The organism is Agrobacterium sp. M50-1, assembly GCF_049843495.1.
Lineage (GTDB): Bacteria > Pseudomonadota > Alphaproteobacteria > Rhizobiales > Rhizobiaceae > Agrobacterium > Agrobacterium radiobacter.
This window is the reverse complement of the sequence record NZ_JBBHZH010000001.1, coordinates 516,604-572,435: the sequence shown is the minus strand read 5'-3', so window position 1 is coordinate 572,435 and position 55,832 is coordinate 516,604. Positions and strand designations below refer to the sequence as shown.

Sequence of the window (55,832 nt, the reverse complement as noted above, 5' to 3'; positions counted from 1 at the left end):
ATTGTTGCGCACGGTTTCCAGCAGCAATTCGTCGCTCGCCTTTTCCGTCACATCGATCAGACGCTTGAAGAACACATCGGGGTCCAGCCCCGGCTCGATGGCCGGCAGGATACGTACCTTGAAATGGCCGGGATAGCGCATCGTGGAACGGCGCGGCCAGAACAGGCCCGGATGCATGGCGACGGGAATGACCGGAACCTGCAGATCGCGGTAAAGCCTTGCGATGCCGTAACGATATTCGGGCTCGGCGCCCGGCGGGCGGCGTGTGCCTTCGGGATAGATGATGAGTTCGCGGCCGGCCGCCATTTCCTCTTTCGCCCGCTCCATGACCTTCAGCATCACCTTGCCGCGTGCGGCGCGGTTAACCGGGATCATGCGCTGTTTCATGACATACCAGCCGAACAGCGGAATCCACATCAATTCCCGTTTCAGAATGTAAACGGGGTCTGGCAGATTGGGCAGCAGCGCATAGGTATCCCAGAAGGATTGATGCTTGGGGGCAAAGATGCAGCCGGTCTCGGGAATGTTTTCCAGCCCCTCGATCTCGAAGGTAGTGCCGACGATGGTTTTCATCAGCCAATGGTTGGACCGCGCCCAATTCTTGGGAATTTCGAATGCGATCTTGCGGGGCAGGATGAAATAGATCGGCGTCAGCACGATCATGCGGACAATCAGGTTGAGATAAAAAAGCGTATTGAAAAGAAAAGAGCGCAGCTTGAGCATCAACAGCCTTCCCTGGATCATGATGATTTCAGGTCCTGTCGACCTGAAATCATCATGATCCAAATTATATAATTAGAGCGGGATTTCAGACGAAAACCGCATACGCTTTTCGCCATCCCGCTCTATGCAGCCGTTCCGAAACTCTGAGCGCCTCGATGCCGGATGCCTATGCCAGACGCCTACACGAAAACAAGGGGCCGCAGCAAGGGTGTTCTCGCGGGTCAGGGCGAAGCGGTCGCCACCTTCGGGGCGGAGTGGTCGGCGGCTGCCTTGCGCAGCCCATCACCCTTGCCGAAGCCGGTGAGGTCGCGTCCGGCCGCGGCCACGAACTTCAGATATTCGTAGAGCATGGTTCTCACCACATCCGGCTCCACGAACCAGTTGGTGCGGGCGAGATCGGCGCTGATGACGGGATAGCCGATGAATTCCGTCTGTGGGCTGGCGCTGCGCAGCTCATGCAGGCTGCGATGCATATGATAATTGTTGGTGACGACGACGATGGAGGAATAGTTGTGGTCACGTATCCAGCTTGCCGCCTCGTTGGCGTTGCCGATCGTGTCGATGGCCTTGTAGCCCATATCCACGCAGCAGGAGAACATGTCGGATGACCCTTGGGTCATCTTGCGAATCTGCGAGCGGGTGGTGGCGGGGTTGACGCCTGATATCAAAAGCCGCTTGCCCACGCCGTCCCTGAGCAGGCCGACCGCCTGTTCGATGCGCTGATAGCCGCCGGTGAGAACAATGATGGCGTCGCCTCTCGCCCCTTCCGGCGGACGCATGGAGGCGACGGAATCGGCAAACCACAGGAAGCCGCCTGAAAAAACACCAAGAAGAACGACGCAGAGCAGAATGAAGCCGCGAATAAAACGGCGCAAAGGACCACGCCGCGACAACAGGCCTTTTCTGGCCGGCCGCGCCGTCGTCTGATCCTGATCCATCCGACTCACAAACATTCCTCCTGAATACTCGCCGATTAAGGCAAGGAACAGGCATTTTTGTCCACCGTCTGCAGGTTACATCCGGCCTGTGACGGTTTCAGTTTTACCGCAGGATTCCGGTGATATCCTCACGACGCGAGGCCGTCACTTTTCGATGGATCGGAGCGGACGCGGTCAATATCGTCGATGGTGCGGATAACGGTCATGCGCGCCGTGATGGTGGTGAGAAGCGCAATGATGATCATCGTCATGGCGATGCCGAGATAACCGCCCAGCCCGACCGAAAACGAGCCAAAAAGCGCGCTTGCCTGATCGCTTTGCGGTGTGGCGACCGTGCTCGATTGCCAGAAGCCGGCGACCAGGAAAACGGCGGCCGCCAGTGCGCTGCCTGCCGCTGCCCCCTTGAGGCTGATCTTCAGGAAGTGCTTCTGGAATTCGCGCGCCACGAAGCTGCTTTCGGCGCCGACGAAATGCAGCACCTCGACAATATGCCGGTTGCCGGAAAGCGCGCCGCGCGTGGCGAACACCACAGTCAGCACCATGGCCGTGAAAACGAGGATGAGGACGCCGACGCCGATCATGACTGTGGTTCTGGCCATGGAGACCAGCCTGTCGACCCAGGTGCGGTGATCATCAAGAAATGCCTGCGGGATTTCCGCTTTCAGCATATCCCGCATGGCCTGGAAGTCGGGCGGATTGCTTTCATCGATGGTGATGACGACGAGACGCGGAATGGGAAGTTCGGAAAGGTCGAGACCGCTGCCGAGCCATGGTTCCAGCAGACGCGATGTCGCTGCATCGTCGAGGATCGTGCCATCCCGCGTGCCAACGAAGGTGAGCGCCAGATTCCGCGCCTTGTTTAGCGCCGCATTCATGTCCAGCCCGTCCTCGGGCTTGATCTGGATGGTAATCTCGCGGGAAATCTGGCTCTGCCAGGTGGCGGCGGTGGCGCGCACCATGGAGACGGCGCCGAGCGTCAGGCAGGCAAGGAAGGCCATGATGGCGATCACCACCATCAGCGCATTGCCCTGAATGTTGGAGGGCGGCAGGATGGGCGCCATCGGGCGGATGCGCATGGGCGGACGCTTCGGCTGGGCGGCTTCCGGTTTCAACTGTTTGCGGTTGATCTCATTCATAGATATCGAGCCGCCCTTCGGTGAGGATCATCCGGCGCGCATCGATCTGGTCCATCAAGCCGAAATCATGGGTGGCGATGACGACGGCCGTGCCCAGCCGGTTGAGCTCCAGAAAGAGGTTGAGAAGGCGTTTGGCCATGGGCGGATCGACGTTGCCGGTCGGTTCGTCGGCCAGCAGGATCTCGGGCTGGTCCATCAGCGCGCGGGCAATGGCGGCGCGCTGCTTTTCTCCGCCGGAAAGAATAGCCGGCAGCACATTGATACGCTCGCCGAGCCCGACCCATTTCAGAAGCTCTATCACGTCGTTGCGATAGGCGCTCTCTTCCTTGCCGCGCACACGCAGCGGCAGGGCGACATTCTCATAGGTGGTCAGATGATCGAGCAGCCGGAAATCCTGAAACACGATGCCGACTCGGCGGCGCAGCATCGGCAGCTCGCTGCGCGGAATGCGTGATACATCGCGGTTGAACATGCGGATATTGCCGCGCGTCGGCTGCAGCGACATTAAAAGCAGGCGCAGAAGCGTCGTCTTGCCGGCGCCCGACGGGCCGGTCAGAAACTGGAATGACCCTTTGGGAATGTCGAAGGTCATATCCCTCAGGATCTCGGGTCCCATGCCGTAACGCAACCCGACATTTTCGAAATGGATCAACGGACTTCCAGTCTCTTCGTTTCGTGGTGGTTCGCCAGCCGCTGGCGCGTTGGGTTCGGGTGTCGGGGTTTAACCCGGATCCGGTGACCCGTGCGAGCCGTTTTTGCGAAGCATTAACCAATTAAATTTAAAACTTGGCAGGATTCGTTGCAATGCCCAGTTTTGCGGGCCGGAAAACCTGACCGGGGAATTCTATGGCTATGTTCCGTTCATCTCGCCGGCAAGCGGCATTCGATTTTGATCTCCTGATGCCGGAAACGCCGGTGCGCCGTGCGGCGCGGGCGGCAAATCCCGACCGCGACGTGGTAGACGCTGAATTTGTCACCATCAAGGAAAACCGTGCGCGCCAGCCTGGAAATGACAATCGTGGCGCAGCGCGCCGGCAGGCGGTAAAACCGCCCGTTACCCTCCCCATGCTGGGCCTCGCCTTCATAGGCTGGGTGGATCGCAGATTATCGCGCCTTTCGGCGGATGCCTATTCGGCGCTGGTGGCCGGCCTCGCCATTTTTGTCTTCGTGTGCTCGGGTGGTCTCTCGGTCGTAGTGCCGGAAAAGACAGCGGCCGCGGCACCGGTCAGCCCGCTCGCCATTTCCCATGTCACCGTGACCCCGCAGGAAGCGGGGGGCATGGATATTCTACTCATCAACGGCATCGTGGAAAACAATGGCGGCAATCTGGAAGAGGTGCCGGCCCTTCGCGCCGATCTCTTCGCCGCCAAGGAGCAGCTGGTGGCCAGCATGGTCATCGAGCCGCCGGTGAAAGAGATGCAGCCCGGTTTCAGCCACGGTTTTTCGGCAAAGTTGCGCCATCCCGGTGGAAAAACGCCAGAGATCAAGCTTTCCTTCGTCGAGGCGGGTGCGTCCGAACGCTGACTGTGCTAACGCCTGTCTTCTATTTTTACTGAAAGGTAAAATCGGCAAGGCGCAGCACAGGAGTAAGAATGCCCGTCGTCCGTGGAAAAAACATTGAGCCGCTTTATACCGCCGAGCAGATCGCCGAGCGTAATCGCGACATGGCCAAGCACATTGCCAGCGGCCCGACCAAGGATTTGCTGGTCATTGCCGTGCTCAAGGGATCGTTCATTTTCGCTGCCGATCTCATCCGCGCGCTGCATGACAGCGGCCTTGCACCCGAAGTCGAATTCATCACGCTGTCGAGCTACGGCACCGGCACGGTTTCGCAAGGCGTCAGGATCGTCAAGGATATCGACAGCGACGTGAAGGACCGTGATGTGCTCCTGATCGACGATATTCTCGAATCCGGCCGCACGCTGCGTTTCGCCAAGGAACTGCTTTATGAGCGCGGCGCGCGCCACGTCACCATCGCCGTGCTGCTCGACAAGAAGGTGAAGCGTAAGGAAGATCTGGAGGCCGACTATGTCGGTTTCGAATGTCCTGACTATTTCGTCGTGGGTTACGGTATGGACGTGGCTTATGCCTTCCGCGAGCTGCCTTTCGTCGGCGTCGTGACCGGCGACGCCTGACTACTTCTCCCGTACCGGAACGGCACAGGGCAGAGACGCCTCATTAACCATTCACCCAGCCAAAGCCTGGGTGTTTACCTCTTGAAAAGAGGAGCCTGCGATGTTGCTCACGGCTGGAAATGATGCCCAGGAGCAATGATTGATGGCAAAGATTCTGATTACCGAAGACGAGGATGCGCTGCGTTCTTTCGTGGCGCGCGCCCTGCGTCTCGACGGTCACGAGACCTACGAGGCGGCGGATGGCGAGCAGGGGCTGGAGAAGCTCCAGGAAACCAGTTTCGATCTTCTTCTTTCGGATATCCGCATGCCGGTCATGGATGGCATCGAGCTGGCGCACCGCGCGGCCGAGAGCTTCCCGGCCATGCGCATTTTGTTGATGACCGGTTATGCCGAACAGCGCGAACGTGCAGATGATCTGGCGGAAAAGATCGTTGATGTGGTTTCCAAACCCTTCGCGCTTCCGGATATCCGCAAGGCGGTTGCGCGCGCGCTCGCGGCCTGAGTGATAAAGTTACACAGATTTAGAGGGCGGCCGTCGGGTCGCCTTTTTTATTGACGGATTGCCTGCTTCGCAGGTTCGTCATCCTCGGGCTTGAGCCGAGGATCCACAACTCGGTGAAAACAATGGATCCTCGGCTCAAGGCCGAGGATGACGTCGAGTGTTTGGCGAGCCCCGGGGCCAACTAGTGACGCGGCGCCCCGGTCCGGGCAAAAAGCGCCACGCTAGGCGAAAGGCCGGATCAGGGGCATGTCCTCCCCTATCCTCACCGAATATCCAGCAACCGCTCCAGATAACGCCGCTCGATTTCCCCCGGCGGGTTATTGCCGAGCTTTTCACGGATAGCCTCGAGGATTTCGCGGGCACGCTGAACGTCGATCTCGTCAGGCACCTTCACCTGATCGCCGAAATCCGGGCCGGTGGTGCTGCGCGGACGGCCGAGCGGGTCGCGGCCGTTCTGGCCGCCCTGACCCGCCATGCCTTCCTGACCCTGTCCGGGCTGCTGACCCTGCTGGCGCATGGCCTGCATGATCTGGCCCATCATGTCCTGCGCGCCCTGTCGCAGAGCGTTCAGCGCATTGCCCTGGCCTTCGACGGCCTGTTCGCCCTGGCCCTTGCCCAGCGCTTCACCGGCGCCCTGCATTTCCTGCTGCGCCTTGCCGAAGTTTTCGCCCGGTTCCATGCCGAGATCACGAAGACCCTGCTGCAATTCTCCGAGCTGCTTGCCGAGTGCATCCTGCTGGGCCCGCAGGTTTTTCAGCGCTTCGCGCAATTGCTCCGCAGTCATCTGGTCAGACTGCTGCTGCCCACCCTGCTGGCCATTTTCGCCCTGCTGGCCCTGCTGACCCTCTTGAGGCTGCTGGCCGTTTTCACCCATCTGCTGCTCGTCTTGGCTCTCGCCGCCCTGCTGCGGGTCGCCGCGCTGCATGCGGTCGCGCAGCGCCTGATCGAGCTTGAAGGTCTCGTCCATCAGCTGCTGCTGCTGCTGCAGGATTTCGCCCAGCTTGTCGATCTGCTGGCGCATCTTGCTGCTTTGCTGCTGCCCCTGCTGGCCCTGACGCTGCGGCCTGCCTGCCTGCAGATTGTTCATCATGCGCTGAAGCTGTGAGAGCATTTCCTGCGCTGCATCACGGTTGCCGGAGCGGGCGAGGTTCTCGATCTGGTTCATCATGTTTTCCAGATCGCGCTGGCGCAGAACGTTTTGCGCTTGCTGGTTCATGTTGGCTTGCGGCGCGTTCTGCATGCGCTGCGCAAGCTCGCTCATGAATTGCTGCATCGCTTCCCGCAGTTCCTGCATCAGCTTGGCGACCTCTTCGTCAGAGGCATTTCGCTGCAACGCTTCCGAAAGCGCCGTCTGCGCATCGCGCAGGCGCTTTTCGGCCTGCGAAAGGTCGCCATCCTCGATGCCGAGCGCGATTTCCCAGAGGTAATCAGCCGTATCCTTCAGCATCTCCTCATTATAGGCGAGCCGCATGCGGGTCTGCGCCGATTGCAGCAGGAGATAATGCGTGGTGTTGGGAATGGTCTCTTCCGGGCGCAGGCCTACCGCCTCGTTATAGGCGATGGCCTTCGGCATCTGGCGCGTGTCCAGTGAGAAAATCTGCCGCTGTTCGGCGATGGAGGCCGCCAGCGGTTCGGAGAAGTTACGGCCCGGCAGCACCATTTCATGCGCGGGGCTGCGGCCGGTCTGGCCGGCGCCGTCGGTCGCCACCAGCGTGATGCGCACGCGCTTGCCCGCCATCGGATGTTCGGTCAGGTTGCGGCTGGTCAGGCCCTTGATTTCGCGATTGTTCTGCCGCGGCAGATCGAGCTTGAATTCCGGCGCCGGGTAAAGTGCGGTTGCGCCTTCCGCTACGCCAAGCGGCTCGATGATCGCATGGGCTTCCTTCAGGCCGTAATCGTCTTTGGCCGTGAAGCCCACTTCCAGCGCGCCGTTGACGGCCCGGCGCGGCATGTTGTCGAAGGCGATGCTGGGCGGCTGGTCGGGAATGACGTTGAAGACCCATTGCTCGCCATTGGCGGTAATCATGCCGCTTTCGGTGACATCCATGGCGAAGGTGCGCGGCGCGACGGGCTGATCCGCCGAACGCACCGGCGCCTGAACGGCGACCTCGCCGCTTGCACTGTCGGCGCGCGCCGCTTCCGGTGCAAGCTTCTGCAATGCGCCTGCCATTTCCGGTTCGAAGGTCACCTCCTCGCCGCCATCGCCGCCGGTCATGCGGATCGTCAGCTTGGAGGATTGCGGCACGGAAACCGCGTCGCGGTTGGTTGCGTCACGCCCGGTCAGGAAAATCGGTGCGCGGCCGGTATAAGCGGGCGGCGTGACCCAGGCATCGAGACGAATATCCGGATTGAGCGGACCGACGACCGGCCGGCTGCGGAAAGCATCGGCAACGGTGCCCGCGCCGTTGGAATAGGAAAAACCGAAAGCAGTGACCAGAAGCAGTGCCGGAATGGCGCGCAGCGCCAGCCGGTCATAACGGGCGATATCGGGTTTCGGCAGGCCGGCATTGAGCGCGGCGATGCGCTCCGCCATGCGAATCTGGTGTTCTTTCCAGAGTGTGCGGGAAAATGGTGTGTCAAAGGCAGGTTCGTCTTCCTGCACGCCGACTGGCTGGTGCGCGAGACCGTTCCGATCCTCTAGGAGGCGCGACGCATCATTATCCGTCGGCCATTTCAGCCTGAGGATCGGCAGAAGCGTGGCGATAAAACTGAAAACCAGCACAAAAACGATGCCAAGCCGTAGGAAATCCGGCATGTGCCGGTAAAGGCCGAACCAGGCGAGCGCCAGAAACACGGCGGCGATGGAGAGCGGCCACAGGGTTTTAGGTGCGATTTTCTCGCAGAGCAGCACGATTTTCGCGAAGAAGCGCTTGGCGGCAACCAGACGGGCAAGGTCCGGCCGCTGTGCGAACGCGCCGGTCGGGCGCTTTCTGCCTGTCCTGTCCTCTCCGGTTGTGGTCATCAATCCGTTCTCCCGGTTCTGGCCACGTCAAACGCCATTCCCGGAACGGCGAGCTGCTTGTATCCTGAGGGGCAAGGATAACATTCTTTGTGGCGAAGACGAGGGCAAGCGGATGCTCACCCCCATTTTTTAGGCAACTTCGCTTGATTGTGATCGGTCACGCGGTGCGACAGGCGAAATCAATCGAGCCAGACGGGTACGGAATCGAGAGCGATCAGCTCTTCATAGGTGCCGCGCGGGCGGATGACGTGGAACTTGTCACCCTTCACCAGCACTTCCGGCACCAGCAGGCGCGAATTATACGTGCCGGCCTGCACCGCGCCATAGGCGCCGGCGGAGCTGACGGCGATGAGATCGCCCGGCTGCGGTGCGGCCATCTCGCGGTCCAGCGCCAGGTAGTCACCCGTCTCGCAGACGGGACCGACGATATCGGCCTTGATGCGAGGGGCATCCAGCGCAGGCTGCACCACCGGGCGAATGCCGTGATAGGCTTCGTAAAGCGTGGGGCGGATGAGATCGTTCATCGCGCCGTCGACGATCACGAAGGTCTTTTCGCCGTCATCCTTCACATAGATCACTTCCGTCACCAGAATGCCGGCATTGCCGACAATCAGGCGTCCAGGTTCGGTGATGATCTTGCAGTTGAGGCTCTTCAGTTCATTCTTGACGATATGTGCATAGGCATCCGGCAGCGGCGGCGGGTTGTTGTCGTCGCGGTAGGGAATGCCGAGACCGCCGCCGATGTCGACATGACTGATCGTGTGTCCGTCGGTGCGCAGCGCCTCGACCAGTTCGCGCAGCAGCCGGAAGGCATCCTCGAAAGGCTGCAATTCGGTGATCTGGCTGCCGATATGCATGTCGATGCCGGTGACTTCGATGCCGGGCAGGGTGGCGGCCTGGGCATAGACCGCGCGGGCGCGTTCATAGGAGATGCCGAACTTGTTTTCTTTCTTGCCGGTGGAAATCTTGGCGTGGGTGCGCGCATCCACGTCAGGATTGATGCGGAAGGAGACATGCGCCCTTTTGCCGGCCTTGACGGCGCGCAGGTTGAGGACTTCCAGCTCCGGCTCGGATTCGATGTTGAAGCAGTAGATGCCGGCATCCAGCGCGTAATCCATTTCCGCCACGGTCTTGCCGACGCCGGAAAACATGATGCGGCTTGCCGGCACGCCGGCTGCAAGCGCGCGGCGCAATTCGCCACCGGAGACGACGTCGATGCCCGCGCCGAGCTTCGCCAGCGTCTTCAGCACCGCCTGATTGGAATTGGCCTTCATGGCGTAACAGACCATGGCGTCCACATCGGCAAAAGCGCCTGAGAACACCTTGTAGTGGCGCTCCAGCGTCGCGGTCGAATAGACGTAGAAGGGCGTGCCCACCGCCTTGGCAATCTCAGGCACGGGCACGTTTTCGGCGTGCAACACGCCGTCGATATAGCCAAAATGGTTCACGGGCTTTTATCCGTCAGAGAAGCTTGTCGAGGATGAAAGGACGTTCCGCCGTTGCCGGTTTCGTTTCCGTTCCGTCGGCATTGCGTTTGTTGCGCATTTCGACCGGCGTGCTCGGCGGATCGATATCGCCCTTTCGCCCGCAGGCGCTGAGAGCAAGGCTGACGGCGAGCGTCATGCCGATGGGAACGATGAGTTTGCGCGCGGTTTTTGAAAGCATGAGCCTGTCCAAAGGAAATATGTGCCTCTCTGATAACGAAAAACAGGGCGCTTGTGCACCCTGTTTCTTGTGATCGCAGCGTAACGCAGATTTATCAGTTGCGTCCACGCCACCAGGCGATCTGCTTTCGCACTTCCGAAGGGGCCGTGCCGCCGAAACTGGTGCGGCTGGCAACCGATGCCTCGACCGAAAGAACGTCGAAAACGCCGCTCGTAATGGCCGGATGGATCGCCTGCAGGTCTTCCAGCGAAAGATCGGCCAGATCGCAGCCCTTCTTTTCGGCCAGAGCCACGGCGTTGCCGGTCACATGGTGGGCATCGCGGAAGGGCAGGCCCGCCTCGCGCACCAGCCAGTCGGCGAGATCGGTGGCGGTGGAATAACCAGATCCCGCCGCCGCACGCATGCGGTCCTTGCGCACTTCGAGGTCGCGGATCATGCCGGTCATGGCGGCAATCGCCAGTTCCAGGCTTTCGGCGGCGTCGAAAACCTGTTCCTTGTCTTCCTGCATGTCCTTGGAATAGGCGAGCGGCAGGCCCTTCATGACAGTCAGAAGCGCTACCAGCGAGCCGTTGATGCGGCCGGTCTTGGCGCGCACCAGTTCGGCTGCGTCAGGGTTCTTCTTCTGCGGCATGATCGACGAGCCGGTGGAAAAAGCGTCCGACAGGCGGATGAAGCCGAATTGCGGCGTCGACCAGATAACGATTTCTTCGGCGAGACGCGACAGATGCGTGGCGCAGATCGAGGCGATCGACAGGAATTCCAGCGCGAAATCGCGGTCGGACACGGTGTCGATGGAATTGCGGGTCGGCTCGCGGAAGCCGAGCGCCTTCGCCGTCATGTGGCGGTCAATGGGGTAGCCGGTGCCGGCAAGAGCGGCAGCACCGATCGGGCTTTCATCCAGATGCTCGATGGCGTGACGCACGCGGGCGCGGTCACGGCCGAACATTTCCACATAGGCCATGCAATGATGGCCGAAGGTGACGGGCTGGGCTGTCTGCAGATGGGTGAAGCCGGGCATGACCGTATCGGCATTTTCTTCGGCGCGATCGAGGAAGGCGGCGATGAGCGCGGTCAGCATGCCCTCGGTCTTCTGCAATTCTTCCTTCACCCACAGGCGGAAATCGAGCGCCACCTGGTCGTTGCGCGAGCGGGCGGTGTGCAGGCGGCCGGCTGCCGTGCCGATGAGCGTTGCGAGCCGCGCTTCGATGTTCATATGAATATCTTCGAGCTTGCGCGAAAACTCGAAGCTGCCGGTTTCGATCTCTGACAGGATCGTGTTCAGGCCATCGGTGATCTTGTCTTTATCTTCCGGCGAAATAATGCCTTTAGATGCCAGCATGGCGGCATGCGCAATAGAGCCGCGGATATCCTGGGCGTAAAGCTTCTTGTCGAAGCCGATGGAGGCATTTATCTCTTCCATGATGGCAGATGGCCCGGAAGCGAAACGTCCGCCCCACATCTGGTTGGAGGATTTCTGATCTGTGCCGTCAGCCATGTTAAGTGCCCTGGAGTATTCGATGACAGAAAAAAGGCCGTTCAGGCTTCCTTCCGCCAAATTGGTTGCAATTGCTGCCATGGCCGGTGTGCTCGCCGGTGCTGGCGCGGTCTGGTTCAGGCATATTGGGTCTGAGAGCCCGGTTCAAGGGGCAGCGGTGGCCGAGGGCGGTTTATGTGAAGGTGCGGCAAACCGCATCGCTTCGCTGAAGCCGTTTCTGAAAGGGCAGGTGGCGGCCATGTCGGCGGCGGACAAGCCGCGCGTCATCCCGCTGTCCTTCAAGGGACCGGAGGCTAAGGACATGACGCTTGCCGACCTCAAGGGCAAGGCGGTCCTTCTCAACCTCTGGGCCACATGGTGCGTGCCCTGCCGGGAAGAGATGCCGGCGCTGAACGCGCTGGAGAAGGAAAAGGGCGGCGAGAATTTTGAGGTCGTTGCCGTCAATATCGATGTCGGCGCGGATGAAAAACCGAAAGCCTTCATGGATGAATACAAGATCGACGCTCTGAAGCATTACCGCGACAGTTCCATGGGCGTCTTCAACGTTTTGAAAAAGGAAGGCCTCGCTTTTGGCCTGCCGGCCACCCTGCTGCTGGATGAAAATGGCTGCCTGCTCGCGGCCATGAACGGCCCGGCGGCGTGGGACAGCGAGGATGCCAAGGCGCTGATATCGGCAGTCAAATGACTGCCGATATCTTCTTTTGAGATCAATATAACGGGTCGATCGACACGCCGTAATAAAGACCTCGACCAACACGGCCCTCATTCCCTTCGAGGGTGACGCCGAAGCCGGCTTCAATTTCCTTCAAGACCGCGGCCTTTATCGATGCGCTGGTCGACGCCTTGTAGGTAATTGAATAATCCAGATCTGCCTTGAAGGCAGAACGCACGATATGTGCATTCCCCTTTTTTCGCTGTTTATCGAGAATGTTTCGGCACTCGGGCCCGAGACCGTTTTCGATGGCTTCGAGTTTGTCGAGGCCATATTCAAGATATTCGATATTGTTGAACTTGATCGTCAGATTGCTCACGTATTTTGCGCTGGTTGAAAAACCGAGTTTCTGGAGATTGTCTCCATTGAAGGAGAAATCTTTCTTGCGTCCGAAATCGGTTATTTCTCCCGCCCCTTTTTCAGGCGCTCCAGGAAGCTTTACGTATTCCGGAGAGCATATGTAACCAAGAGAGACATCATCCTTGTCGTTATACCGATTGACTTTTTTCCAGACGATGTTGCCTGGCCCATAGTTGGTGCTGGGCGGAACCGTCGTGAGATAGCCAGACTTTCTGACGATTTCCCGCGGATTTTCCGAAACACAACCTGTAGCGAGAATGGCAACAACAGACATCGCGATATAAATTTTCATGAAAAACCCCCAAGAATCAAACTCTTGACATTGAGGTTTTCGCGCGCTGTGTGTCAATGTTTTAGGTTGTATTTTAGTAAATACAACTGATTATTCTATCTGGCAGGCCGCAATCAAAGGCTCAGCGCGTGGGGACCGGCGTCTCGCCGCGATAGTCGTAGAATCCGCGGCCTGATTTCCGGCCGAGCCAGCCGGCCTCGACATATTTGACCAGCAGCGGGCAGGGGCGGTATTTGCTGTCGGAGAGACCGTCATGCAGCACCTGCATGATCGACAAACAGGTATCGAGACCGATGAAATCGGCAAGCTGCAACGGTCCCATCGGGTGGTTGGCGCCAAGCCGCATGGCGGTGTCGATGGCTTCCACCGAGCCGACGCCTTCATAAAGCGTATAGATCGCCTCGTTGATCATCGGCAGCAGGATGCGGTTGACGATGAAGGCCGGGAAATCCTCGGCGACGGTGATCGCCTTTTCCAGCGTCCGCACATAATCCTTGGCCGCGTCGAAGGTCTTTTCATTGGTGGCGATGCCACGCACCAGTTCCACCAGCTTCATGACCGGCACCGGGTTCATGAAGTGGATGCCCATGAACTGTTCGGGACGATCGGTAGCGGATGCAAGCCGGGTGATGGAGAGCGAAGACGTATTGGTGGCGAGCAGCGCTTCGGGCTTCAGGACCGGGCAGACCTGTGCATAAATCTTGCGCTTGACCTCTTCATTTTCCGTCGCGGCCTCAATGACGAGATCCATGGCTGCGAGATCATTGATGTCGGTCGATCCGCTGATGAGCGCCAGCGCCTGCTTGCGGGCGTCGTCCGAAAGCTTGCCGTTGGTGACCTGGCGGGCGAGATTGCCGTTGATCGTGGCGAGACCGGCCTCGATGCCTTCCTTGGAAAGATCGTAGATATGAACCCTGTAGCCGGCAATGGCGGAGACATGCGCAATACCGCATCCCATCTGACCGGCTCCGATGACACCGATGTTTTTAAAGGGGGCGGTCATAGGCTGGTCTCCTCTCAGGGATTTTGTCTGCGTTATTGCCGGCGATGTTACGCATATCGCCGAAAAAGAGAAGGCGGCGCGTTTAAAAAACGCGCCGCCTCCAATTTATGCTTAAATTACAGCGATTTTTCGAGTTCCGGCAAGGCTTCGAACAGATCGGCGACGAGGCCGTAGTCTGCCACCTGGAAGATCGGCGCTTCTTCATCCTTGTTGATGGCGACGATAACCTTGCTATCCTTCATGCCGGCCAGATGCTGGATGGCGCCCGAAATGCCGGCGGCGATGTAAAGCTGCGGGGCAACCACCTTGCCGGTCTGGCCCACCTGCCAGTCGTTCGGCGCATAACCGGCATCGACGGCCGCACGGCTGGCGCCAACGGCGGCGCCGAGCTTGTCGGCGACGGGAAGGATGACTTCCTTGAACTTTTCCGACGAACCGAGCGCACGGCCACCCGAGATGATGATCTTCGCAGACGTCAGTTCCGGACGGTCGGACGACGCCAGCGCATCGGAAACGAAGCTGGAGAGGCCGGGATTTTCTGCCGCGCCAATGGTCTCGATCGCTGCCGAACCGCCTTCGGCCGCTGCCGCAAAGGCGGTGGGGCGCACGGTGATGACCTTCTTCGCATCGGTTGCCTGCACGGTCTGGATGGCGTTGCCGGCATAGATCGGGCGCTTGAAGGTATCAGGGCTGACGACCTCGATGATTTCCGAGATCTGGGCCACATCGAGAAGGGCCGCCACGCGCGGGGTGACGTTCTTGGCCGATGCGGTGGCCGGGGCGATGATGACGTCGTAGGAGGGTGCGAGCGAAACGATCAGCGCGGCCAGCGGCTCGGCGAGCGCGTTGGCATAGGAGGCGTCGTCGGCAAGCAGTACCTTGGCAACGCCGGAGAGTTTCGCCGCCGCGTCTGCGGCACCCTTTGCGCCAGAACCGGCGACCAGCACATGCACGTCGCCACCGATCTGCGTTGCCGCCGTCAGCGTCTTGCCCGTCAGGTCGGAAAGGGTTGCGTTGTCGTGTTCTGCCAGAAGAAGAATGGCCATGAAAATATCTCCCTTTTCCGAAACCTTAGAGGACGCCGTCAGCTTTGAGCTTTTCGACCAGCTCGGCAACCGAGCCAACCTTGATGCCGGCCTTGCGGCCTGCCGGCTCTTCGGTCTTCAGCACCTTCAGGCGCGGCGAAACGTCGACGCCGAAATCGGCCGGCGACTTTTTGTCGAGCGGCTTCTTCTTCGCCTTCATGATGTTCGGCAGCGAGGCGTAACGCGGCTCGTTCAGACGAAGATCGGTGGTGACGACGGCGGGAAGCTTCAGCTCAACCGTCTGCAAACCGCCATCGACTTCACGGGTGACCGCGACCTTGCCATCTGACGGTACGACCTTGGAGGCAAACGTGCCCTGGCCCCAGCCGAGAAGGGCGGCCAGCATCTGGCCGGTCTGGTTCGAATCGTCGTCGATCGCCTGCTTGCCGACGATGACGAGACCGGGCTGTTCAGCCTCGGCAACGCCCTTCAAAAGCTTGGCGACGGCGAGCGGCTCAACCGTTTCGTCGGTCTCGATCAGGATGGCGCGGTCGGCGCCCATGGCAAGCGCCGTGCGCAGCGTCTCTTCCGCCTTGGCCGGACCGATCGACACGACCACGACTTCTTCGGCCTTGCCGGCTTCCTTCAGGCGTAGCGCCTCTTCCACCGAGATTTCGTCGAACGGGTTCATCGACATCTTCACATTGGCGAGCTCAACGCCTGAACCATCCGATTTCACGCGGATCTTAACGTTGTAATCGACGACTCGTTTAACGGGGACAAGGATTTTCATCGGCGGCTTTCCTCAAACTCCTGTCCGCTTTGGCCAGTTGACCGCGCGGACCTCCAAAAACAGGTTGGCGACATGGATAAGCATTTTTCCCGCAAATACAACGGAGCAATCTTCATTATCACATGCACGTAAGGCATATCTTACGTTGACGTTAACGTAAATACTCTATCTCTGACGCAGGGTCTCATCTACCCCCGTCATAGCCCCGTTCGATTTGCGACAACCCTGTTGTTTGCGACGTATTCTTGAACTGCGCCGCCCTCGGCGCAACAATGGTTCGGTCAAACAGGGGCACGCCTCGCCTGCGCATGAAAACCACCAGGATCGCACCTGCAATTATGCCGCCGACATGGGCGCCCCAGGAGACGTTTTCTTCAAGCCCCAGCGCCAGCATCAGGAACTGCTGGCCAATCCACAGCGCCAGCGGAATGAAGGCGGGCAAAGGAAGCGGAATACGCATGAGAACCAGCACCCAGACACGCACCCTGGGATGCAGCAGGAAATAGGCCGCGACGACGCCGGAAACCGCACCCGAAGCGCCGATCAGCGGCCCTTCCGATGTGGGTGAGACGACGCCGTGAAACAGCGCGCCGACAATGGCGCAGGCAAGATAGAAAATCAGGAAACGGAAATGGCCAAGCGCGTCCTCGACATTGTCGCCGAAGACCCAGAGAAACAGCATGTTGCCGGCCAGATGCCAGAAATCGAGATGCAGGAATGCGTAAGTGACAACAGTCAGATCGTCAGGCACCACCTGCAGCGCCGGTTCCAGATAAGCATAATCGAACACGACGGCCGGAATGAAACCAAGGCCGAGCGCTGCGGCATTGGCCTCGGTATCGCTGGCAAGCACGCCGGTAAACAGCCAGACCAGCACATTGACCACGATCAGGCCGATGGTGACATATTGCAGCCGGATATGTTTGAGGGAATTCGCATCGTGCAGCGGTATGAACATCGAACGCCCTTCATTTGCGCAAGTGGTGCGATCTAGCGGTTCTTGCCGGGAACCCACAATATGTCTGCCTTGCCGGCATCATTGGCAAAACGGGCCGCGACGAACAGGAAATCGGACAGGCGGTTGGCATATTTCAACGCTGCCGGACTAACGATCTCATTCTCGGAAACGGAAAGTTCCACCATCAGCCTCTCCGCCCGGCGGCAGACGGTGCGCGCCAGGTGCAGATTGGCCGCCGCCGCGCTGCCGCCCGGCAGCACGAAAGAGGTCAGCGGTTCGAGGGCGGCATTGAGTTCGTCGATTTCATTTTCCAGCCGTGTGACCTGGCTTTCGACGATGCGCAGGGGCTCGTAAGAAAGCGGCTCGCCACTATCAGGTGTGGCGAGATCGGCGCCGAGATCGAAGAGATCGTTCTGGATGCGAAAGAGCATGGCATCCAGCCGTTCCAGCCCGCCCGTATGCAGTCGCGCGACGCCGATGGCCGAATTGGTCTCGTCCACCGTGCCATAGGCCTCGACGCGAAGATCGTGCTTCAGCCGGCGCGGGCCGGAAACCAGCGCGGTCGTGCCTTTGTCGCCGGTGCGGGTGTAGATCTTGTTCAGTTTCACCATGTCAGCGGCCACCGCCGGTGAGCCAGAGGGTGAGCATGATCAGCGCGATGGCGATGGCCTGCAGGAGAAGGCGAAGCTGCATCAGCTTGTTGGACCGGTTGGCATCCTGCCCCTTCAGCATGTTGAAGAGGCCGCGTATCAACACGATGACGACGAGGCCCATGACGATAAGGGCCAGAACGGTGGTGAAGCCGGACATGCGGTATTACTCCTCCTCAATCGAATCTGCGCAGCAGACGATAGAAAAGTCCGGCAGGCAAGAGCCGTTTCAGGATAAGCCCCTGTTTGGCTGGCACCGTGACGGGATAATGCGGCTTCGGTTTTGCCGCCGTCAGGGCGTGTTTCAGCACGGCATAAACCGCATCGGGGCCAAGCTTGTGACGGTTGACGGGACCGGAGCCATCCATGCGCGCCAGCTGGCGTTTATATTCCGCCGCATGGGCCGAATTTTCGAGATCGATATGCTCGTTGATATGGGCAAGCGCCGTCGCGGTGAATTTCGAGGTGATGGGACCGGGTTCGATCAGGCTCACATGGATGCCGCTGCCCTGAAGCTCCATGCGCAAGGTGACCCCCAGTCCCTCAAGCGCGAATTTCGAAGCGGTGTAAGCGCCGCGGTAACGATAGGGCACGAGGCCGAGTATCGAAGAGCAATGCACGATGCGGCCCGCGCCTCGGGCGCGCATGAAGGGAATGACCCGCCGTGTCAGATCGTGCCAGCCGAAGACATTGGTTTCGAACTGGGCTCTCAGCGCTTCGACAGGCAGGTCCTCCACCGCGCCCGGCTGGCCATAAGCGCCGTTGTTGAAAAGCGCATCGATGCGGCCGCCGGTTCGGGCGGCGACGGTATCCACCAGCGCGGCGATGGTTTCCGGCTTGGTGTAATCCATGATCAGGGTTTCGATGCCCTGATTTTCAAGTGCGGCCATGTCGGCGATGCGGCGCACGGTGGCGAAAACCCGCCAGCCGTCCCGGTGGAGCGCGCCGGCGCAATAAGCGCCGATGCCCGAGGAACATCCGGTGATGATGATGACGGGCTTTTCAGACATCTGCCGCTCCGGGAAACCGACTATCGCTCTGGCCCGTTCGACCGGCCCATGGAAAACGCATTGCGCAAAATCCTTTTCAGTGACGGAACCGAAAGCCGGGCTTGCGCGCTGTACAAAGCGAAGCTGATTTCCCATATTCGGGACGAAGTTACAAATGAAATGCCGATGAATGGAGGTGACATGGTTGCCGCAGTGCGCCTGGCAGGCAAGGTTGCCTTCGATGCCTATTCCCATTTCGCCGAGGATGACGGCTGGGCGATGGCGAGCCATATGGCGCTTTCCATCCTGCTGGCGCTGTTTCCCTTCCTGATCTTCGGCACGGCGCTTGCCGGTTTTCTCGGGGCCGACCAGTTTTCCGAAACGGCGGTGCATCTGATTTTCGACACCTGGCCGGAGGCGATTGCCGGGCCGCTGGCGGCGCAGGTGCAGCAGGTGCTGACCATTCCGCGCGGCGGGCTGCTGACGATTTCAGTGCTGGCCGCCGCCTATTTTGCCTCCAATGGTGTCGAGGCGCTCCGAATTTCGCTCAACCGCGCCTATCGCGTCACGGAGACGCGCTGGTGGTATGTCACCCGCCTGCTCAGCCTGCTTTATGTGCTGATCGCCGTGGTCGTCTTTGCCGGCATCAGTATCGTCCTTGTTGCCGTGCCGGTCGCCACCTCTTTTGCCGAGCAGCGGTTCCCGTGGCTGACGGACGTGTTGAATACGGTCTCCAGTCTCGGCCTTTACGGCACGATCGTGGTGCTGACGGCGGGGCTGGTGGCGGCGCATCTGTGGCTGCCCGCCGGCAAGCGCCGTATCTGGGATGTCTGGCCGGGCATTCTCTTGACGATGATCTTCTGGGTCATCGGCGCGGCGATCTTTGCCTATTATCTCTCCACCTTCGCCAATTATGCCGCCACCTATGCCGGTCTTGCCTCCGTCATGGTGGTTCTGGTGTTTCTTTATATGGTCGGCGTCATCTTCATGCTCGGTGCGGAGGTCAATGCCGCGCTCATGAAGTACAAGGTGCGGCAGATCATCCGCCGCAATATCGGCGGCAGCGGCGCGCGCCGGGAGCGGGCGCTAGAGGAGACCGACAAGCCGGCGGATATCTGACGGCGTCGCCCCTTCCGCCCGCAGGGCGGAAAGGCCGGTACTGCCTTCGCTTTTCGAAAGCTTGCGCCCGTCTGCGCCCAAAATAAGCCGATGATGATGATAGTTGGGTTGGGGCAGGTCCAGCAGGTGCTGCAGCAGCCGGTGGATGGCGGTTGCGTGGAAGAGATCCATACCGCGCACCACATGGGTGATGCCCTGCAGCGCATCATCAACCACAACGGAGAGATGATAACTCGAAGGCGCGTCGGAACGCGACAGGACCACATCGCCCCAGAGCGCGGGAAGGGCCTCGATCCGCCCGGGCCCGCCGTCGCCGCTCTCCTGCCAGAACAGAGGGATGCCGGCGGCGCGGATCGCCTTTTCCATGTCGAGCCGCCAGGCGTGCGGACGGCCGGAGGCGAGCAGCGCCTCCCGCTCAGCCTTTGGCCTCTCCCGATCTAAGGCCGGGTAAAGCGGCGCACCATCAGGATCGCGTGGCCAGAGCCTTCCTTCTGCCTCAAAAGTGCGAACGGTGGCCTTTGTTTCCCCACGGCTGAGAAAAGCCGGATAGGCTAGGCCCGCGTCGATCAGCCTGTGCAGCGCCGCGCGATACTCATCGAAATGTTCCGATTGCCGCCGCACCGGTTCTTCCCAGGAAAGTCCCAGCCAGCCGAGATCATCATGGATCGCCTGCTCCAGCTCCGGCGTGCAGCGCGTCTGGTCGATATCCTCGATGCGCAGCAGAAAGCGGCCGCCATTGTCCTGCGCCATGTCATGGTTCAGGAAGGCGGAAAGCGCGTGGCCGAGATGCAGCAGGCCGTTGGGGCTTGGCGCAAAGCGGTAAACCGGTTTTTGACGGAAAGGCGAAGGCATGGTTTCTTCTGCCATGTTTTAAAGCGCCCCACCAGCCGGCTGGCGGCATATGGAATGACGGATATGAAAATCATTACCGGGATGGATGACATCAGCGAAGGGCTGGAGCATCTCGCCTACCTCGATCCGGCTCTCAGCCTCATTATCGAAAAAGCCGGTCCGCTGGAGCTGCGCATTCACGAGCCCGGCTTTGCCGGCCTTGCCCATATCGTCGTGTCGCAGATGGTGTCGCGCGCCAGCGCCAACGCCATATGGGCGCGTATCCTTGCCGGCACCGGCGGCGTGGTCACGGCGGAAAATTATCTCGGCGCACCCGAGGAATTGCGCGCTGGCTTCGGCCTTTCCCGGGCCAAGGCGACGACGCTGGAAGGGCTGGCGCGCGCCGTCACGGAAGGGCAGATCGATCTTGACGGCGTGGTGCGCAAGGAAGCCGCTGCCGCCCTTTCCGAACTGGTTGCGCTTCGGGGTATCGGCCCGTGGACGGCGGAGGTCTATCTGATGTTCTGCGGCGGGCATCCGGATATTTTCCCGGTCGGCGATGTGGCGCTGAGATCGGCGGTGGCCCACGCGCTTGATCTGGAGGTGAGGCCGGAAGCGAAATGGCTGGCGGAGCGTGCGGCACTCTGGTCGCCATGGCGCTCCGTGGCCGCGCGGCTTTTCTGGGGCTACTACGCCAATATCATGCGGCGCGCCATGGTGCCTTTACCCTGATACTCCCGCGGCGCTAGAAGTCGGCGATCCTGTAGGGCAGGGCTCCGCGCGAAAGATGATCGAAATGCAGCTTGCGTTTCAGCGGCGGCACGGCGCGCTGCACGCAATCCACCCTCTCGCAGACCCGACAGGAAATGCCGATCGGCTTGAAGGAGGCCGCATTGCCGAGATCGAGCGTATCGGCATAAACGAAATTCTGCGCATGGGAAATTTCGCAACCGAGTGCGATGGCATAGCGCGGTCTCTCCGTATTGAAGCCCGCGCCAGCTTTCTCGATTTGCGTGGCAATGGAAAGGTAGCGCACGCCGTCAGGCGTTTCCGCCAGTTGCCGCACGATGCTGTCGGAGCTTTCGAAAGCCTGATGGATATTCCAAAGCGGACAGGCCGCCCCGAAACGGGCAAATTGCAGCCGCGTGGCGCTGTGGCGTTTGGTGATGTTGCCGGCGCGGTCGATCTTGGCGAAAAAGATCGGCACGCCTTTCATGCCCGGCCGCTGCAAGGTGCTCAGCCGGTGGGCCACCTGCTCAAGGCTCGCGCCGAAGCGCACGGCCAGAAGCTCCAGATCGTGGCGCAGTTCCTGTGCCGCCCGATGAAATTGCCCATAGGGCAGGATGAGGGCTGCGGCAAAATAATTATGCAGTCCGATACGACAGATTTCCGCCGCTTCCGCATTGCGGAATCCGGCGCCGGCCAGCACCCTGTCCACCGTCGCGCCGGCGTGAAGCTGGGCGATCTGCAGCGCCAGCTGAAAACAGCGTGTCGGCGCGGCCATGTAGGAACTGAGTGCGAGCGTTTTGCCGGCGGGGTCGAAGTGCCGGATCAACCCGCCCGCCGCCTCCGTTCTTGTGATATGGATGCCGTAACGGTTGCGCAGATGTGCGGCCAGAATGCCGTAGGTCTCGCCGCCCTCCATTTCCAGCTCTTCCGCCAGCTCTTCGGCCAGAAGGTCGATGTCGGCGACGTAATTGTCGACGAAGTGGAAGAAATCGCGCACCTCCTCATAGGGGGTTCTTTCCACCTGCGCGGTTCCGCGGCCCAGACGATCATCCAGCTGCACCAGCTGCTCGCTGTTCTGCCGGTAAGCCTGATGGGCGCGCAGCAACGCATGGGCAAAACCCGGCGCGTTCTGGGCGATCAGTTTCAGTTCCTGAAGCCCCGGCTCGTAGTTCAGGAACAGCGGGTCTTTCAACGCCTCACGCACGGCGGAAACCAGCCGGTCGCTTTCGCCCGTCGCCAGCTCCGCCATATCAAGCTGGAATTTTTCCACCAGCGTCACCAGAACGCTGGCCGAAACCGGGCGTTGATTGTTCTCGATCTGGTTCAGGTAGCTCGCGGAGATGCCCAGCCGCTCGGCAAATTGCGCCTGCGTGGCGCGGGCGTTTTCGCGAAGGCCGCGCACCTTGCGGCCGATGAAGAGTTTTTCCGTCGCCATATTGCAACTTTGCAAAATTAAATATTGCAAATATTTATGGCACGCATACGCGCACGATCAAGGCTTCTGGCAGACTATTTTCTGGGTTATGGATCGTAATGACAACGCATGGAGGAAACATGCCCGGCATTCTGGAGCAGTTGGAAACGCGGCGGGAAGAGGCGCGGCTCGGCGGCGGCGTCAAGCGCATTGAGGCGCAACACGCCAAGGGCAAGCTGACGGCGCGCGAGCGTATCGATGTGCTCTTGGATGAAGGTTCCTTCGAAGAATACGACATGTACGTCACCCACCGGGCGGTGGACTTCGGCATGGCGGGCCAGAAGATTGCAGGTGACGGCGTCGTCACCGGCTGGGGCACCATCAATGGCCGGCAGGTCTATGTTTTCTCGCAGGATTTCACCGTGCTCGGCGGTTCGCTGTCGGAAACCCATGCGCAGAAGATCTGCAAGATCATGGATATGGCGGTGCGCAATGGTGCGCCGGTGATCGGGCTGAACGATTCCGGCGGTGCGCGTATCCAGGAGGGCGTGGCCTCGCTCGGCGGTTATGCCGATGTGTTCAAGCGCAATGTCGTCGCCTCCGGCGTCGTGCCGCAGATATCGGTCATCATGGGGCCTTGTGCGGGCGGTGCGGTCTATTCGCCGGCCATGACCGATTTCATCTTCATGGTGCGCGATACCTCCTACATGTTCGTGACCGGGCCGGATGTGGTGAAGACCGTGACGAACGAGATCGTCACAGCGGAAGAGCTTGGCGGTGCCTCCACCCATACGAGAAAATCCTCCGTCGCTGACGGCGCTTATGAAAACGACATCGAGACGCTGGAACATGTGCGGCTGTTGTTCGATTTCCTGCCGCTCAACAATCGCGAAAAACCGCCTGTCCGGCCGTTTCATGACGATCCGGCGCGGCTGGAAGCACGTCTCGATACGCTGATCCCCGACAGTTCCAACAAACCCTACGACATGAAGGAACTGATCCACGCGCTGGCGGATGAGGGAGACTTCTTCGAACTGCAGGAAGCCTTTGCCCGCAACATTATCACCGGCTTCATCCGCCTTGAAGGCCAGACGGTGGGGGTTGTCGCCAACCAGCCGATGGTGCTGGCCGGCTGCCTCGATATCGACGCCTCGCGCAAGGCCGCCCGTTTCGTGCGCTTCTGCGATGCCTTCAACATTCCGCTGCTGACGCTGGTGGATGTGCCGGGCTTCCTGCCGGGTACGGCGCAGGAATATGGCGGCGTCATCAAGCACGGCGCAAAACTTCTCTTCGCCTATTCGGAGGCCACGGTGCCGATGGTGACGCTGATTACGCGCAAGGCCTATGGCGGCGCTTATGACGTGATGGCCTCCAAACATATCGGCGCGGATGTGAACTACGCCTGGCCGACGGCGGAAATCGCTGTCATGGGCGCAAAAGGAGCGGCGGAAATCCTCTATCGTTCCGAGCTTTCCGATCCCGAGAAGATTGCCGCGCGCACGAAAGAATATGAGGAGCGTTTCGCCAATCCCTTCGTGGCGGCGGAACGCGGTTTCATCGATGAGGTCATCATGCCGCATTCCTCACGCCGCCGCATCGCCCGCGCCTTCGCGTCGCTGCGCAACAAGAGCGTCGAAACCCGCTGGAAGAAACACGACACCATTCCGCTCTGATTTGCTGCAGGGCTGGAAAAATGCTTCGGCCACCTTACTATATGTTTGTTCAGGCGCCCGGATTTCCGGATGTCCTCCCGAAACGCACAAGGACAGTTTTTCATGGCCGAAAATTCCTCCGCAGATAATTTCCCCGCCGGATATGAAGTGCCCAAGGTCTGGACCTGGGATAAGGGCAATGGCGGCCAGTTCGCCAATATCAACCGTCCAATCGCCGGTCCCACCCATGAAAAGGAACTGCCCGTCGGCAAGCACCCGCTGCAGCTTTATTCGCTGGCGACGCCGAACGGCCAGAAGGTCACCATCATGCTGGAAGAATTGCTGGCTGCCGGCCACAAGGGCGCAGATTATGATGCGTGGCTGATCAAGATCGGCGAAGGCGACCAGTTCGGTTCCGGTTTCGTCGGCGTCAATCCGAATTCCAAGATCCCGGCGCTGATGGATCATTCGACCCCTGAGCCGACGCGTGTTTTCGAAAGCGGCTCCATTCTCGTTTATCTCGCGGAAAAATTCGGAGCCTTCCTGCCGAAAGAGGGTAATGCCCGCACGCAGGCGCTGAACTGGCTGTTCTGGCAGATGGGCTCCGCTCCCTTCCTCGGCGGCGGTTTCGGCCATTTCTACGCCTATGCGCCGGTGAAGATCAAATACGCTATCGACCGCTACGCCATGGAAGTGAAGCGCCAGCTCGACGTGCTGGACCGGCACCTCGCCGACAACCGTTATCTCGCCGGTTCGGAATATACGATCGCCGACATGGCCGTCTGGCCGTGGTATGGCAAGATCGCGCTCGGTCAGGCCTATGGCGATGCCGGTGCGTTCCTTGAAGCCGATAGCTATAAGAACGTCATGCGCTGGACTCTCGAAATCGGCGAACGCCCGGCGGTCAAGCGCGGCGTGATCGTCAACAAAACCTCGGGCGATCCGTCCGAACAATTGCATGAACGCCATGATGCCTCCGACTTCGAAACGAAGACGCAGGACAAGATCGGCAAGGCATAACGAAAAGATTAGAGCGCCAAGAGCGCTCTAACTATTTGAATTGACGCATTTCCGGACGTAAAAGCGATTCCGATTTTACTGGAAATGTTCTGGAAGGACTAAAGATGGCGAACCTGCCCGAAATGACCAAACACAAGGGATTTCCCTCCGGCATGCCGAGCACGGGCGTCCAGTTCACCATCCGCCGCGCCAACCCCAAAGGGGTAACACCGATCAAGATGATACCCCGCCGGGCGCGCAACGACACCAAGGAGCATCGCATCGATGCCGCCTTCCTGCACTCGCTCTGGCACCATTTCGGCGCCGAGCCCTTCGAGCGCGGCAATCTCGACGCCGCCCGCCTCAATCTGCTTTTCGGCCGCGAGGTCGTGCCGGCGGAGAAGAATTTCGATCCGCTTTCATATCAGGCGATGCTGGTCATCGACGAGCGCGTTGCCCGGCAGAATTTCCCGGAATCATTCGAGAATTTTTTCGAGATCTGAGGGCAGGCGACGGCATTTCCTGAGGGGGAGGAGGAATATGATTGTCGACATACTTCATATGGACCTGCAATGGCTGCGACGTTGGCTGAGGCAACGTCGCGGCGGTAACGCGGGCAGAGCATCGGGCAGTCGTGATCCAAAGCCGAAGATGACGCCGGAAGCCGCCCGGCTCGATCACCTGCAGATGTTGCGTTTCATGGCGCTCAATGCGGCGGTCGGCGTGCTGATCGGCGTCTGCGTCGGTGCCGCGCTGATTTTTCTCGACATTGGCGGTTTGGGCGCGCGCATCGGCCGCGCCGCAAATCCACTCGTGCCGGTACTGCTGGTCGTCGTGCCCATCGCATCCCTGTTCGGTGCGGCGGCCACCGCCTCGGCGATCCTGATGATGCCCTATGAAAAGAAATTCCGCGACGATGATGACGATGCGAGGGGAGAATAACCGCATGATCAAGAAAATCCTCATCGCCAATCGCGGCGAGATTGCCTGCCGGGTCATCAAGACCGCGAAGAAGATGGGCATCGCCACTGTCGCGGTCTATTCGGATGCGGACGCCAATGCGCTGCATGTGAGACAAGCGGATGAAGCCGTTCATATCGGCCCGGCTCCCTCGTCGCAGTCCTATATCGTCATCGATAAAATTCTGGAGGCGATCGCGAAGACCGGGGCGGATGCGGTCCATCCCGGTTACGGCTTCCTGTCGGAAAACGCCGCCTTTGCTAAGGCGCTGGAAAAGGCGGGCGTCGCCTTCATCGGCCCGCCTGTCGGCGCGATTGAGGCGATGGGCGACAAGATCACCTCGAAGAAACTGGCCGCCAAAGCGGGTGTTTCCACCGTTCCCGGCCATATGGGGTTGATTGAGGATGCGGATGAGGCGGTGAGGATCGCATCGCAGATCGGTTATCCCGTCATGATCAAGGCGTCCGCCGGCGGCGGCGGCAAGGGCATGCGCATCGCCTTCAACGACACCGAGGCGCGTGAGGGGTTTCAGTCCTCGAAAAACGAGGCGAAATCCTCCTTTGGCGACGACCGCATCTTCATCGAGAAATTCGCTACCCAGCCTCGCCATATCGAAATTCAGGTGCTGGGCGACAAGCACGGCAATATTCTCTATCTCGGTGAGCGCGAATGCTCGATCCAGCGGCGTAACCAGAAGGTCATCGAAGAAGCGCCGTCGCCGTTTCTGGACGAAGCGACCCGTAAGGCCATGGGCGAACAGGCCGTGGCGCTGGCAAGGGCGGTCGGTTACCATTCGGCCGGCACGGTGGAATTCATCGTCGATGGCGAGAGGAATTTCTACTTTCTGGAAATGAACACCCGCCTGCAGGTGGAACATCCGGTGACCGAGCTTGTCACCGGCATCGACCTGGTCGAACAGATGATCCGTGTGGCGTCAGGTGAAAAGCTTTCCTTCGCACAGGCGGATGTGAAACTGAACGGCTGGGCGATTGAAAGCCGGCTTTATGCCGAAGACCCCTATCGCAACTTCCTGCCTTCCATTGGCCGGCTGACGCGCTATCGTCCACCACAGGAAGGTGCGCAGGAGAACGGAACGGTCATCCGCAACGATACCGGCGTCTTCGAAGGCGGCGAAATATCGATGTATTACGATCCGATGATCGCCAAGCTGTGCAGCTGGGGCCAGGATCGCGGGACGGCCATCGACGCCATGGGGCAGGCGCTGGACCGTTTCGAGGTGGAGGGCATCGGCCACAATCTGCCCTTCCTGTCGGCCGTCATGCAGCATGAGCGTTTCCGGGCCGGAAGGCTTACGACGGGCTTTATCGCGGAAGAGTTTCCGGAAGGGTTTTCCGGTGTCGAGCCGGATGAAGCCGCGGCGCGCAAGCTTTCCACCATTGCCGCCATCATCAACCAGCGCGTACAGAACCGCGCGGTCGAAATTTCCGGCACCATCGGCAATCACCGCCGCATCGTCGGCCATGACTGGGTGGTTTCATTTGGCGCATTGGACCAAAGGGTCAGCGTTGAAACCGGTGCGGACGGCACGGCGGTCCGTTTTGAAGACGGGGCGGCGCTCACCATCGATACCGGCTGGCTTCCGGGCCAGAGTCTGGGTCTGTTCACGGTGGCGGGCGAAGTCATCGCCGCCAAGGTCGATCTTGCCGGTGCGGCGGTTCGCCTGCGCTGGCGCGGCATGGATATTCTCGTCCGCGTCCGCAGCCCGCGCGTTGCGGAACTGGCGCTGCTGATGCCGGAAAAACTGCCGCCGGATACATCGAAACTGCTGCTCTGCCCCATGCCTGGTGTCATTACCGGTATCTCTGTGGGCGAAGGCGACGAGGTGGAGGCCGGGCAGGCGCTGGCGACGGTGGAGGCCATGAAGATGGAAAATATTCTGCGCGCGGAAAAACGCGGTCGCGTTGCCAGGGTGGCGGCAAAACCGGGCGACAGCCTTGCGGTGGACGAGGTCATCCTCGAATTCGAGTGACGACCTTTGGCCGTTTTTGCGGAACGGATGCGGATCGGAGTGGTTTAAGGGGTCTGGCCTGCAGGCGGCCGTTCGATTTTCGTCACGATCAACCGCCACAGTGCTAAAATGAAATGCAGAAGGGGAGAGATGCATGTCGGGTGAAAAAACGGTGCGGGATTGGCTGCAGCTTGCCGAAAGGGAGCTGAAGCGCTCACCGGACACACTCGTCTGGCACACGCCGGAGGGCATCGAGGTCAAGCCGCTCTATACGGCTGACGATCTGCAGAAGATTTCCCATCTCGACAGCCTGCCGGGCTTTGCGCCTTTCACGCGCGGCCCGCGCGCCACCATGTATGCCGGGCGGCCCTGGACTATTCGCCAATATGCCGGTTTTTCCACGGCCGAGGCCTCGAATGCCTTTTATCGCAAGGCGCTCGCCGCCGGCCAGCAGGGTGTTTCCGTGGCCTTCGACCTCGCCACCCATCGCGGTTATGACAGTGATCACCCGCGCGTGGAGGGTGACGTCGGCAAGGCTGGTGTGGCGATCGACAGCGTCGAGGACATGAAAATCCTGTTCGACGGCATCCCGCTTGAAAAAGTCTCGGTGTCCATGACCATGAACGGCGCGGTCATTCCGGTGCTCGCCAGTTTCATCGTGGCGGGCGAAGAACAGGGCGTTCCCCGCGCCGCCCTTTCCGGCACCATCCAGAACGACATTCTCAAGGAGTTCATGGTCCGCAACACCTATATCTATCCGCCGGAACCCTCGATGCGGATCATTGCCGATATCATCGAATATACGGCGAAGGAGATGCCGAAATTCAACTCCATCTCCATATCAGGCTATCACATGCAGGAGGCGGGCGCGACGCTGGTGCAGGAGCTTGCTTTCACGCTGGCGGATGGCCGCGAATATGTGCGCGCGGCGCTGGCCAAGGGGCTGAATGTCGATGATTTCGCCGGGCGCCTGTCGTTCTTTTTCGCCATCGGCATGAATTTCTTCATGGAGGCGGCGAAGCTGCGCGCCGCGCGCCTGCTCTGGTCACGCATCATGGAGGAATTCAGGCCGCAGAAGGCCTCGTCGCTGATGCTGCGCACCCATTGCCAGACTTCCGGCGTCTCGCTTCAGGAGCAGGACCCCTATAACAACATCGTCCGCACCGCGTTTGAGGCCATGTCCGCCGTGCTTGGCGGCACGCAGTCGCTGCACACCAATTCCTTCGATGAGGCGATTGCCCTGCCGACGGAATTTTCCGCCCGCATCGCCCGCAATACCCAGCTTATCCTCCAGCATGAAACAGGTGTTACCAAGGTCGTCGATCCCCTGGCCGGTTCCTATTATGTCGAGAGCCTGACCGATGAACTGGCTGAGAAAGCCTGGGCATTGATCGAGGAGGTGGAGGCGCTTGGCGGCATGACTAGGGCCGTGGCGGAAGGCCTGCCGAAACGGTTGATCGAAGAGGCGGCAACACGCCGCCAGGCGGCGGTGGACAAGGGCGAGGAGGTCATCGTCGGCGTCAACCGTTACCGTCTCGAAAACGAGGAAGATATCGATGTTCTCGATATCGACAATGCCGCCGTTCGCGCCGCGCAGATCCGCCGCATTGAGGAGACGCGCCGCCGCCGCGATGGCGAGGACGTGACCTCCGCCTTGGCGGCACTTTCCGAGATTGCCCGCAGCGGCAAGGGCAATATTCTCGAAGCCGCCGTTGCCGCCGCCCGCGCCCGCGCCACAGTGGGAGAGATTTCCGATGCATTGCGTGCGGTCTTCGGAGACCATGCCGCTGTGCCGGAGGTGGTGAGTGATATCTACGGTGAGGCCTATAAGGATGAGCCGGAACTTGCCACGCTCGCCGCCCGCCTCTCCGGTGTTGCTGAACGGATCGGCACCAAGCCGCGCATCATGGTCGCCAAGCTCGGGCAGGACGGACATGATCGCGGCGCGAAGGTCATTGCTTCAGCCTTTGGCGATATCGGTTTTGATGTGCTGGCCGGCCCCTTGTTCCAGACTCCCGTTGAAGCGGCGGATATCGCCGTTCAGAACAGGGTTCATGTGGTCGGTATGTCATCGCTCGCCGCCGGTCATAAGACGCTTGCGCCGCAGCTGGTCGAAGCGCTGAAACAGAAGGGCGCGGAAGACATCATCGTCGTGGTCGGCGGCGTCATTCCGCGGCAGGATTATCAGTTCCTGCTCGATCACGGCGTTTCGGCAATTTTCGGACCCGGCACCAATGTCATGGACGCGGCCAACAAGGTTCTCGACCTGCTCGAAGGCGTCAGGCGGAACGTGTGAGGGGAAGAAGACCATGTTCGGAAGACTGAATCACGTCGCCATCGCGGTGCCCGATCTCGAAGCCGCCGTCACCCGCTACAGGGCGCTTGGCGCAGCGGTCTCGGAGCCGCAATCGCTGCCTGAACACGGGGTGACGGTGGTTTTCATTCAGGCTGAAAATACCAAGATCGAGCTTCTTTATCCGCTCGGCGAAAATTCGCCGATTGCCGCCTTTCTCGAAAGAAATCCGGGCGGCGGGACGCACCATCTCTGCTTCGAGGTGCCGGATATTGCCGCGGCCCGTGATGACCTCATCAAGAAGGGCGTTCGAATTCTGGGTGATGGCCAGCCGAAGATCGGCGCCCATGGCAATCCCGTTCTTTTCCTGCACCCGAAGGATATGGGCGGCGTGCTCTATGAGCTTGAGCAGGTTTCTCAGACACACGACTGAAACATAAATCTCCTAGAGCATTTCCAGGAAAAGTGGACCCCGGTTTTCCGTCCGGAAATGCGGCAAGCACGAGTTGGAGCGTTTTCGCGATTCGAAGAAAAGCGAAAATGCTCTAGGAGGCTGACGTTGTGAAGCGCTGCTCATGGCGGCGCTTTCATTTGCGTTCGTATGGTTCGTTTGTTTTCTTTTGACATTCGTTTTGTTTTCGTTTTTATGTAATTGTCTTTCCATAAGGGGTTTCTCCCCTGCATTGTCGCGGAGGCTTCATGTCCGGCGAAAACATTTTTGATCTTTTTGTCATCGGTGGCGGCATCAATGGCTGCGGCATTGCCCGCGATGCTGTGGGCAGAGGTTATTCCGTGGCGCTTGCGGAAAAGGGCGATTTTGCCTCCGGCACATCTTCGGCGGCCACCAAGCTCATTCATGGCGGTTTGCGGTATCTCGAACATTACGAATTCCGCCTCGTGCGTGAAGCGCTGATGGAGCGGGAAATCCTCTGGGCCATGGCTCCGCATGTTATCTGGCCCATGCGTTTCGTTCTGCCCATTCAGAAGGGCGGAGTACGCCCGGCCTGGATGGTCCGGCTCGGCCTGTTTCTTTATGACAATCTCGGCGGCCGCAAACTTTTGCCGGCGACCCGTACGCTCGATCTTCGCAAGGACCCGGCGGGCAAGCCTCTGAAACCGGCTTTTGCCAGGGCTTTCGAATATTCCGACGGCTGGGTGGATGATGCCCGCTTTGTGGTCCTCAACGCACGCGATGCGGCGGATCGCGGCGCGACCATCATGAACCGCACGCGGGTCGTTTCCGCACGGCGCGAAGGCGGGCTGTGGCTCGTCGAGACGCTGGACGAAAAAACCGGTCGTTCAGCCACGCATAAAGCGCGCATGCTGGTCAACGCTGCCGGTCCCTGGGTGGATACCGTGCTTTCCGGCGTCTTCGGCCGCAAGGATGTTCACAATGTCCGGCTCGTGCAGGGCAGCCACATCATCGTGCGCAGGAAGTTTTCCGATCCGCGCGCCTATTTCTTCCAGAACCCGGATAACCGCATCATCTTCGCCATTCCCTATGAGCGGGATTTCACGCTGATCGGCACCACCGACCGCGACTACAAGGGCGATCCGGCCAAGGTTCGCATTTCCGAGGAAGAGATTTCCTATCTCTGCAACGCGGCGAGCGACTATTTCAGCGAACCCGTTCGGCCGGAAGACATCGTCTGGACCTATTCTGGCGTGCGGCCGCTCTTTGATGACGGCGCTTCGAAAGCGCAGGAAGCTACACGCGATTACGTGCTGAAGGTTGAAGAGACCGAGGGTGAGGCTCCACTCCTCAATATTTTCGGCGGCAAGCTCACCACCTATCGGCGGCTGGCGGAACATGCGCTGGAAAAGATCGGCGCGGCGATCGGCGAAAAGGGCAAGCCCTGGACGGCGGGCTCGCATCTGCCGGGCGGCGATTTCGGCGCGCAGAGATATGAAGCGCAGGTTCGGGCGCTCGTCTCCCGATACCCTTTCCTTGATGGACGCCATGCCGAGCGGCTGGTCAGAAACTACGGTACGAAGGCTGCGGAACTGTTGGGCAGCGCCACCGACGTGTCCAGCCTCGGCCGGCATTTTGGCGGCACGCTTTACGAATGCGAAGTGCGCTGGCTGGTTGAACACGAATGGGCGTTTGCGGCCGAGGACATTCTCTGGCGGCGCACGAAGCAGGGCCTGCGCCTGAGCAAGGACGAGGCCGCCGGTCTCGATGACTTCGTGGCCATGCTGACAGGCGGTAAACAAAAGACCGAAGCCGTGGCGGAACGGGCCTGAGCTTCCGCCAGGTTTTACGTCAATTCCCGGAACTCCTCAGCGGCCTCTCGGGGGCGTCGGCGCTCAAGATGTAGTCGTCGGCAGCGGAAAGGGCGTGTTCCATATGTCCTTCGAACACCAGTTCCGGCTCATGGGGAGCGATTGCGATTTTTGGCATGCCGCCGAAACGCACTGCCTGCGATTGCGCTAACCCGTCGCGCAGGCCGCTTTCCAAAAGGTCGAAATAACGGGTGCCGGGGCCGGTGATGAAAACCGGCATATGGCCGTGCAGGCTGAAGAGGCGTGAAAGACCGTTGCCGAGCGCAAGGCCGGCGGTGCGGAAGGCAAACCGCGCCATCCGGCCCCCGGCGCGGGCCGAAGCGGCGATCTTGTCGACCTCGGCGATCGGCACGAACTTTGCTGGTTCCGCCTGTGGCGGGGCCTCGAAAGCCGAGCGCAGGATGGCGTAAAATCCGGAATAGGCCTCAATGCAGCCCCTGGTGCCACAACGGCAGAGCGCGCCATCGGCCAGATGCAGCATATGACCGAAATTGGGGGCGCTGACTTCGATTGCGCCGCCCGTTGCGCGGGCAATGCCAAGGCCGATGCTGTGGCCGAGCGACAGGGTGACGAGCGCTTCCGGCGCCGGGGTTTCCCTTGCGTGCTCCCGCATCCAGATGGCTTTTGCGGCCAGCAGCGTCTCGTTGTTCAGCGTCACGCGGGTGCGGCCGTCTTGCGAAATAAGCTGCTGGAAATCTATCTTTTCGTTACCGAGGACTGGCGACCAGACGAGTACAGCCGTTGCCGCATCCACGAGCCCCTTGCTGCTGATCGAGACCTGAAGAATGTCGTTGCGGTTGATGCGCGAACGGTCCGCAAGTCTCGCAAGGCCCGCCAATATCGAACCTCCGAACGCGCCTTTTTCAGCCGTGATCCTCTGCTCGGTAAAGCGGTCCACCAGCTTGCCGGCATAATCGACGAGCGAATATTGCACGCTGTCGGAGGAGATGATGACGATCGCAACGTAGCAGAAGTCGCCGCTTGGCGCGAAGAGGATACGCGGCCGCCCGCGTCCGGCAGTGGCAAGCTGTTCTTTCCTGAGAATGAGCCCCGCACGTTCGAGTTCCATGGTGATGGCGGAAACGGTTGCGGAGGCAAGCCCGGTGAAAGTCGACATGTCGGTATGGGAAAGACTGCCGTGCAGACGCAGTGCCGCCATCACCGACAGGCTGTTTTTCTGGCGCACCAGTTCCGTGCTTGCAATGGCGGACATGGGCTGGGGCATGCTCCCTGAACGGCTTTTTTCCTGTCGTGCTGATCCCTCTGATGGCGCATGCCGAAAGCAAGATCAAGGCACCCGGATGCTGCCCGCAGCCGTTGTTGACAGCATGGGGAATCTCTGACATTAATTTTCTCGACTGTCGAGAAAATTGTGAAATCACAGAGACCGGCAGCTTTTTCCGGGCGTTTTTCCTGCATGGAGGTGCAGGCTTCGCCCTTACCGGGAGGACATCATGAATTCTTTTGCCAAGCTTTTGGCGGGTACAGCCGTACTCGTTTCCCTGCATACTGCCGCTATTGCGGCTGATCTCGTCGTTGGCGTTTCCTGGTCGAATTTCCAGGAAGAACGCTGGAAGACGGATGAGGCGGCCATCAAGTCCGCTCTCGACAAGGCTGGCGCGAAGTACATTTCCGCCGATGCGCAATCGTCCGCCGCAAAGCAGCTGACCGACGTGGAATCGCTGATTTCCCAGGGCGCCAACGCGCTGATCATCCTGGCGCAGGACAGCGACGCGATTGGCCCGGCCGTTGAAAAGGCTGTTGCCGAGGGTATTCCGGTCGTTGGTTATGACCGCCTGATCGAAAACAAGAACGCCTTCTACATTACCTTCGACAACAAGGAAGTCGGTCGCCTTCAGGCAGCCGAAGTCTTCAAGGTGAAGCCGGAAGGCAACTATGTCTTCATCAAGGGCTCGTCTTCCGATCCGAACGCGGACTTCCTTTTTGCCGGCCAGCAGGAAGTGCTGAAGGCCGCCATCGACGGGGGCAAGATCAAGAATGTCGGCGAAGCCTATACCGATGGCTGGAAGCCGGAAAATGCCCAGAAGAACATGGAACAGTTTCTGACCAAGAATAACAACAAGGTCGATGCTGTTGTCGCCTCGAATGACGGCACGGCCGGTGGCGCAATCGCCGCTCTCGCCGCGCAGGGCATGGCGGGTTCGGTGCCCGTTTCCGGTCAGGATGCAGACTTCGCCGCGCTTAACCGCGTCGCACTCGGCACGCAGACGGTATCCGTCTGGAAGGACAGCCGCGAACTCGGCAAAGAAGCGGCCGGTATTGCGCTCGCGCTTGCTGGCGGCAAGAAGATGACGGAAATCAAGGGCGTCACCGCCTTTGACGGCGGCCCGAAGAAGGTCACGATGCAGTCGGTCTTCCTCAAGCCGATCGCCATCACCAAGGACAATCTGAACGTCGTCATCGACGCCGGCTGGATCAAGAAGGAAACGGCCTGCCAGGGTGTGAAGGCCGGAACCGTCAAAGCCTGCGATTGATCGAATACGTCCCGGTTTGGGCGCTGCGTCATGGTTCATGGCGCGGCGCCTTTAGAGCATTTCCAGGAAAAGTGGAGCCCGGTTTTCCGTCCGGAAATGCGCCAGAACAAAGAGTTAGAGCGTTTTCGCGATTCGAGGAAAAGCGAAAACGCTCTAAGATGTAAGGAGCACCGGCAGTTCATGGCCGATATGACCCAATCCAATTCCACGACGTCGCAAAAGACGGAAAAAACAGGCTCGATTGCGCGCTTCATCAACGCCACCGAGCTGGATACCAGACTGCTCGGCATGGTCGGCGCGCTTCTTCTGATCTGGATCGGTTTCCACATTCTTTCGGGTGGGCTGTTCCTGACGCCGCGAAACCTCTGGAACCTCTCCGTGCAGACCGCTTCCGTGGCTGTCATGGCGACCGGCATGGTGCTCGTCATCGTCACCCGCAACATCGACCTTTCGGTCGGATCGATCCTTGGTTTTTCCGGCATGATCATGGGTGTCATGCAGGCGGAAATCCTGCCGCAGCTTCTCGGCTTCGAACATTGGGCGACATGGATCGTCACGCTTCTGGTCGGCATTCTCGTCGGCGGCGCCATCGGCATGCTGCAGGGCTCGATCATCGCCTTCCTCAACGTGCCGTCCTTCATCGTCACGCTCGGCGGTCTGCTGGTCTGGCGCGGCGGCACCTGGTTCGTCACAAGCGGCCGCACCGTGGCGCCGATGGATTCCACCTTCCGCCTGATGGGCGGCGGCACCAGCGGCTCGATCGGCGCGACATGGAGCTGGATCGCTGCCATTGTCGCCTGTGTCGCCATCGTCGCGGCAATCCTCAATTCCCGTCACCAGCGCCGCCGTTTCGGCTTTCCGCTGCGGCCGGTCTGGGCGGAATATTTTCTGGTGGCGCTCGGCTGCTTTGTCGTCATCGGTTTCGTGGCTGTCGTCAACAGCTACCCCTGGCCGATCAACATCGCCCGCAATTATGCCGATGCCAATGGCATCACCTGGCCGGATGGTGGCCTGTTCATTCCGCACGGCATTGCCATTCCGGTGCTGATGGCGCTCGCCGTTGGTGCAGTGATGACCTTCATCGCCACGCGGCTGCGCTTCGGACGTTATGTCTTCGCCATCGGCGGCAACCCGGAAGCGGCCGAACTCGCCGGCATCAAGACCCGCTGGGTCACGGTGAAGATATTCACGCTGATGGGCGTTCTCTGCGCCATCGCCGCGGCAATCTCCACTGCCCGCCTCAACGCGGCAACCAACGCCCAGGGTGAACTGGACGAACTTTATACGATCGCGGCGGCGGTCATCGGCGGCACCTCGCTTGCCGGCGGTGTCGGAACCATAGCCGGCGCGATGCTCGGCGCGCTCGTCATGCAGTCGCTGCAATCCGGCATGGTGCTGGTGGGCATCGACACGCCCTTCCAGCGCATCGTCGTCGGTGTGGTTCTGGTCGTCGCCGTCTGGCTCGACACCATCTACCGCGCCCGCGCCAAGTAAGAACCGAGGAGAACTCCTATGACGGAACAAGTCACGCCCCTCGTGGAAATGCGCAATATTTCCATTTCCTTCGGCGGTATCCATGCGGTGGAAAACGCCTCTGTCGACCTTTTCCCCGGTGAGGTGGTGGCCCTTCTCGGCCACAACGGCGCGGGCAAATCGACGCTCATCAAGATATTGTCCGGCGCCTACCGGCGCGATGGCGGCGATATCCTCATCAATGGCGAGGATGCGGATATCCGCAATCCCCGCGACGCCAAGAAATATGGCATTGAAACCATCTACCAGACGCTGGCGGTGGCGGATAATGTCGATGCGGCGGCCAATCTCTATCTCGGCCGCGAGCTGAAAACGAAATGGGGCACGTTGGATGATGTCGCCATGGAGGCCTCGGCCCGGGAGGTCATGGGGCGTCTCAACCCCAATTTCCGGCGTTTCAAGGAGCCGGTAAAGGCATTGTCGGGCGGCCAGCGGCAGTCCGTCGCCATCGCCCGCGCCATTCTGTTCGATGCCCGCATCCTCATCATGGACGAACCGACGGCAGCACTTGGGCCGCAGGAAACCGCGCAGGTCGGTGATCTCGTCAAGGAGCTGAAACGGCAGGGCATCGGCATCTTCCTCATCAGCCACGATATCCATGACGTCTTCGACCTGGCGGACAGGGTATTCGTGATGAAGAACGGCAAGGTGGTCGGCCATGCCCGCACGGAAGATGTGACGAAGGACGAGGTTCTCGGCATGATCATTCTGGGCAAGGTGCCGTCTGGCGCTGTGGCGGGCCCGGGCGCGGTCGTCTCCTGACATCTGCCTTTAAATGAAATAAAGATATAAAGATTTCTTTATATCTATTGACATTGTGACACCCGTAGTGAGAAATGCGGGTGTCATGGTTCTCCGGGCCTGATTATTTCAATCCCGGAGCTAAGAGGGAATCCGGTGCGCCGACGATCGGCAAGACCGGAGCTGCCCCCGCAACTGTAAGCGGCGAGCCTTTGTCCAGGATGTCACTGGGGTTAAAAGCCCCGGGAAGACGGGCAGGGGCGGCGACCCGTAAGCCAGGAGACCTGCCAGGACAAAATAACGTCCACGGGCGGGGTGTCCCGGTGGTTGCTGCAATGGTCCGGCAAAGCCGGGCCTGCACGCGTCCGCTTTACCCATGCCCCCACAACCAAATGGGGTATGACAATGTCAGACAAGACCATTCCAGTCGCATCGCTCGGTTTCCCGAGGATCGGCCGTCATCGCGAACTGAAGTTCGCGCTTGAAGGCTTCTGGTCCGGAAAGATTTCCGAAACGGAACTTCTCGAAACCGCCGCCAGGCTGCGCGCCGAAAACTGGGTGCTTCAGCAGGAGAAGGGGATTAGCCACATCCCCTCCAATGATTTTTCCCTCTACGATCATGTCCTCGATACGGCCGTGATGGTGGGCGCCGTTCCATTCCTCTATGGATGGGCGGGTGGAGATGTTTCCCTCTCGACCTATTTCGCCATGGCGCGCGGCAGCCAGAGCGAGGGGCATGCAGGCTGCGGCCATGTGCATGAAGGGCATTCGCATCATGGTCATGGCGTTCCGGCGCTGGAAATGACCAAATGGTTCGACACCAACTATCATTACATGGTGCCGGAGGTCTCCGAGGATCAGCATTTCGAACTGACCTCGCAAAAGCCGGTCGACCACTTCCTTGAGGCGAAGGCGCTCGGCATCCATACGCGTCCGGTCATTCTCGGTCCGGTCACGTTCCTGAAGCTTGCCAAGGCGCGTGAAGCTGCTTTCAAGCCGCTTGATCTGCTGGCGAGGCTACTGCCTGTCTATGAAGAGCTGCTGCGCCGCCTGCACGCGGTAGGCGCAGACTGGGTGCAGATCGACGAACCCGTGGCCGTATTGGACCTTTCCGAGGGGGAGCGTCATGCGCTGGCTGTGGCCTATCAGGCTTTGTCCAGGGCCGCGCCGGATCTGAAGATCCTGCTCGCCACCTATTTCGGTGGGCTTGAGGACAATCTCGAAACCGTCACCGCGCTGCCGGTTGCCGGCCTTCATGTGGATCTGCTGCGAGCACCCACTGCGTTGGAGGCGGTGTTGAAGGCGCTGCCGGAAAATCGCGTTCTGTCGCTGGGCGTCATCGATGGCCGCAACATCTGGCGTGCTGATCTCGCCGCAATCGTCACTCGATTGGAACCCATCATCGCGTCACGCGGTGCGGCGGCGTTTCAGATTGCGCCGTCCTGCTCGCTGCTGCATGTTCCGGTCGATTTGGAACTGGAAACCGGCCTCGATGCCGATCTGAAAAGCTGGCTTTCCTTTGCCAGCCAGAAGCTCGACGAGATTGCCACGCTTGGCAAGGCTCTCGGTGAGGGCAAGGCCGCTGTAACCCCGGAACTGGAGGCTGCCTCGAAGGCGGTTGCCGCACGCACATCCTCGCCTAAGGTAACGGATGCCGCCGTGCAAAAGCGTATCGCGACGATTGGCGAGGCCGACAGGAAGCGAGCGAGTGCTTTTTCTGAGCGTCAGAAGGTGCAGTCGCAAGCCATTGCGCTGCCGCTTTTTCCGACGACCACCATCGGCTCCTTCCCGCAGACGCCGGAGGTGCGCAAGGCCCGATCAGCGCATTCGAAGGGCGCCCTGAGCGATGCGCAGTATGAAACATTCCTGCAGAAAGAAACGGAAGCGGCCATCCGCTGGCAGGAGGATATCGGTCTCGATGTGCTTGTTCACGGCGAGTTCGAGCGCAACGACATGGTGCAATATTTTGGCGAGCAGCTGTCCGGCTTCGCCTTTACCCAGCATGCGTGGGTGCAGAGTTACGGCTCGCGTTACGTGCGTCCGCCCATCATCTTCGGCGATGTGTCGCGTCCGAAGCCGATGACGGTCCGCTGGTGGGAATATTCCCAGTCGCTCACCGACAAACCCGTCAAGGGCATGCTGACCGGACCGGTGACGATCCTTAACTGGTCCTTTGTCCGCGATGATATCGCCAGAAGTCTGACATGCCGGCAGATCGCGCTCGCCATCCGCGACGAGGTCAACGATCTCGAGGCGGCCGGGGCGCAGATGATCCAGATCGATGAGGCGGCTCTTCGCGAAGGCCTGCCGCTTCGGCACCGGGACTGGCAGGATTATCTCGGCTGGGCGGTGGAGTGCTTTCGTATTTGCTCCGGCGGCGTGGATGATCGCACACAGGTGCACACCCATATGTGCTACTCCGAATTCAACCAGATCATCGATGCCATTGCGGCGATGGATGCCGACGTGATCTCCATAGAGACGTCGCGCTCGAAGATGGAATTGCTGGATGCGTTTCGGACTTACAAATATCCGAACCAGATCGGTCCCGGCGTTTACGACATCCATTCGCCGCGTGTGCCTGATGTTGGAGAAATGGTCGATCTTCTGGCGCTGGCGCGGGAGCGTCTTGACGACCGGCAGCTCTGGATCAACCCCGATTGCGGCCTGAAGACCCGCAAGTGGGAGGAGGTCAGGCCGGCCCTCGTCAACATGGTTGCCGCCGCCGTCGAGCTTCGCCGCGCGGCGCCCTGATATGAAGTGAGGCCCGGCAAAACCGGGCCTCACTCATGGCTTGCGCCAATAAAAAGTGGAGGAAGATATGTGAATGTCTCTCCTGCTGGATGGAGCCAGCCGGACAGACAAGACGTTCCCAGGCTTTCACGACTGGAGGCCGGCGCGGAAACGCTCACTCCTGCGGGTTCATGCCGTTGCGAAAACATTCAATGCAGGTCGGCCTGTGCCAAGGCGCTGACATTGATTTCTGCGTTTACCAGCGGCAGACCCTGCTGATTGATGTCCTGGGCCAGCGACAGCAATGCCATTTCCAGGAAATAGGTCGACATGCCCAGTTCCAGAGACTTCGAGCGCTGGCAAAGATAGGAAACCATCCGCCCGAGCGCCAGAATCTCGTCTGCATTGTCCTGTTCAAGTATAGCTGTGGTAGACGCCACCATGATTCCCTCTCGACAGTCGACAGTATGAAAACGCTTTGATGTTGCGTTGTTCATTTTTGACCACATCGAGCGTCACGCGAGCGTCACACCTGCGTCAATTGTCGTTTTTGTCTGCCGGCGCGTTGGCATTTTCCGCCGCTTCGGTCGCCGCAAGCGATGTCACGAGGGCGACGATGCTTCTGCGCACGGCGCTGCTCTTGATGCGCGAAAAGGCCTGGTTGAGCGAAAAGCCTTCATTCGAAGCCACGAAGGTCTGCATGGCGTTGATCGTGCCAAGAGCCGGATTTGACGGGTCGCCATCGGGCGTGGCATTGGCGAACAGGGAGCTGACCTCCACGCCGAGGATCGACGCAATGGCCTGCAGGCGGGACGCGCCGACTCGGTTGGCGCCCTTTTCATATTTCTGGACCTGCTGGAAGGTGATGCCCAATCGCCCGGCCAGCGCACTCTGACTCATGCCGAGCGACTTGCGGCGCATTCTGATTTGTGCGCCGACATGGACGTCGATCGGGCTGGGTAGTTTGGCCTGCATTACAAATTCCTCCGGTTGAGGTTCTTAAATCCGATGATTATCAATTAATATTGTTGAAGGTATACATTCAACACAATTTCCACGGGTATTATGAAGCTTTATTGACAAAATTGCACGGTTTTTCGTTCATAATCGCGTGTCCACGCCGCGATTTATTATTTTTGTGGCGCAACGCAACGCACCGTTGCGGCTTGAAAGATGGCTCCATCCGGCCACACCGATGGCTTGAAAGCCGAATCTGTCCCAAATTTTCCGATTCATCGCGTCGAATTCCTCAAGCGCTTCCCTATCGCCAAAATGCGGAATCCAGACGAATGGTCGTTTCTGACCGGAACGTGTGACATTTTCAAGAAGGACATTGTTGTAAAGCCTGGGCAGGCATTTGTTGGTATCGATGGCCGGTGAAACCGGAATGGGATTTCGTTCAATCGCAAAGCCTTGCCGCGCAAGCGAAAGGACCGAGGCGTCCAGTTTTTGTTTCAGATCGGTTGCTGCGCGGGCATTGCATCCGCCATGCGCGACGGGATCGGCAACGAGCAATAACGGCCGCCCCCCGCTCCTCAGACCGGTAACGGAAACGAACTGGTCAACGTGGAAGCCGCATTGGTGCATTCTTTCGCCGGCAATCTTTGCTCCGCAAGTCTCTGCCGCGGAAAGATCTAAAGAAACCGGGATATTGCCGAGATCCTCCGGCCGATATCCGAAACTGAACACGCTTCGGCCGTCGAGAGCCTCAACCGTTCGCCACCGTTGTGACGGGATGGAAGCATTCTTTTGGATGCCACTGTCATCCTGCAGGCTGGAATAGCCCACCAGCCGAAAATCCGGGCCGACGAGTTGATTGCCTCCTGCCAAAGCGACATCGGAATGCGTGGTCGTCGCTCCCATATATTCGGCCAGAGTGACGCCGACGGCCTTTTCCGCCCCCAAAACAAATTCCGTCCCGACATCTCCGTCGTGACCATCTCTCCGTACATGGAACATATCCTGTAGCCATGGATGCGAAACGCTGTCGTTTCCGGCAAGGGGTATCAGCTCGGTGTGGCAGGAGATTGGCAGGCTATCGAGCCAGCTTTGCGCCGACGCAAGACAGGCGAGATCGACCACGATAGCGGCAACGATATCCGCTGGCAGGGCCGAAAGCAGGTTTCCGATGGGAATGAGCGGAGAAACGGTGTCAGCGGGCCCGTTCTCCGCAAAAAAGGCGGCAGGCAATGCGAGTGCGATCGTGCGGATCAGCCCACCGCAATCGGACACCAAAGGCAGGGGCTGGACGGCGTTCAATACGTCTTGTCTCCTGCCGTCTGCCGTGCGGCCAATTGCTGGAAAAACATCGTGTTCTGCAGTTTCCATGCTGGCGGCGGCGAGGATGGCAGCGTCGCGCCCGAGAGTACCGCCAGAAGCCTCGTCGCATCGTTTCTCTTGACGGAAACCGCATTGGCCGCGAGCAAATCTGCCGTTGCGGAGCCGAGGCCGGCTTCGGCAGCGATGGAGCGCCATGTCCTGCGGGTAAAATGCAGGTTGCTGGCGGCACGCGCGAGCGCGTCCTGTTGCTCCGGGGTGAGGGCGTCGCGGCAGGCCGCAAGCGTCGCCTCGGCGTCGACCAGCGCAACTGTCAGCGGACGGTAGGCGAGTTCGCCGGGTGCATGGCTCACCGCCACATCGGCATCGGAAAAACGTTGCCCGTCCCGATAGGCCTCGAAAATCTCACCGATGCCGATCATGCCGAAGGAGGTGCATTCCGCAGCGCGGAGCGCGCCCATGCTGGCGGCGCCGAAAACGCTGACGCCGCTCGACAGCGCATAGAGGATTTCCTTGTGCCAGACGGCGGCGCAATCGCCGTAAAGTCCGTCGATCAGTCCGATCGCTCCGATGCCTTGCCGGACCGCGTCGAAAATATCGCCGCAAGCCGCCGGACCGCGAAGATCGAGGCCGGACAGATCTTCGCCGGCGATGCCATGGATGGACGGGCCTGCAAAAACCACCGGCTTCATGCGAGGCCTCCGACAGTGAGCAAGTGATCGAGGGTGCGCTGCGAGATGCGTTGCAGGCCGCCGCCCGCCGGGGAAAGGCCGCTTGCCAGAACCCGCACGACATGCAGGCCGGATACGTCCGTTTCCAAGGGAAAGACATAGATATCCTCGATGCCGCCGGCGAAAAGGTGCGTCGCAAGCGGGCGCCATGGCGGCGAAGACACGGCACTATCTGCAAAATCGAGATCGACCGGCACCCTCTCCACCGGCCGCGCGCCGGAGGCCGAAGGTCCGGCAGCGACCCTATCCCGCTGGTAGCGGAGAGGGGAGAGATCGTCCCTCGCACCGCTTATATCGGTCAATCGCGACTGGATCGCCTCCAGCAGCGCGGCAATCGCAGCGCCATGCATATCAAGCCGGCAGGCCGCACCCGCGGCGCTGCGGGTGGCCGGCCCGTCCTTGGCCTGAAGAGAGCGGGGCAGGCTTGCCATCACCACCGGCACACCAAGCCCATTCGTCATGTCGAAGAAGGACGGCGGCAGCCCGATATCCGACAGGCGTCGAACAAGAGCGTCAAGGGAAGGATCGACGCCCGCCGGAATGAGGATCGGTTGAGGTGCGATGGCGCGTGTTTCGAAAGTGTCGACGAGGAAGCAGGCGTCATTTTCAATGAGTTCGAGCAGGGCATGCAGAACCGCATGGTCATGGTCGAACCCGGCTGCGAGCCCTTGGGAACTCATGCGGAAGGCCCGCCGGTCCCAGGGGAAATCCACGCGGAAATCCATGCCGACGAGCTCGTAAGGGGCAAAAACCTCCCGCCGCCGGCGAATGGATGTTCCCTTCACCCAGGCGCGTTCTTTTTGCGGATCGAGAGCATCCGGATCCACCCTGCCGACGGTTTCGAGGGGAATGAGAGGAACCCCTTTGTCCCGCATCTCCTTGATGGAGCTGAAAGCAGCGATATGTTTGCGGGTTTCTTCGGCAACCGCGCCTTCGATTGCCTCCATGATCGCCGATAGTCGGGCCTGTTCCGTGACAAGCCCCTTGCCCTGCGATACCGACAGCCCGCGTGAATTGGGCCGGGTCGCGAACCAGACGGGAATGCCGATAATATCGAGACCGGTTACATCGCCGATGCGGGTAATCCCGAACCGCCGAAGCAGTCCGGGATCGAAAAACGAAGCGTCGGCATGCCTTGAAGCCGCTGTCGCTGACATGGGAGCATCGGCGCCGGTCAAGGCTGCGCGACCACGATCAGGGCGCCGTGTTGCCGTCGTCGGCAAGGATGGCGTCGAACAGTTCGCCAGTGACGGAGCCGGCCGGGCCGACAGCCTTCAGGGCGGCTTCGATCGGCGCCTGTACCATGCGGTTGAAATCCCAGCCGGCGTCGCTCACTTCGCCAATAAAGGCGAAATCGGCTTCGGAAACCACGGCGCCACCGGCGACGAGGGCTTCGATGCCCTGAATCTGAACCTGGTCCAGTTCGGCTTCAGGCTGGCCGTTCTGGCGGACGAGCATGGATTTTGCAGCGGCTGCCACGCGGGCATAACCATCCACGCCGGGATGGCTGGCTTCATAGGCGGCAATCGTCTCATGCGATACGGACGCAACCCTGAGCGGCGCCGTGCGAATGAAGAGAACGCCGAAACCCTTTTTTCCGACAATGAAGAAATGCGAGGACATAATATCTCCTATTTGATCCCAGCTAATCGAAGTGCGTGATAGAATTTTTCATTCGCTACCGGGTCTCGGTCTGGAGACAGGCTACTGATCTCCCTCGCCGTCATACCCGGATAGTTTTCCTGAAGCCTGCCGCCGGTTTCCCGGGCGGCGGCCAAATCTCCATGCAGTGCGTGGCTTGCGGTCAGAACACGCAACGCCGGCTCGTCATTTTCCATTCGCCCGCACAGTTCAACCGCCGTGCCATAATCCTCGCGCTTGAACGCAATGCTGGCGCCGGCCCACCAATAGATGTCGGGGGCGAGCGGATTGAGGTCGATGGCCTGCTGAAACTTCTCCCAGGCGATTTCCGCATCGCCGAAATGGGCGAGCGCATCGGCATGCTGAAGCAGGAGGTCGGCGGAGTTGGGCGCCAGCGCCTCCGCCTCGAAGAATTTTTCAGCGGAGATGTCGAAATCCCGCTGGTAAAGCGCCACCACCGCGCACATCCAGTGACCGACACCAAGAGCGGGGTCGATCTCGACGGAGGAATCCGCTTCCGCCTTGGCGCGATGCAGGAGATGGGGGTCGTTGCCGCCAAGCATCAGCCATTCCAGCTGCAGGCTCTGCGCGACGCGGGCGCGGGCAACCGCCAGGCTCTGGTCGAGATCGACCGCCTTGCGGAACATCGAACGGGCTCTTCGAAGAAGCGGCAGGTCGCATTTGCCGCGCAGAAGCTGCTGGCCTTCCAGCAATTGCCGGTAGGCCTCACCGCTATGGTTGCGGTCGGGTTCCACCTGCAGCCGCTCGATTTCGCGGGCGAGCGCTGCGGCCACCTGTTTTGAGAGCAGGCGGAAGGCGGCGTGGATCTGCCGCTCGGTCAGGACCGCTTCCAGCGACCAGACGATTTCACCGCTTGCATCCTCGATCAAGGCAACCGACATGCGGGTTTCGTCGAATACGGTCGAAATGATGCGGTAATCCGCCCGCAGCATGGCGTAGCTGTCATCGGCCCGCTGATGCGCCAGTGCAAAGGTGCTGTGCGGCGAAAGCACGGTGAAGGTCCGGTATCGGACAAGGCTGTTGGCGACATCCTCGACGAAGGCCTGCATGACCGGCGAGACCGGCTGTCCGTCGACCCTTGCCGGGCGAACGAATGCGACGCGCGGTTTAGTCTGGGATTTTCGGCGGTTGCCCTCTTCCGGTTCGGCGGGGGCCGCTATCGTGGCGGTCAGACTTTGTATTCGCCGCCTCAGCGCCACGGTTTCCGCTTCCGGCGAACGACCTTCCTGGCGGAGCTGCTCCATCAGAAGCTGGTGCATGCCGTCACAGGCGCTGATATTTCCGATCCGCGCATAGGCCGCCATGGCGGCGCGGTAGGTTTCTTCGCGCTCCGGCTCGATCTTGCAGGCGCATTCGGCAAGCCTGGCGATATCGTTCGAACTGGCGCGACCAAAACGCGTCAATTCTTCCAGAAGCTGGGTGTAGCTGGAAAAGAACAGGTCCCTGAGACGACGGCGCTCGGAAAGCAGCCAGAGATAAAGATGATCCTGTCCGGCCTCCAGCCCCTCCAGCAACTCGCCGCCGAATTCGAGCAGCGCATTGAGCCGCCGCATCGGGTCTTCGGCCCTTGCGCCGGCAAGGAAGATGGCAAGGTCGGTTCGCTGCGCCAGCTTGCCGGCCTTCAGATCGTTTCCTTCGGTCAGAAGGATCGCCTCATCCTCGTTGGGAAGCTTCTGAAGGCGCAGGATCAGCTGCCGCAGGTTGCCGAGAGCCCTTTTCTGCTCGACATTTTCCCACAGCAGCGATGCGGCGTGCTGGCGGGAAAGGGACTGGTTCGGCGCAAGGATGAGGGCGGCGGTGAGGGCGAAACCCTTGGACGGAAAAAATGCCTCCCGCACCGCATCACAGCGCGGGGTGCCAAAAAGCCGGATCGGTATCAGTTCAGCGTTCCCAGCCACTTTCATCCCCTCATGAATCATCATCTAACAACGTGCCCGGGAAATTGAAAGTCATCATAGCGTTCCATTTGACGCTGGTGTGACGCGGCCTGCCTATTGTCGCAGACAGAAGCATGAATGACGGGTGGAAAACAGCGGACATGCGGCGGGCAGGCATCGGGATTTTTCGAAAGTGATAGCGTTTAACGGAAGCTACATGGCCTTCGAGCCGCGCATCGAACCTTATCAGCGTGCCGACGATGTCGGATATGCGGTGAGTGAATTCATGTGGTTCAAGGGTCGTCCGTTCTATCCGGTCTCGGCGCTGGTCCATGCGAAGGTCGCGCATGCCAGGCTGTCGGCGAAGAAAGGCGATGAGGAGGACGAGGATAATCTCGATATCCTCTTTCGTATGCCGTTGGTGGCGGGCGGACACTTTTTCGAGATCGTGCTGCGGTCGAATGAAGGGACGTCCTACGGCGGCTGGGTGTGGGGAGAAGAGCTGGAAATCCTGAATGAATTTGTCAACGGCTATCGCGTTCTGGCGGGGAAGTTCGACGACAGGTTCATCCGGTTCGAATACTCAAAGCGGTTTCAGCGTTACCGGACGATCGAGCCGCTGCCGGTGGAAAAATCCGTCTTCCTGATCCAGCGGGAAGCAAAGCCCTATGCGGGCGGGCGTGGACTACCCGGAGCGCTGGTGCCCTGATAGGGGGACGTCTTTGGGCGTGAGGGCGTGGACGGCACGGATTGCGGCATCCCGGTAAAGCGCGGCTTTATCGGAGGTCGTCAGAGAATATTTTTATTTTTATTGTGTGGAAAATTATGATGCTCAATAGAGGTAAAGTGCGTAACAGGGGGATGTCACCGCAACTTGCGGCGGTGAATTGCGCTTCCAGCGACGATATGCTTTCCGATGCGGAGAGCGTTGATGATGGGTCGCGCCCGCCTCCGCGCAATGACAGGCTTTACGTCGTCAGCGAACCGATTTCCCGGACATTGCCCCCGTTCACCCTCGAAGATGATCGAGCCGGGGAGGAGACGCCGGCCAGGATCGAGATCCGCAACAGCGTCGTGGATTCCGATATCAGGGCGGCAAAATGGGCCTGGGCGATATTGGCGATCGCGCATTGCTGGCTGATTTATTTCATGGTGCACAATCTCGGGGGGTGAGACGTCCGCCGCCACCCTCTGCATGCTCTCAGTCCGTTTCGCCGATGCCGTGCAGGATCATTGCCGCCGCGCCGAAGGCCACGGGGTCCGTTGCGGCGACCCCGGGCAGCAGGATTTGCGGCTGGATGACCTTTGCGCCGCTGAACGGATCCGAAACCTCATAATCCAGCCATTTCGCCAGTTTTTCGCGCACCATTCTCGGTAAGGTGCCGCCGACATAGATGGCGTCGGGCGCCAATACGGCGCTGACGGCAAAGCCAAGGCGGGCAACCTGTGGCCCGGCCCGGTCCAGCCACGCGTCGAGCACGGCGGTGTTGCGGGACAGGTAGTCCGTCCAGATGTCAGGAGCCCGTCCGGAGGGTTTTTCGCCGACATGCTCGAGGCACCAGGCCGCCAAATCTTCGAAAGAGGGCCGTGAGTTTCCGCGACCACGCAGGGCGCCGATCTCGCCGGCATTGCCGAGAAAACCGCGATAAAGTTCGTTCCTGATGATGATGCCGCCGCCGATACCTTCGGACAAATAGAGATAGGCGAAATTTTCGTGCCCCGCCGTATTGCCGAGCGTGAGTTCGCCCATGGCCGCCGCATTGGCGTCGTTTTCGATAATCACCGGGCAGCGCAGCGCCTCGCGCAGCATGGCGGAAAGGTCGGAACCCGCCCAGGAAATGACCTCGTCAGCAAGATCGAGCGACATCGCCTCGTTGCGAAAGCGGGTGGGCATGGCAATCGCCGCACCGATCAGGTCGTTGCGGCTAATCGCGTTTTTTGAAAGCAGCGCTTCGGATCCTTCCTCAAGTGCCCGCTGGACATCGGAAAACGCGTCATAGGAACCGCGCATCTGCAATTCGCCAACGATCTCTCCGCCGAAATTCAACAGCGTCAGCATCACCGAATAACGATTGGCATGGGCGCCGAGAGCATAACCGACGGTTCTCTTGAGCATGAGGTCGATATGGGGAGCGCCCCGGCCTTCCTGCCGGCGCGCGCCTTCCTCGATAATGCCGCGTTCGAGCAGGTTGCGAGTCATCATGCTCACGGCAGCCGGTGTGACGTTGCAATATTCCGCAAGTTCGACCCGCGATGCCGAGCCCTTGCGCCTGATGTAACCCAGAAGCGCGCCCTGTGTCGCGCCGATACCCGCAAATCCGCCGTTTCGTTTCTCAGCCAAAGTCCTGCTCTCCCAGCTTTAGCGCCGGAAATGTCATAAAGCTGTAAATTAAGCAACTTAATTAAATAATCAGTTTCAACGGGAATGCACCTCATGTTTAAATCTCTTTCCCTGGCGGCCACGGTCGCCCTCGGCGCACTTTTGCCGGCCATTGCCTTTGCCGAAGACATCAACGTCAAACTCTGGACGCTCGCCGACAAGAACGCGCCCGCCCGCGTCACCAACATCGAAGCGGCGGCCGGTATCATGAACGCGCAGTTCAAGGCCGCCGGCGTCGACAAGCGCATCGTCATCGACACAAACAATAGCAGCGTGCAGGGCTGGGACGGTTTCGCTCTCGATACGCTGAAGGCATTTTCGGTAGGGCAGGGGCCGGATATCTACATTCTGCCGCATGAATGGATCGGCCAGTTCGCGCAGGACGGTTATGCCATGCCGATGGAAGACAAGATCGCCGCCGCCCCGTGGGTCTATGGCGATATTCTTCCGGTCCTCTGGAATTCGGCCAAGGGCGCTGACGGCAAGATTTACGGCATTCCACAGGACGCGGAAATCCGCATGTTCTTCTACAACAAGGACATGCTGCGTAAGATCGGCAAGGACGAGGCCTTTATCGAAAGCCTGCCGGCCAAGGTTGATGCCGGTGAATTCACGCTCGATGATCTGACCGCGCTGTCGAAGGAAGTGGTCGACGGCAAGGCCGCTCAATACGGCATGCTGCATCGCCCGAATGTCGGTATCGACTATCTGATGGTGTTTCAGTCCTATGGCGTGAAATTCATGGATGAAAAGACCGGCAAGCTTGTGTTCCCCAAGGCGGAAATGGTGAAGGCGCTCGGCTGGTACGAGCGCAACGCCAAGCAGGGCGTCACGCCGGTCGACAATACCGCCATGAGCTGGGAAGCCATCCAGACCGCCTTCAAGCAGGAAAAGGCCTTCATCTTCCACCAGGGTGTATGGGCGGTTGCCTGGCAGGTGGGAGACAAGAACGGCGCAACCTGGCCGAAAGATCGCGAAGGATATTTCAACAAGATCGGCTGGATTTCCGCACCGGCGGCCGAAAAGGGCGGCAAACCGGCCAACCTGTCGCATCCGTTGCTCTATACCGTCAACCCGAAGAGCGCCAATGCCGATATTGCCGCCGATCTCGTGGCGCTGGCGACCTTGCCCTATTTCAACAACGAACACGCCGTGACTTCCTATCACACCGCCATCAGCAACGCGCAGACGGCCATGCCGAAATACCGGGACAACTGGGTTCTTTCCGCCGCATCGCCGATGATGAAGGACGCACGGTTCGTGCCTAATCACACCAAGTTCGGCAGCTACAACAAGGTGCTGTTCAGCGGCCTGCAGGCGGTCGAGACCGGCAAGATGACGGCCGAACAGGCGGTCGATTTCATCGCCGACGAACTCGAACTGCAATTCGGCGCGGATATCGAAATCCGCGAAGCCGCAAGCAACTGAGTTTTATCAGACACCACGCCGCCCGGTTACGCCGGGCGGCTTTCCCGTGCTCCCACCGGTATATCGTAATGTCTCAGTTCCAGCTCAGGGCGCGTCGTCCGGCCCGGCCGATTTTTTATCTGGCGCCGGCTCTTGCCCTGCTCGGCGTCTTTTTCCTGGCACCCATCGTCGTCAATCTGGTGATCGCCTTTACCGATATGGGCGCAAATCTGAAGGTCGGCAAATTCACTGTCGAGAATTTCCAGCGCATGGTGCAGCGTGATGTCCGCCTGCCGATCGTGCTTTTGACGACATTCATCTATGTCGGCGCAACGCTGTTTTTCTTCAATATCGGCCTCGGCGCGCTCCTGGCGGTTACGACGACGGCGATACCCGACAGGCTTGGCAATTTTTTCCGTGGCCTGTGGCTGCTGCCGCGCATGAGCCCGGCCGTACTTTACGGCGTGCTCTGGATATGGATTGCCGATCCGACCTCCTCCGGCCTGCTCAACCAGTTCCTCGGTATACTCGGCGCACCGGTGCTCAACCTGCGCAACGACTTTCCGCTGTTCCTGGTGGTGGTGGCGAACGGCGTCGTCGGCGCATCCTTCGCCATGGTCATCCTGACATCGTCGATCCGCTCGATACCCTCGCATCTCGCCAATGCGGCGCGAGTCGATGGCGCCAGCGAATGGGGCGTGCTCCGCCACGTTATCGCCCCGGCGCTTTCGGCTCCGATCCGTTTCATCACGCTCTATCAGGCGCTGTCGCTGATGACGACCTATGAATATATCCTGCTGATCACCGGCGGCGGCCCTGTCTATGACAGCACCACCTATGCGCTTTATATCTACCGGCGCGCCTTCGAAAACGGTGCTTACGCCTATGGCGCGGCGCTGGCGCTCGGCCTGATGGCCATCGGCGTCGCCGTGACCCTCGTTCAATGGCGCGTCAGCAACATGCGCGCGACTTTTGCCCCTGCCAAGATCGAGGTGCTGTGATGACGCTTGTCCAAAGCCATGCCCGGCGCGCCTCCGATCTGAAACCGGACTGGGCGCATCTTGAAAGACGCAGCCGCGCCCATCGTGCCGGCTTTCTTCCCGTCATCCTCGTGTTTCTCACGGTCGTTTCCGTCCCGGTTCTCCTGCCCTATCTCTGGCTCTTGGTGAAATCGCTGACCAGTTCCGACGACAATCTTAGCCGGCTGGTGCTGTGGCGCAGCGGCGCGATTGCTGCGCTCGCCTATTTCGGGGCGATTGCGATCGCGCTGTTTTCAGCACGCCTGCGCAACCCCGCACTGCTCTGGCTCGCGCTCGGCGTCGTGGTGGCGGCGCTGGTCTTCGTGCTTGTGCTGCCGCATCTGACCATCGAGAATTACAGCTTCCTGTGGAGCCGTGACATCGAGAAAACCGGCAATACCCGCATCGCGCTGATGCCGTCCGTCTGGACAGCCATGCGAAGCTCGCTGCTGTTTGCCGCTTCCCAGACCCTGATCGTTGCGCTGGTCGCCACGCCGGCCGCCTATGCGCTGTCGCGCTTTGCCTTTGCCGGGCGTGAAAACATCCTGCGCGGGCTTCTGCTGCTGCATGCATTTCCCGCACTGGCGCTGACTGTCGCGATCTTCGTGCAGCTGCATTACATGGGGCTGCTCAACAATCTCTTCGGTGTCGTGCTGGTCATGAGCGCGCTGGAATTGCCCTTTGCGATCTTCGTTCTCAAGGGCTTTTTCGACAATGTCCCCTGGGACATCGAGATGAGTGCCGTCACCGATGGCGCGACCCGTTTCCAGGCCTTTCGCATGGTGGTTCTGCCGCAGGTCAGAAGCGGGCTGATAGCTGTCGCCACCTTCACCTTTCTGCGTGGCTGGGAAGAATATGTCTTCGTCCAGACCCTGCTCATCGAAAAAAGCCAGATGACGATGAGCCTCTACCTCTTCTTCGTGGCACAGGACAGCGTGGGCGTGAATTACGGCATGATCGCCGCTGTCGGCATCATCTATCTGCTGCCTGTGCTGGTCATTTACATCTTCACACAGAAATACATCACCCAGATGAGTTTCGGCGGGATCAAAGGATAATCGCCATGGCCAGGATCACCCTCGACAAAGTCACCAAAAGCTGGGGCGACACCCGGGTTCTGCAACCCATGACGCTGACGATCGAAGACGGCGAATTCGTCGCCGTTCTCGGCCCGTCGGGATGCGGAAAATCGACCACGCTTTTCCTGCTCGCCGGGCTTTACGCGCCGACCGGCGGAGAGATCGCCTTCGACGGCCACAACGTCAACCGCATCGATGCGCGCGATCGCAATGTCGGCATTGTCTTCCAGTCCTATGCGCTTTATCCCAATCTGACGGTGCGGCAGAACATCGCCTTTCCGCTGCGTTTCAAGGATGTGCCGCGTGAGGAGGCGGCGCGGCGGGTGGAGGAGGCGGCAAGCCTCGTGCAGATCAGCGCGTTGCTCGACCGTCGGCCCTCGCAGCTTTCCGGCGGTCAGCAGCAGCGCGTGGCGCTGGCTAGAGCGTTGGTCAAGGAACCGAATATCCTGCTTCTGGACGAGCCGCTCTCCAATCTCGATGCGACCCTGCGCATCACCATGCGGGCCGAGCTGAAAAACCTGCAGAAGCGCCTGAGGATCACCACCCTGATCGTCACCCATGACCAGATCGAGGCGATCACCATGGCCGACAGGATCATCTGCATGAATAATGGCGCCATCGCCCAGATCGGCACGCCTGACGATCTTTATCGCCGACCCAACAACCTCTTCGTCGCCGGGTTCATCGGCACGCCGCCGATGAACCTTCTGAAGGGACAGGCGCAGGGCGAGCAGCTGTGGATCGGTGATGCCCGGCTCGACATCGATGCCCGTTGCGACGGTGAGATCACCCTCGGTCTGCGCCCTGAGGACATCACCCTCACCAAGCCAGGAGAAGCGCGGCTGGAGGGGCCGGTTACCACTGTCGAGCCTATGGGGCGCGAGGTTTTCTACAGTATCGACACACCGGCAGGCGTCATCCATGCGCTGGAATATGGCGAGACGATAAGGCATGCACCCGGCGAGCGGGTTGGCATCAGCTGCAAATCCGGCCTGACTCTTGTTTTTGACGCCGCCGGCAACCGCATTGCCGGACTGCACGCTGATCTTTCGCGCAATTCGACCATGCCGGCGCGTCAGCCGGAACCCGTAAACTGACAGGACATTCCATGCCCAAAATCGTCTCTCATCGCGGCGCCAACCATTTTGCGCCCGAAAACACCTTTGCCGCCGCCGATCTCGCCCTGCAGCAGGGTGCGGACTATATCGAGCTTGATGTGCGCGAGAGCGCGGATGGCGTGCTGTATGTCTTTCACGACGAAACGCTTGACCGCACGACCGACGGTGCCGGGCCTATCGGCCATGCCCTGTCGAGCGAGATCGATGCCCTGGATGCGGGCAGCTGGTTCGGGGAAAGCTTCAAGGGCGCTGTTGTGCCGCGTCTTGATGCCTATCTCCGCCATTTGCGCGGCCGCTGCGGCATTTATGTCGAGCTGAAATATTGCGATCCCGTCAAGGTCGCCGCCCTGGTGCGCGATCTCGGCATGCTGCGCGATACTTTCTTTTTCTCCTTTTCCGAGGATATGCGCCGCGGCCTGCAGGCCATCGCGCCCGAATTCCGCAAGATGATGACGCTCGACATCGCAAAATCGCCCTCGCTGGCGACGGCCGTGCACCATGCCTCGATCATAGAGATCACGCCGGCGCAGATGCGGCGGCCAGGTCTTGTCGCGGCATGCCGCAAGGCCGGTCTCGAAATCATGGTCTATTACGGCGGTGATGACATCGACCTTCATAAAGAGATCGCATTGGCCGGGGTAGACTACGTCAACATCGACCGCCCGGACCTGTTCGATACGGTGCGCCGTACCGCGCGGCTCCCTGAATTCGCATAACCTTCCTTCCTCTTGGAGATCATGACATGAGCAATCTTATAGGTACCGGCTTCAACGCCGGCTCGGACGATGGCGAACTGGCCACCCTTGAAAGCGATCTTCGCGCGCTTGCCGAAATTGGCTGCGACACCGTGGAAATCGCTGCAACAAGCCTCGATATGATCGCTGGCGGCCGGATCATCGAGGAGCGCGCCGACCGTTTCGTGTCGCTCGCAAAGCAGTTCGACTTCCGCTACACCGTGCACGGTCTCGTCTCTTCGAATTTCATGGATCCGGTGACATGCCGTTACCAGATCGATGCGGCCAAGGCGCTTGCCGTTCTTTGTGACCGTATCGGCGCAGGCATTCTCGTCCAGCACAGCGGCGCCCTGCGCGCCGACCAGATCGCCGAACGGGCCGATGCCGACAGCCGCGAGCGGGAAGCGCTTTTCGAACTGGCGCAGTTCTGCAGTCCCTATGGCGTGCGTATCGCCCTCGAGAATATCTTCTCCACCGAGCCCGGCCAATATCGCCAGACGCCGGCCGAAGTGGCTGCGACCGTGAAGGCTGTCGGTCACGACAATGTCGTGGCGCTAATCGACTTCAGCCATGCCTATCTCGAATCCACCTATCGTGGCCTCGATTTCCGCGATGAGCTTCGCGCCATGGCGCCGGTCGCCGGCCATCTGCATGTGCACGATTCCTTCGGTCGCCCGCAGGGCTTTTATCAGCCTTATTTTGCCCAGGAGAACACGGCGCTCGGGATCGGCGATCTGCACATGCCGCTCGGCTGGGGCGACATTGACTGGCAGGACATCTTCTCGGAACTTTCCTTCCTGCCCGACACCGTGCTGATGATGGAAATCGGCCGCCGTTATCGCGCCGAACAGCCGGCAAGCCTCGAAACGGCGCGGCATCTGATGTCGCTGAATGCCGCCCGCACACAGCTCGCAGCCGAGTGATGGCCTGAACACTGTGTAATCCGACAGGCTGATGTTTGAAACACCGGCAGTCCCGATGTGACTGCCGGTGTTTTTGGTTTACGCGGCCCAGTCGGAGAGCGAATAGGCCCTGATATAATCGATCATCATTTGCGAGCCGTCGCTGAAATCAGTATCCGATGGTGTTCCCGCGGTTCCGCCGACGGCAAGGTTGACGACCATATACATGGGGTCATGCATATCGTCAGGCGTGTCCGTCTGCGCCACGGCGACATCGTCGAAATACCAGGTTATGTGTTCCGCATCCCACAAAACGCCATAAGTGTGAAACCCTTCCGTGCTCGGCACGCTGACATTGTTGATGACCGATGTCTGTTCACCGGTGGTGTTGGAATGGGCGGACATGATGAGCGTATTGGGATTCTGGCCGCGCATTTCGATGACATCGAGTTCCGGCGGCCAGGAGCCGTCTTCGGGCAGGAGCCAGAAGGCAGGCCAGGCGCCCCGGTCGGTCGGCATATCGGCGCGAATTTCGAAATAACCATAGGTCTGGCTGA

General features: G+C 60.1%; 54 protein-coding genes and 1 riboswitch (2 of these 55 only partly in view). Of the genes, 26 read left to right on the top strand and 28 right to left on the bottom strand.

The features are described 5' to 3' along the window. The 4 genes from WDZ78_RS02585 to ftsE form a co-directional block, all read right to left on the bottom strand. Positions 1-723, bottom strand: the 5' portion of a protein-coding gene (locus WDZ78_RS02585; RefSeq protein ID WP_003509902.1) for a lysophospholipid acyltransferase family protein. The gene continues 75 nt to the left of window position 1, outside the view; the window shows 723 of its 798 coding nt (coding positions 1-723); the start codon lies at positions 721-723; its stop codon lies off the left edge, out of view. Between the two features lie 221 nt (positions 724-944). Next, positions 945-1,661 (bottom strand): YdcF family protein, encoded by a 717-nt coding sequence (locus WDZ78_RS02580; RefSeq protein ID WP_425672393.1) that lies wholly within the window; start codon positions 1,659-1,661, stop codon positions 945-947. 128 nt (positions 1,662-1,789) lie between these two features. Next, entirely contained in the window at positions 1,790-2,797 is a 1,008-nt protein-coding gene (locus WDZ78_RS02575; RefSeq protein ID WP_003509918.1) for a cell division protein FtsX, read from the bottom strand. Then, positions 2,790-3,449, bottom strand: a complete 660-nt coding sequence (ftsE, locus tag WDZ78_RS02570; protein WP_003497447.1) for a cell division ATP-binding protein FtsE — start codon at positions 3,447-3,449, stop codon at positions 2,790-2,792. Before ftsE ends, WDZ78_RS02575 begins: the two co-directional genes overlap by 8 nt. A gap of 200 nt (positions 3,450-3,649) precedes the next feature. On the opposite strand from ftsE, the gene WDZ78_RS02565 reads away from it, so the two are divergent. The 3 genes from WDZ78_RS02565 (at position 3,650) to WDZ78_RS02555 (ending at position 5,434) form a co-directional block, all read left to right on the top strand. Further along, a complete protein-coding gene (locus tag WDZ78_RS02565) occupies positions 3,650-4,321 on the top strand; it encodes a hypothetical protein (RefSeq protein WP_425672249.1) in 672 nt (223 codons plus the stop codon). A gap of 68 nt (positions 4,322-4,389) precedes the next feature. Then, positions 4,390-4,932 (top strand): hypoxanthine phosphoribosyltransferase, encoded by a 543-nt coding sequence (gene hpt, locus WDZ78_RS02560; protein WP_003509922.1) that lies wholly within the window; start codon positions 4,390-4,392, stop codon positions 4,930-4,932. Between the two features lie 142 nt (positions 4,933-5,074). Next, positions 5,075-5,434 (top strand): response regulator, encoded by a 360-nt coding sequence (locus tag WDZ78_RS02555; RefSeq protein WP_020012162.1) that lies wholly within the window; start codon positions 5,075-5,077, stop codon positions 5,432-5,434. A gap of 262 nt (positions 5,435-5,696) precedes the next feature. On the opposite strand, the gene WDZ78_RS02550 is transcribed toward WDZ78_RS02555, so the two are convergent. From WDZ78_RS02550 to argH, 4 genes are all read right to left on the bottom strand, one after another. After that, the gene (locus tag WDZ78_RS02550; protein WP_425672248.1) at positions 5,697-8,396 is read right to left on the bottom strand and encodes a TIGR02302 family protein; all 2,700 of its coding nucleotides are present in this window, start codon (positions 8,394-8,396) and stop codon (positions 5,697-5,699) included. A 179-nt stretch (positions 8,397-8,575) separates the two neighbouring features. Continuing rightward, positions 8,576-9,844 carry a diaminopimelate decarboxylase gene (gene lysA, locus WDZ78_RS02545; protein WP_425672247.1) on the bottom strand — a complete coding sequence of 423 codons (1,269 nt, stop codon included), beginning with the start codon at positions 9,842-9,844 and terminating at the stop codon, positions 8,576-8,578. Between the two features lie 13 nt (positions 9,845-9,857). After that, a complete protein-coding gene (gene lptM / locus WDZ78_RS02540) occupies positions 9,858-10,061 on the bottom strand; it encodes an LPS translocon maturation chaperone LptM (RefSeq protein WP_020809890.1) in 204 nt (67 codons plus the stop codon). Positions 10,062-10,155: 94 nt separating this feature from the next. Then, complete coding sequence (gene argH / locus WDZ78_RS02535) at positions 10,156-11,556, bottom strand: argininosuccinate lyase (RefSeq protein ID WP_425672246.1); 1,401 nt, start codon at positions 11,554-11,556, stop codon at positions 10,156-10,158. A 22-nt stretch (positions 11,557-11,578) separates the two neighbouring features. Between argH and tlpA the strand changes: the two genes are divergently transcribed. After that, entirely contained in the window at positions 11,579-12,241 is a 663-nt protein-coding gene (gene tlpA, locus WDZ78_RS02530) for a thiol:disulfide interchange protein TlpA (RefSeq protein ID WP_425672245.1), read from the top strand. A gap of 22 nt (positions 12,242-12,263) precedes the next feature. Here the strand turns inward: tlpA and WDZ78_RS02525 are convergent, their stop codons facing one another. The 8 genes from WDZ78_RS02525 to WDZ78_RS02490 form a co-directional block, all read right to left on the bottom strand. After that, on the bottom strand, positions 12,264-12,920 hold the full coding sequence (locus tag WDZ78_RS02525) for a hypothetical protein (RefSeq protein WP_020012155.1): 657 nt from the start codon (positions 12,918-12,920) through the stop codon (positions 12,264-12,266). A 121-nt stretch (positions 12,921-13,041) separates the two neighbouring features. After that, positions 13,042-13,923: a 3-hydroxybutyryl-CoA dehydrogenase gene (locus WDZ78_RS02520; protein ID WP_020012154.1), complete on the bottom strand. Its 882-nt coding sequence runs from the start codon at positions 13,921-13,923 to the stop codon at positions 13,042-13,044. A gap of 116 nt (positions 13,924-14,039) precedes the next feature. After that, positions 14,040-14,969, bottom strand: coding sequence for an electron transfer flavoprotein subunit alpha/FixB family protein (locus WDZ78_RS02515; RefSeq protein ID WP_425672244.1), 930 nt, complete (start codon positions 14,967-14,969; stop codon positions 14,040-14,042). A 25-nt stretch (positions 14,970-14,994) separates the two neighbouring features. Continuing rightward, positions 14,995-15,741: an electron transfer flavoprotein subunit beta/FixA family protein gene (locus WDZ78_RS02510; protein WP_020012152.1), complete on the bottom strand. Its 747-nt coding sequence runs from the start codon at positions 15,739-15,741 to the stop codon at positions 14,995-14,997. A gap of 184 nt (positions 15,742-15,925) precedes the next feature. Beyond that, positions 15,926-16,699, bottom strand: coding sequence for a rhomboid family intramembrane serine protease (locus tag WDZ78_RS02505; RefSeq protein WP_020012151.1), 774 nt, complete (start codon positions 16,697-16,699; stop codon positions 15,926-15,928). 32 nt (positions 16,700-16,731) lie between these two features. Next, positions 16,732-17,310 carry a cob(I)yrinic acid a,c-diamide adenosyltransferase gene (locus WDZ78_RS02500; protein WP_020812917.1) on the bottom strand — a complete coding sequence of 193 codons (579 nt, stop codon included), beginning with the start codon at positions 17,308-17,310 and terminating at the stop codon, positions 16,732-16,734. Between the two features lies 1 nt (position 17,311). Next, on the bottom strand, positions 17,312-17,509 hold the full coding sequence (locus tag WDZ78_RS02495; protein ID WP_004445622.1) for a twin transmembrane helix small protein: 198 nt from the start codon (positions 17,507-17,509) through the stop codon (positions 17,312-17,314). 16 nt (positions 17,510-17,525) lie between these two features. Then, positions 17,526-18,359 (bottom strand): SDR family oxidoreductase, encoded by an 834-nt coding sequence (locus tag WDZ78_RS02490; RefSeq protein ID WP_003509588.1) that lies wholly within the window; start codon positions 18,357-18,359, stop codon positions 17,526-17,528. Positions 18,360-18,539: 180 nt separating this feature from the next. Between WDZ78_RS02490 and WDZ78_RS02485 the strand changes: the two genes are divergently transcribed. Next, positions 18,540-19,457: a YihY/virulence factor BrkB family protein gene (locus tag WDZ78_RS02485; RefSeq protein WP_269826376.1), complete on the top strand. Its 918-nt coding sequence runs from the start codon at positions 18,540-18,542 to the stop codon at positions 19,455-19,457. Here WDZ78_RS02485 and gluQRS read toward each other — a convergent pair. After that, positions 19,425-20,324 (bottom strand): tRNA glutamyl-Q(34) synthetase GluQRS, encoded by a 900-nt coding sequence (gene gluQRS, locus WDZ78_RS02480; protein WP_425672243.1) that lies wholly within the window; start codon positions 20,322-20,324, stop codon positions 19,425-19,427. The genes WDZ78_RS02485 and gluQRS overlap by 33 nt on opposite strands. Positions 20,325-20,363: 39 nt before the next feature. Here gluQRS and WDZ78_RS02475 point away from each other — a divergent pair, with 39 nt between their 5' ends. Continuing rightward, positions 20,364-21,020 (top strand): DNA-3-methyladenine glycosylase family protein, encoded by a 657-nt coding sequence (locus WDZ78_RS02475; RefSeq protein ID WP_425672242.1) that lies wholly within the window; start codon positions 20,364-20,366, stop codon positions 21,018-21,020. Between the two features lie 13 nt (positions 21,021-21,033). Here the strand turns inward: WDZ78_RS02475 and WDZ78_RS02470 are convergent, their stop codons facing one another. Continuing rightward, complete coding sequence (locus tag WDZ78_RS02470; RefSeq protein ID WP_425672241.1) at positions 21,034-22,452, bottom strand: helix-turn-helix domain-containing protein; 1,419 nt, start codon at positions 22,450-22,452, stop codon at positions 21,034-21,036. Between the two features lie 119 nt (positions 22,453-22,571). Between WDZ78_RS02470 and WDZ78_RS02465 the strand changes: the two genes are divergently transcribed. The 8 genes from WDZ78_RS02465 (at position 22,572) to WDZ78_RS02430 (ending at position 32,548) form a co-directional block, all read left to right on the top strand. Then, a complete protein-coding gene (locus tag WDZ78_RS02465; RefSeq protein WP_003509583.1) occupies positions 22,572-24,104 on the top strand; it encodes an acyl-CoA carboxylase subunit beta in 1,533 nt (510 codons plus the stop codon). A gap of 102 nt (positions 24,105-24,206) precedes the next feature. Next, positions 24,207-25,103: a glutathione-dependent disulfide-bond oxidoreductase gene (yghU, locus tag WDZ78_RS02460; RefSeq protein ID WP_113083018.1), complete on the top strand. Its 897-nt coding sequence runs from the start codon at positions 24,207-24,209 to the stop codon at positions 25,101-25,103. A 104-nt stretch (positions 25,104-25,207) separates the two neighbouring features. Beyond that, on the top strand, positions 25,208-25,585 hold the full coding sequence (locus WDZ78_RS02455; RefSeq protein WP_003520841.1) for a hypothetical protein: 378 nt from the start codon (positions 25,208-25,210) through the stop codon (positions 25,583-25,585). A gap of 37 nt (positions 25,586-25,622) precedes the next feature. After that, entirely contained in the window at positions 25,623-26,024 is a 402-nt protein-coding gene (locus WDZ78_RS02450; protein ID WP_425672240.1) for a hypothetical protein, read from the top strand. Between the two features lie 4 nt (positions 26,025-26,028). Then, entirely contained in the window at positions 26,029-28,032 is a 2,004-nt protein-coding gene (locus WDZ78_RS02445) for an acetyl-CoA carboxylase biotin carboxylase subunit (protein ID WP_425672239.1), read from the top strand. A 133-nt stretch (positions 28,033-28,165) separates the two neighbouring features. Beyond that, on the top strand, positions 28,166-30,307 hold the full coding sequence (scpA, locus tag WDZ78_RS02440; RefSeq protein WP_425672238.1) for a methylmalonyl-CoA mutase: 2,142 nt from the start codon (positions 28,166-28,168) through the stop codon (positions 30,305-30,307). Positions 30,308-30,320: 13 nt separating this feature from the next. After that, positions 30,321-30,737, top strand: a complete 417-nt coding sequence (gene mce, locus WDZ78_RS02435) for a methylmalonyl-CoA epimerase (RefSeq protein ID WP_020012139.1) — start codon at positions 30,321-30,323, stop codon at positions 30,735-30,737. A gap of 266 nt (positions 30,738-31,003) precedes the next feature. Continuing rightward, positions 31,004-32,548 carry a glycerol-3-phosphate dehydrogenase gene (locus WDZ78_RS02430; RefSeq protein ID WP_425672237.1) on the top strand — a complete coding sequence of 515 codons (1,545 nt, stop codon included), beginning with the start codon at positions 31,004-31,006 and terminating at the stop codon, positions 32,546-32,548. 19 nt (positions 32,549-32,567) lie between these two features. Here WDZ78_RS02430 and WDZ78_RS02425 read toward each other — a convergent pair whose 3' ends face one another. Next, on the bottom strand, positions 32,568-33,800 hold the full coding sequence (locus WDZ78_RS02425) for an ROK family transcriptional regulator (protein WP_425672236.1): 1,233 nt from the start codon (positions 33,798-33,800) through the stop codon (positions 32,568-32,570). A gap of 241 nt (positions 33,801-34,041) precedes the next feature. On the opposite strand from WDZ78_RS02425, the gene xylF reads away from it, so the two are divergent. The 4 genes from xylF to metE all read left to right on the top strand — a co-directional run bounded on the left by xylF (position 34,042) and on the right by metE (position 40,110). Beyond that, positions 34,042-35,082 carry a D-xylose ABC transporter substrate-binding protein gene (gene xylF / locus WDZ78_RS02420; protein WP_020012136.1) on the top strand — a complete coding sequence of 347 codons (1,041 nt, stop codon included), beginning with the start codon at positions 34,042-34,044 and terminating at the stop codon, positions 35,080-35,082. A gap of 180 nt (positions 35,083-35,262) precedes the next feature. Continuing rightward, positions 35,263-36,576 carry a sugar ABC transporter permease gene (locus WDZ78_RS02415; RefSeq protein WP_020012135.1) on the top strand — a complete coding sequence of 438 codons (1,314 nt, stop codon included), beginning with the start codon at positions 35,263-35,265 and terminating at the stop codon, positions 36,574-36,576. Positions 36,577-36,594: 18 nt separating this feature from the next. Beyond that, positions 36,595-37,377, top strand: a complete 783-nt coding sequence (locus WDZ78_RS02410) for an ATP-binding cassette domain-containing protein (protein WP_003509572.1) — start codon at positions 36,595-36,597, stop codon at positions 37,375-37,377. 69 nt (positions 37,378-37,446) lie between these two features. Beyond that, a riboswitch (cobalamin riboswitch) is annotated at positions 37,447-37,662 on the top strand. Positions 37,663-37,761: 99 nt separating this feature from the next. Further along, on the top strand, positions 37,762-40,110 hold the full coding sequence (metE, locus tag WDZ78_RS02405) for a 5-methyltetrahydropteroyltriglutamate--homocysteine S-methyltransferase (RefSeq protein ID WP_425672235.1): 2,349 nt from the start codon (positions 37,762-37,764) through the stop codon (positions 40,108-40,110). 188 nt (positions 40,111-40,298) lie between these two features. On the opposite strand, the gene WDZ78_RS02400 is transcribed toward metE, so the two are convergent. From WDZ78_RS02400 to WDZ78_RS02370, 7 genes are all read right to left on the bottom strand, one after another. Then, positions 40,299-40,532, bottom strand: a complete 234-nt coding sequence (locus tag WDZ78_RS02400) for a hypothetical protein (RefSeq protein ID WP_026364026.1) — start codon at positions 40,530-40,532, stop codon at positions 40,299-40,301. A gap of 94 nt (positions 40,533-40,626) precedes the next feature. After that, positions 40,627-41,064: a helix-turn-helix domain-containing protein gene (locus WDZ78_RS02395; protein WP_425672234.1), complete on the bottom strand. Its 438-nt coding sequence runs from the start codon at positions 41,062-41,064 to the stop codon at positions 40,627-40,629. 126 nt (positions 41,065-41,190) lie between these two features. Further along, positions 41,191-42,348 (bottom strand): hypothetical protein, encoded by a 1,158-nt coding sequence (locus tag WDZ78_RS02390; RefSeq protein WP_425672232.1) that lies wholly within the window; start codon positions 42,346-42,348, stop codon positions 41,191-41,193. Continuing rightward, positions 42,345-43,058: a TfuA-like protein gene (locus WDZ78_RS02385; RefSeq protein ID WP_425672231.1), complete on the bottom strand. Its 714-nt coding sequence runs from the start codon at positions 43,056-43,058 to the stop codon at positions 42,345-42,347. Before WDZ78_RS02385 ends, WDZ78_RS02390 begins: the two co-directional genes overlap by 4 nt. Beyond that, positions 43,055-44,254 (bottom strand): YcaO-like family protein, encoded by a 1,200-nt coding sequence (locus WDZ78_RS02380; protein WP_425672230.1) that lies wholly within the window; start codon positions 44,252-44,254, stop codon positions 43,055-43,057. Before WDZ78_RS02380 ends, WDZ78_RS02385 begins: the two co-directional genes overlap by 4 nt. A 37-nt stretch (positions 44,255-44,291) precedes the next feature. Next, a complete protein-coding gene (locus WDZ78_RS02375; RefSeq protein WP_020012127.1) occupies positions 44,292-44,720 on the bottom strand; it encodes a hypothetical protein in 429 nt (142 codons plus the stop codon). Between the two features lie 8 nt (positions 44,721-44,728). Further along, a complete protein-coding gene (locus WDZ78_RS02370; RefSeq protein WP_425672229.1) occupies positions 44,729-46,681 on the bottom strand; it encodes a BTAD domain-containing putative transcriptional regulator in 1,953 nt (650 codons plus the stop codon). Positions 46,682-46,853: 172 nt separating this feature from the next. Here WDZ78_RS02370 and WDZ78_RS02365 point away from each other — a divergent pair, with 172 nt between their 5' ends. Together WDZ78_RS02365 and WDZ78_RS02360 are read left to right on the top strand one after the other, a co-directional pair. After that, a complete protein-coding gene (locus tag WDZ78_RS02365; RefSeq protein WP_020012125.1) occupies positions 46,854-47,345 on the top strand; it encodes a hypothetical protein in 492 nt (163 codons plus the stop codon). Between the two features lie 41 nt (positions 47,346-47,386). Next, positions 47,387-47,809, top strand: a complete 423-nt coding sequence (locus WDZ78_RS02360; protein WP_425672228.1) for a hypothetical protein — start codon at positions 47,387-47,389, stop codon at positions 47,807-47,809. 28 nt (positions 47,810-47,837) lie between these two features. Here WDZ78_RS02360 and WDZ78_RS02355 read toward each other — a convergent pair whose 3' ends face one another. Next, positions 47,838-48,977, bottom strand: coding sequence for an ROK family transcriptional regulator (locus WDZ78_RS02355; RefSeq protein ID WP_020012123.1), 1,140 nt, complete (start codon positions 48,975-48,977; stop codon positions 47,838-47,840). Between the two features lie 93 nt (positions 48,978-49,070). On the opposite strand from WDZ78_RS02355, the gene WDZ78_RS02350 reads away from it, so the two are divergent. The 6 genes from WDZ78_RS02350 to WDZ78_RS02325 all read left to right on the top strand — a co-directional run bounded on the left by WDZ78_RS02350 (position 49,071) and on the right by WDZ78_RS02325 (position 55,296). Further along, positions 49,071-50,444 (top strand): ABC transporter substrate-binding protein, encoded by a 1,374-nt coding sequence (locus WDZ78_RS02350; RefSeq protein ID WP_425672227.1) that lies wholly within the window; start codon positions 49,071-49,073, stop codon positions 50,442-50,444. Positions 50,445-50,512: 68 nt separating this feature from the next. Further along, positions 50,513-51,424, top strand: a complete 912-nt coding sequence (locus tag WDZ78_RS02345) for a carbohydrate ABC transporter permease (protein ID WP_425672225.1) — start codon at positions 50,513-50,515, stop codon at positions 51,422-51,424. Beyond that, positions 51,424-52,500, top strand: coding sequence for a carbohydrate ABC transporter permease (locus tag WDZ78_RS02340; RefSeq protein ID WP_425672224.1), 1,077 nt, complete (start codon positions 51,424-51,426; stop codon positions 52,498-52,500). Before WDZ78_RS02345 ends, WDZ78_RS02340 begins: the two co-directional genes overlap by 1 nt. Before the next feature lie 5 nt (positions 52,501-52,505). Then, positions 52,506-53,618, top strand: coding sequence for an ABC transporter ATP-binding protein (locus WDZ78_RS02335; protein ID WP_425672223.1), 1,113 nt, complete (start codon positions 52,506-52,508; stop codon positions 53,616-53,618). A gap of 11 nt (positions 53,619-53,629) precedes the next feature. Further along, on the top strand, positions 53,630-54,355 hold the full coding sequence (ugpQ, locus tag WDZ78_RS02330) for a glycerophosphodiester phosphodiesterase (RefSeq protein WP_425672222.1): 726 nt from the start codon (positions 53,630-53,632) through the stop codon (positions 54,353-54,355). A 26-nt stretch (positions 54,356-54,381) separates the two neighbouring features. Further along, entirely contained in the window at positions 54,382-55,296 is a 915-nt protein-coding gene (locus tag WDZ78_RS02325; RefSeq protein WP_425672221.1) for a TIM barrel protein, read from the top strand. Positions 55,297-55,374: 78 nt separating this feature from the next. Here the strand turns inward: WDZ78_RS02325 and WDZ78_RS02320 are convergent, their stop codons facing one another. Further along, on the bottom strand, positions 55,375-55,832 hold the final stretch of the coding sequence (locus WDZ78_RS02320; protein WP_425672220.1) for a family 16 glycosylhydrolase. The gene runs 940 nt beyond the window's last position; only the last 458 of its 1,398 coding nucleotides appear in the window; the start codon falls outside the window, past its right edge; it ends in the stop codon at positions 55,375-55,377.

Bases quoted from the DNA above. Each gene is read 5' to 3' on its own strand.
- WDZ78_RS02580 (WP_425672393.1), bottom strand. From the start codon at position 1,661: ATGGATCAGGATCAGACGACGGCGCGGCCGGCCAGAAAAGGCCTGTTG.
- WDZ78_RS02575 (WP_003509918.1), bottom strand. From the start codon at position 2,797: ATGAATGAGATCAACCGCAAACAGTTGAAACCGGAAGCCGCCCAGCCG.
- WDZ78_RS02565 (WP_425672249.1), top strand. From the start codon at position 3,650: ATGTTCCGTTCATCTCGCCGGCAAGCGGCATTCGATTTTGATCTCCTG.
- hpt (WP_003509922.1), top strand. From the start codon at position 4,390: ATGCCCGTCGTCCGTGGAAAAAACATTGAGCCGCTTTATACCGCCGAG.
- WDZ78_RS02555 (WP_020012162.1), top strand. From the start codon at position 5,075: ATGGCAAAGATTCTGATTACCGAAGACGAGGATGCGCTGCGTTCTTTC.
- WDZ78_RS02550 (WP_425672248.1), bottom strand. From the start codon at position 8,396: ATGACCACAACCGGAGAGGACAGGACAGGCAGAAAGCGCCCGACCGGC.
- lptM (WP_020809890.1), bottom strand. From the start codon at position 10,061: ATGCTTTCAAAAACCGCGCGCAAACTCATCGTTCCCATCGGCATGACG.
- argH (WP_425672246.1), bottom strand. From the start codon at position 11,556: ATGGCTGACGGCACAGATCAGAAATCCTCCAACCAGATGTGGGGCGGA.
- tlpA (WP_425672245.1), top strand. From the start codon at position 11,579: ATGACAGAAAAAAGGCCGTTCAGGCTTCCTTCCGCCAAATTGGTTGCA.
- WDZ78_RS02525 (WP_020012155.1), bottom strand. From the start codon at position 12,920: ATGAAAATTTATATCGCGATGTCTGTTGTTGCCATTCTCGCTACAGGT.
- WDZ78_RS02520 (WP_020012154.1), bottom strand. From the start codon at position 13,923: ATGACCGCCCCCTTTAAAAACATCGGTGTCATCGGAGCCGGTCAGATG.
- WDZ78_RS02515 (WP_425672244.1), bottom strand. From the start codon at position 14,969: ATGGCCATTCTTCTTCTGGCAGAACACGACAACGCAACCCTTTCCGAC.
- WDZ78_RS02510 (WP_020012152.1), bottom strand. From the start codon at position 15,741: ATGAAAATCCTTGTCCCCGTTAAACGAGTCGTCGATTACAACGTTAAG.
- WDZ78_RS02505 (WP_020012151.1), bottom strand. From the start codon at position 16,699: ATGTTCATACCGCTGCACGATGCGAATTCCCTCAAACATATCCGGCTG.
- WDZ78_RS02500 (WP_020812917.1), bottom strand. From the start codon at position 17,310: ATGGTGAAACTGAACAAGATCTACACCCGCACCGGCGACAAAGGCACG.
- WDZ78_RS02495 (WP_004445622.1), bottom strand. From the start codon at position 17,509: ATGTCCGGCTTCACCACCGTTCTGGCCCTTATCGTCATGGGCCTCGTC.
- WDZ78_RS02490 (WP_003509588.1), bottom strand. From the start codon at position 18,359: ATGTCTGAAAAGCCCGTCATCATCATCACCGGATGTTCCTCGGGCATC.
- WDZ78_RS02485 (WP_269826376.1), top strand. From the start codon at position 18,540: ATGGTTGCCGCAGTGCGCCTGGCAGGCAAGGTTGCCTTCGATGCCTAT.
- gluQRS (WP_425672243.1), bottom strand. From the start codon at position 20,324: ATGGCAGAAGAAACCATGCCTTCGCCTTTCCGTCAAAAACCGGTTTAC.
- WDZ78_RS02475 (WP_425672242.1), top strand. From the start codon at position 20,364: ATGACGGATATGAAAATCATTACCGGGATGGATGACATCAGCGAAGGG.
- WDZ78_RS02470 (WP_425672241.1), bottom strand. From the start codon at position 22,452: ATGGCGACGGAAAAACTCTTCATCGGCCGCAAGGTGCGCGGCCTTCGC.
- WDZ78_RS02465 (WP_003509583.1), top strand. From the start codon at position 22,572: ATGCCCGGCATTCTGGAGCAGTTGGAAACGCGGCGGGAAGAGGCGCGG.
- yghU (WP_113083018.1), top strand. From the start codon at position 24,207: ATGGCCGAAAATTCCTCCGCAGATAATTTCCCCGCCGGATATGAAGTG.
- WDZ78_RS02455 (WP_003520841.1), top strand. From the start codon at position 25,208: ATGGCGAACCTGCCCGAAATGACCAAACACAAGGGATTTCCCTCCGGC.
- WDZ78_RS02450 (WP_425672240.1), top strand. From the start codon at position 25,623: ATGATTGTCGACATACTTCATATGGACCTGCAATGGCTGCGACGTTGG.
- WDZ78_RS02445 (WP_425672239.1), top strand. From the start codon at position 26,029: ATGATCAAGAAAATCCTCATCGCCAATCGCGGCGAGATTGCCTGCCGG.
- scpA (WP_425672238.1), top strand. From the start codon at position 28,166: ATGTCGGGTGAAAAAACGGTGCGGGATTGGCTGCAGCTTGCCGAAAGG.
- mce (WP_020012139.1), top strand. From the start codon at position 30,321: ATGTTCGGAAGACTGAATCACGTCGCCATCGCGGTGCCCGATCTCGAA.
- WDZ78_RS02430 (WP_425672237.1), top strand. From the start codon at position 31,004: ATGTCCGGCGAAAACATTTTTGATCTTTTTGTCATCGGTGGCGGCATC.
- WDZ78_RS02425 (WP_425672236.1), bottom strand. From the start codon at position 33,800: ATGTCCGCCATTGCAAGCACGGAACTGGTGCGCCAGAAAAACAGCCTG.
- xylF (WP_020012136.1), top strand. From the start codon at position 34,042: ATGAATTCTTTTGCCAAGCTTTTGGCGGGTACAGCCGTACTCGTTTCC.
- WDZ78_RS02415 (WP_020012135.1), top strand. From the start codon at position 35,263: ATGGCCGATATGACCCAATCCAATTCCACGACGTCGCAAAAGACGGAA.
- WDZ78_RS02410 (WP_003509572.1), top strand. From the start codon at position 36,595: ATGACGGAACAAGTCACGCCCCTCGTGGAAATGCGCAATATTTCCATT.
- metE (WP_425672235.1), top strand. From the start codon at position 37,762: ATGTCAGACAAGACCATTCCAGTCGCATCGCTCGGTTTCCCGAGGATC.
- WDZ78_RS02400 (WP_026364026.1), bottom strand. From the start codon at position 40,532: ATGGTGGCGTCTACCACAGCTATACTTGAACAGGACAATGCAGACGAG.
- WDZ78_RS02395 (WP_425672234.1), bottom strand. From the start codon at position 41,064: ATGCAGGCCAAACTACCCAGCCCGATCGACGTCCATGTCGGCGCACAA.
- WDZ78_RS02385 (WP_425672231.1), bottom strand. From the start codon at position 43,058: ATGAAGCCGGTGGTTTTTGCAGGCCCGTCCATCCATGGCATCGCCGGC.
- WDZ78_RS02380 (WP_425672230.1), bottom strand. From the start codon at position 44,254: ATGTCAGCGACAGCGGCTTCAAGGCATGCCGACGCTTCGTTTTTCGAT.
- WDZ78_RS02375 (WP_020012127.1), bottom strand. From the start codon at position 44,720: ATGTCCTCGCATTTCTTCATTGTCGGAAAAAAGGGTTTCGGCGTTCTC.
- WDZ78_RS02370 (WP_425672229.1), bottom strand. From the start codon at position 46,681: ATGATGATTCATGAGGGGATGAAAGTGGCTGGGAACGCTGAACTGATA.
- WDZ78_RS02365 (WP_020012125.1), top strand. From the start codon at position 46,854: ATGGCCTTCGAGCCGCGCATCGAACCTTATCAGCGTGCCGACGATGTC.
- WDZ78_RS02350 (WP_425672227.1), top strand. From the start codon at position 49,071: ATGTTTAAATCTCTTTCCCTGGCGGCCACGGTCGCCCTCGGCGCACTT.
- WDZ78_RS02345 (WP_425672225.1), top strand. From the start codon at position 50,513: ATGTCTCAGTTCCAGCTCAGGGCGCGTCGTCCGGCCCGGCCGATTTTT.
- WDZ78_RS02340 (WP_425672224.1), top strand. From the start codon at position 51,424: ATGACGCTTGTCCAAAGCCATGCCCGGCGCGCCTCCGATCTGAAACCG.
- WDZ78_RS02335 (WP_425672223.1), top strand. From the start codon at position 52,506: ATGGCCAGGATCACCCTCGACAAAGTCACCAAAAGCTGGGGCGACACC.
- ugpQ (WP_425672222.1), top strand. From the start codon at position 53,630: ATGCCCAAAATCGTCTCTCATCGCGGCGCCAACCATTTTGCGCCCGAA.
- WDZ78_RS02325 (WP_425672221.1), top strand. From the start codon at position 54,382: ATGAGCAATCTTATAGGTACCGGCTTCAACGCCGGCTCGGACGATGGC.